This window comes from Trichocoleus sp. FACHB-591 (assembly GCF_014695845.1).
Lineage (GTDB): Bacteria > Cyanobacteriota > Cyanobacteriia > FACHB-46 > FACHB-46 > Trichocoleus.
In genome coordinates, this window is sequence record NZ_JACJPA010000099.1 from 1 (window position 1) to 57,671 (window position 57,671).

The 57,671-nt window shown below is 47.9% G+C and carries 39 protein-coding genes and 1 rRNA gene (1 of these 40 running past the window's edge); 15 read left to right on the forward strand and 25 right to left on the reverse strand.

All coding sequences use genetic code 11. The features are described from left to right. Nucleotides 1-70: ribosomal RNA gene (locus tag H6F90_RS19380) — 16S ribosomal RNA — on the reverse strand; the annotation flags it as partial. Between the two features lie 593 nt (nt 71-663). On the opposite strand from H6F90_RS19380, the gene H6F90_RS19385 reads away from it, so the two are divergent. Continuing rightward, nucleotides 664-1,002, forward strand: coding sequence for a hypothetical protein (locus tag H6F90_RS19385; protein ID WP_242024546.1), 339 nt, complete (start codon nt 664-666; stop codon nt 1,000-1,002). Between the two features lie 47 nt (nt 1,003-1,049). Here the strand turns inward: H6F90_RS19385 and H6F90_RS19390 are convergent, their stop codons facing one another. After that, nucleotides 1,050-1,241 carry a hypothetical protein gene (locus tag H6F90_RS19390; RefSeq protein ID WP_190441867.1) on the reverse strand — a complete coding sequence of 64 codons (192 nt, stop codon included), beginning with the start codon at nt 1,239-1,241 and terminating at the stop codon, nt 1,050-1,052. A gap of 331 nt (nt 1,242-1,572) precedes the next feature. On the opposite strand from H6F90_RS19390, the gene H6F90_RS19395 reads away from it, so the two are divergent. Further along, nucleotides 1,573-2,175 carry a cysteine hydrolase family protein gene (locus H6F90_RS19395; RefSeq protein WP_190553923.1) on the forward strand — a complete coding sequence of 201 codons (603 nt, stop codon included), beginning with the start codon at nt 1,573-1,575 and terminating at the stop codon, nt 2,173-2,175. A gap of 666 nt (nt 2,176-2,841) precedes the next feature. Continuing rightward, the gene (locus tag H6F90_RS19400; RefSeq protein WP_190553924.1) at nt 2,842-3,108 is read left to right on the forward strand and encodes a hypothetical protein; all 267 of its coding nucleotides are present in this window, start codon (nt 2,842-2,844) and stop codon (nt 3,106-3,108) included. 26 nt (nt 3,109-3,134) lie between these two features. Here the strand turns inward: H6F90_RS19400 and H6F90_RS19405 are convergent, their stop codons facing one another. Next, nucleotides 3,135-4,643, reverse strand: coding sequence for a glycosyl hydrolase family 57 (locus H6F90_RS19405; protein WP_190553925.1), 1,509 nt, complete (start codon nt 4,641-4,643; stop codon nt 3,135-3,137). Nucleotides 4,644-4,847: 204 nt separating this feature from the next. Between H6F90_RS19405 and H6F90_RS19410 the strand changes: the two genes are divergently transcribed. Beyond that, the gene (locus H6F90_RS19410; protein WP_190553926.1) at nt 4,848-6,056 is read left to right on the forward strand and encodes a hypothetical protein; all 1,209 of its coding nucleotides are present in this window, start codon (nt 4,848-4,850) and stop codon (nt 6,054-6,056) included. Between the two features lie 32 nt (nt 6,057-6,088). Here H6F90_RS19410 and H6F90_RS19415 read toward each other — a convergent pair whose 3' ends face one another. Beyond that, complete coding sequence (locus H6F90_RS19415; protein ID WP_190553927.1) at nt 6,089-6,457, reverse strand: DUF2237 family protein; 369 nt, start codon at nt 6,455-6,457, stop codon at nt 6,089-6,091. A gap of 67 nt (nt 6,458-6,524) precedes the next feature. Continuing rightward, the gene (locus tag H6F90_RS19420) at nt 6,525-12,797 is read right to left on the reverse strand and encodes a hybrid sensor histidine kinase/response regulator (protein ID WP_199296041.1); all 6,273 of its coding nucleotides are present in this window, start codon (nt 12,795-12,797) and stop codon (nt 6,525-6,527) included. A 228-nt stretch (nt 12,798-13,025) separates the two neighbouring features. Here H6F90_RS19420 and H6F90_RS19425 point away from each other — a divergent pair, with 228 nt between their 5' ends. Then, nucleotides 13,026-14,549, forward strand: coding sequence for an ATP-binding protein (locus H6F90_RS19425; RefSeq protein WP_190553929.1), 1,524 nt, complete (start codon nt 13,026-13,028; stop codon nt 14,547-14,549). Between the two features lie 131 nt (nt 14,550-14,680). Next, a complete protein-coding gene (locus tag H6F90_RS19430; protein WP_190553930.1) occupies nt 14,681-15,247 on the forward strand; it encodes an HdeD family acid-resistance protein in 567 nt (188 codons plus the stop codon). A 130-nt stretch (nt 15,248-15,377) separates the two neighbouring features. Here the strand turns inward: H6F90_RS19430 and H6F90_RS19435 are convergent, their stop codons facing one another. Continuing rightward, nucleotides 15,378-15,731 carry a Spx/MgsR family RNA polymerase-binding regulatory protein gene (locus H6F90_RS19435; protein ID WP_190553931.1) on the reverse strand — a complete coding sequence of 118 codons (354 nt, stop codon included), beginning with the start codon at nt 15,729-15,731 and terminating at the stop codon, nt 15,378-15,380. Between the two features lie 105 nt (nt 15,732-15,836). On the opposite strand from H6F90_RS19435, the gene H6F90_RS19440 reads away from it, so the two are divergent. Then, on the forward strand, nt 15,837-16,334 hold the full coding sequence (locus tag H6F90_RS19440) for a pentapeptide repeat-containing protein (protein ID WP_190553932.1): 498 nt from the start codon (nt 15,837-15,839) through the stop codon (nt 16,332-16,334). Nucleotides 16,335-16,341: 7 nt separating this feature from the next. Here the strand turns inward: H6F90_RS19440 and H6F90_RS19445 are convergent, their stop codons facing one another. From H6F90_RS19445 to H6F90_RS19470, 6 genes are all read right to left on the reverse strand, one after another. After that, nucleotides 16,342-17,319, reverse strand: coding sequence for a D-glycerate dehydrogenase (locus tag H6F90_RS19445; protein WP_190553985.1), 978 nt, complete (start codon nt 17,317-17,319; stop codon nt 16,342-16,344). Nucleotides 17,320-17,429: 110 nt separating this feature from the next. Further along, complete coding sequence (gene ubiG / locus H6F90_RS19450; RefSeq protein ID WP_190553933.1) at nt 17,430-18,176, reverse strand: bifunctional 2-polyprenyl-6-hydroxyphenol methylase/3-demethylubiquinol 3-O-methyltransferase UbiG; 747 nt, start codon at nt 18,174-18,176, stop codon at nt 17,430-17,432. A gap of 19 nt (nt 18,177-18,195) precedes the next feature. Next, the gene (locus tag H6F90_RS19455; RefSeq protein ID WP_190553934.1) at nt 18,196-20,124 is read right to left on the reverse strand and encodes an amino acid transporter; all 1,929 of its coding nucleotides are present in this window, start codon (nt 20,122-20,124) and stop codon (nt 18,196-18,198) included. 61 nt (nt 20,125-20,185) lie between these two features. After that, nucleotides 20,186-21,025 carry a uroporphyrinogen-III synthase gene (locus tag H6F90_RS19460; RefSeq protein WP_190553986.1) on the reverse strand — a complete coding sequence of 280 codons (840 nt, stop codon included), beginning with the start codon at nt 21,023-21,025 and terminating at the stop codon, nt 20,186-20,188. A gap of 54 nt (nt 21,026-21,079) precedes the next feature. Beyond that, the gene (locus H6F90_RS19465; protein ID WP_190553935.1) at nt 21,080-21,793 is read right to left on the reverse strand and encodes a hypothetical protein; all 714 of its coding nucleotides are present in this window, start codon (nt 21,791-21,793) and stop codon (nt 21,080-21,082) included. A gap of 242 nt (nt 21,794-22,035) precedes the next feature. Beyond that, the gene (locus tag H6F90_RS19470; RefSeq protein WP_190553936.1) at nt 22,036-23,187 is read right to left on the reverse strand and encodes an alanine--glyoxylate aminotransferase family protein; all 1,152 of its coding nucleotides are present in this window, start codon (nt 23,185-23,187) and stop codon (nt 22,036-22,038) included. A 176-nt stretch (nt 23,188-23,363) separates the two neighbouring features. Here H6F90_RS19470 and H6F90_RS19475 point away from each other — a divergent pair, with 176 nt between their 5' ends. Then, complete coding sequence (locus H6F90_RS19475; protein WP_190553937.1) at nt 23,364-24,749, forward strand: hypothetical protein; 1,386 nt, start codon at nt 23,364-23,366, stop codon at nt 24,747-24,749. 43 nt (nt 24,750-24,792) lie between these two features. Then, entirely contained in the window at nt 24,793-25,428 is a 636-nt protein-coding gene (locus H6F90_RS19480; RefSeq protein WP_199296043.1) for a TraX family protein, read from the forward strand. A gap of 60 nt (nt 25,429-25,488) precedes the next feature. Here the strand turns inward: H6F90_RS19480 and H6F90_RS19485 are convergent, their stop codons facing one another. Then, nucleotides 25,489-26,439: a LysR substrate-binding domain-containing protein gene (locus tag H6F90_RS19485; protein WP_190441840.1), complete on the reverse strand. Its 951-nt coding sequence runs from the start codon at nt 26,437-26,439 to the stop codon at nt 25,489-25,491. Between the two features lie 472 nt (nt 26,440-26,911). Between H6F90_RS19485 and H6F90_RS19490 the strand changes: the two genes are divergently transcribed. Further along, nucleotides 26,912-27,142, forward strand: a complete 231-nt coding sequence (locus H6F90_RS19490) for a Nif11-like leader peptide family natural product precursor (protein WP_190441838.1) — start codon at nt 26,912-26,914, stop codon at nt 27,140-27,142. Nucleotides 27,143-27,321: 179 nt separating this feature from the next. On the opposite strand, the gene H6F90_RS19495 is transcribed toward H6F90_RS19490, so the two are convergent. Further along, nucleotides 27,322-28,140, reverse strand: coding sequence for an SDR family oxidoreductase (locus H6F90_RS19495; protein ID WP_190553938.1), 819 nt, complete (start codon nt 28,138-28,140; stop codon nt 27,322-27,324). 263 nt (nt 28,141-28,403) lie between these two features. Between H6F90_RS19495 and H6F90_RS19500 the strand changes: the two genes are divergently transcribed. Beyond that, complete coding sequence (locus tag H6F90_RS19500; RefSeq protein ID WP_199296044.1) at nt 28,404-30,077, forward strand: adenylate/guanylate cyclase domain-containing protein; 1,674 nt, start codon at nt 28,404-28,406, stop codon at nt 30,075-30,077. A gap of 56 nt (nt 30,078-30,133) precedes the next feature. Here the strand turns inward: H6F90_RS19500 and H6F90_RS19505 are convergent, their stop codons facing one another. From H6F90_RS19505 to H6F90_RS19525, 5 genes are all read right to left on the reverse strand, one after another. Further along, on the reverse strand, nt 30,134-32,890 hold the full coding sequence (locus H6F90_RS19505) for a DUF11 domain-containing protein (RefSeq protein ID WP_190553939.1): 2,757 nt from the start codon (nt 32,888-32,890) through the stop codon (nt 30,134-30,136). A 7-nt stretch (nt 32,891-32,897) separates the two neighbouring features. Beyond that, a complete protein-coding gene (locus H6F90_RS19510; protein WP_199296045.1) occupies nt 32,898-36,797 on the reverse strand; it encodes a TonB-dependent receptor in 3,900 nt (1,299 codons plus the stop codon). A 211-nt stretch (nt 36,798-37,008) separates the two neighbouring features. Further along, the gene (locus tag H6F90_RS19515) at nt 37,009-38,526 is read right to left on the reverse strand and encodes a DUF11 domain-containing protein (RefSeq protein WP_190553940.1); all 1,518 of its coding nucleotides are present in this window, start codon (nt 38,524-38,526) and stop codon (nt 37,009-37,011) included. Between the two features lie 196 nt (nt 38,527-38,722). Next, nucleotides 38,723-39,295 carry a DUF11 domain-containing protein gene (locus H6F90_RS19520; RefSeq protein ID WP_190553941.1) on the reverse strand — a complete coding sequence of 191 codons (573 nt, stop codon included), beginning with the start codon at nt 39,293-39,295 and terminating at the stop codon, nt 38,723-38,725. Between the two features lie 102 nt (nt 39,296-39,397). Beyond that, nucleotides 39,398-41,092, reverse strand: coding sequence for a hypothetical protein (locus H6F90_RS19525; protein ID WP_190553942.1), 1,695 nt, complete (start codon nt 41,090-41,092; stop codon nt 39,398-39,400). A 663-nt stretch (nt 41,093-41,755) separates the two neighbouring features. Between H6F90_RS19525 and H6F90_RS19530 the strand changes: the two genes are divergently transcribed. Further along, complete coding sequence (locus H6F90_RS19530; RefSeq protein WP_190553943.1) at nt 41,756-42,556, forward strand: SDR family oxidoreductase; 801 nt, start codon at nt 41,756-41,758, stop codon at nt 42,554-42,556. Between the two features lie 34 nt (nt 42,557-42,590). Here H6F90_RS19530 and H6F90_RS19535 read toward each other — a convergent pair whose 3' ends face one another. Next, entirely contained in the window at nt 42,591-43,544 is a 954-nt protein-coding gene (locus H6F90_RS19535) for a PHP domain-containing protein (RefSeq protein ID WP_304941007.1), read from the reverse strand. Between the two features lie 270 nt (nt 43,545-43,814). On the opposite strand from H6F90_RS19535, the gene H6F90_RS19540 reads away from it, so the two are divergent. After that, complete coding sequence (locus tag H6F90_RS19540) at nt 43,815-46,301, forward strand: ATP-dependent Clp protease ATP-binding subunit (protein WP_190553944.1); 2,487 nt, start codon at nt 43,815-43,817, stop codon at nt 46,299-46,301. Nucleotides 46,302-46,374: 73 nt separating this feature from the next. Here the strand turns inward: H6F90_RS19540 and H6F90_RS19545 are convergent, their stop codons facing one another. From H6F90_RS19545 to H6F90_RS19560, 4 genes are all read right to left on the reverse strand, one after another. Next, nucleotides 46,375-48,252 carry a GGDEF domain-containing response regulator gene (locus H6F90_RS19545; protein WP_190553945.1) on the reverse strand — a complete coding sequence of 626 codons (1,878 nt, stop codon included), beginning with the start codon at nt 48,250-48,252 and terminating at the stop codon, nt 46,375-46,377. A 437-nt stretch (nt 48,253-48,689) separates the two neighbouring features. Next, the gene (locus tag H6F90_RS19550; protein WP_190553946.1) at nt 48,690-51,395 is read right to left on the reverse strand and encodes a response regulator; all 2,706 of its coding nucleotides are present in this window, start codon (nt 51,393-51,395) and stop codon (nt 48,690-48,692) included. A gap of 155 nt (nt 51,396-51,550) precedes the next feature. Beyond that, nucleotides 51,551-52,204: a response regulator transcription factor gene (locus tag H6F90_RS19555; protein ID WP_190553947.1), complete on the reverse strand. Its 654-nt coding sequence runs from the start codon at nt 52,202-52,204 to the stop codon at nt 51,551-51,553. Continuing rightward, the gene (locus tag H6F90_RS19560; protein WP_190553948.1) at nt 52,201-52,401 is read right to left on the reverse strand and encodes a hypothetical protein; all 201 of its coding nucleotides are present in this window, start codon (nt 52,399-52,401) and stop codon (nt 52,201-52,203) included. Before H6F90_RS19560 ends, H6F90_RS19555 begins: the two co-directional genes overlap by 4 nt. A gap of 197 nt (nt 52,402-52,598) precedes the next feature. On the opposite strand from H6F90_RS19560, the gene H6F90_RS19565 reads away from it, so the two are divergent. Beyond that, on the forward strand, nt 52,599-55,241 hold the full coding sequence (locus H6F90_RS19565; RefSeq protein WP_190553949.1) for an MASE1 domain-containing protein: 2,643 nt from the start codon (nt 52,599-52,601) through the stop codon (nt 55,239-55,241). Here H6F90_RS19565 and H6F90_RS19570 read toward each other — a convergent pair. After that, the gene (locus tag H6F90_RS19570) at nt 55,193-57,052 is read right to left on the reverse strand and encodes a CheR family methyltransferase (RefSeq protein ID WP_190553950.1); all 1,860 of its coding nucleotides are present in this window, start codon (nt 57,050-57,052) and stop codon (nt 55,193-55,195) included. The genes H6F90_RS19565 and H6F90_RS19570 overlap by 49 nt on opposite strands. A 175-nt stretch (nt 57,053-57,227) precedes the next feature. Here H6F90_RS19570 and H6F90_RS19575 point away from each other — a divergent pair, with 175 nt between their 5' ends. After that, nucleotides 57,228-57,671, forward strand: partial view of a hypothetical protein gene (locus tag H6F90_RS19575; protein ID WP_190553951.1) — the 5' portion only. The gene runs 138 nt beyond the window's last position; only the first 444 of its 582 coding nucleotides appear in the window; its start codon is at nt 57,228-57,230; its stop codon lies beyond the right edge, outside the window.

A 57,671-nucleotide genomic window follows, 5' to 3' on the forward strand; every position in this document is an offset into this window, starting at 1 on the left:
TCCGTTCGACTTGCATGTGTTAAGCATACCGCCAGCGTTCATCCTGAGCCAGGATCAAACTCTCCATGTTATTAGATGAGTTCTTAGGCTCGAAAATACTATTGACCCTTAACTAACAAGCTAAGCAGTCAGTAGCACTTGTTATCCTCTTGTCCCTGAACCGGAATCAACCGAAATTCAAAAGACCCATTTACTTTGACGAGGATTGGGTGCTATCTTGGCTTTCAAACTATTCTCTTTTCTAGGTGCGGGGGCCGACTGATTCGGTGCGCTTCCGCGCCCCTTCTCTCTCGACCGCTTAGCCAATATAACGAAGTCCACACGGGGTTGTCAAGGGTTGGAGGAAAAGTTTTTCGAAGGGCAGGAAATGCCTTCAACACAAGCCCTTGTTTTACCTACGCCACTCACTAAACAGCAAAATCAAGAAACAGCAAAATCGAGAATTTACTTTTAGCGTTCTGCCACTGCCTCATGGGCTTCTGTATACTGAAGTGCAGTGATAGCGACCTTGTCAATTAACCGTTAGTTTTGGATTGTGGCACGCGTAGAGTTAACTGACTTGCATGCTTTACGACTGCTGAGCTGAGATGGAATTGCCTAGGAGTATCCTTTGTGAAATTTAGGTTGATGAAGAAAACTTTAATAACATCTCTGATACTGGTGATGCAATATGTACCTAAGCCAGCAGCCAGCCAACTAGTACCTCGACCTTGGGTTTCGGTGGGAGTTAAAGACAATGACCCAACTTTCTCCATAGGTGCTAAAGCGATCGGACTAGGTGTAGAACTAGGAGCTGGGCCAGATGGTGCTACTGGTGTAGATGTACTTAAGTTTGTGAACTTGCCTGTCGTCTCGCCTTATGTGGGTTTGGGGCTGTACTCCGAAGACAAAGGCGTTGCTTATTCCGGCGGTGTACAAGTTGATGCTTCTGACAATTTGTTTGTTGGAGCAGGTTACAACTCGGTTCGAGGGGTAAACGGGCAAGTCGGGCTGAGATTTTAGGTGACTCCGATCGCGAAATGACTAGGGAAAATTGGATGCTGGTTAAATTAACGCTGTTCCTCGTGAGCATGAGATTTTAGCATTTGAAAGGAGGGCAAATGCAGGCTGGCCTCCAACTCTGCGCGCTTCACGAAACGATTGAAGTCACTAGCAGCTTTGGTTTTTTGCTCTAGAGGTACCCGGTCATACCACAACCAAAACAGAGTTCTGGGGCTGATAGTGTCAGGTACGTTAGCCATAGTTATAGTTTCATCTTGCGTCAATAATATTCGTAAGCGTGACGCAAAATGTTGGTTCTGACCATCGATAAGACACGGAGTTGAGAACATCTAGGCAACGTAATCTTCGTATTTTTACCGAATGTTCTACAAAGTTTAGATTTTCCCGTCAAGATGGCATTGGCTAACGTTGAGGTTTGTGAACTTAGGTCCGATAAGGATGCGATCGCCCTCTTAGCTCTCATTACACTGGCTCAGCTTTTTTCAAACTTCAATTTTAGCTGTGTAACTGACGAGTGTGAAATTGGAAAGTTAGCATTAGGTAGAAATTTAGGATTTTTAGTTGCAGTAGATGGAACCCCTTGTTCGCTCGTTTCCAACTCAGAAGATTCAGCCTAACAATACGGCGCTACTCGTCATTGATATGGAGCGGGATTTTGTAGATGCGGGGGCTGTGCAGGAAACACCAGGAGGGCGAGAACTAGTTCCAGTAATTAATCGCTTAATCAGTTGGGCTAGGCAACATACTGTGCCCATTATTTTTACCCATGAGATGCATCGGCCTGACAAAAGTGACTATGGGATTGAACTGGAATATGACCCAGTGCATTGCCTAGAAGGAACGCCAGGTTGTGAGCTTACAGATGGCTTGGATGTACAGCCGCAAGATTACCGTATTTTAAATAAGCGCCGATACGACTGCTTTATGGGCACCGAGCTAGATCTATTGCTGCGATCGCAAAAGATTGAAAATTTAGTTTGTTGTGGAGTTACGGCTCATGTTTGTGTCATGAGCACAGTCTTCACGGCACGAAACCTAGACTATCGAGTAATTGTGCCACGGGATGCGATCGCAGGGGTTACGATAGACCACTATACAGCAGCCTTACTCTGTATGAGTGATGTTTTTGCCTATATTTCAACTGCTACAGAAGTCACTCAGCTCTGGGGCTAAAACTCGTTAGTTAGGAAGTAGTACTTTACAAGTTACTTTTTCCAAGGCAGCTTAGTGCCCATTTCGGTGAAGGCGGAAAAAACCAAGTACAACGCTAAAATACCAACACTAGCGAGGAAAATCATTAGATCGCTATTCATGGATGGGACACTCGAACCTACTTCTTGCTGATCATGGCAGAGTCGAGGCGGTGTCGTGAAGTCCTCCACGGTAGCGCTTCGAAACAAAAACAGCGATCAGAGCTAAAAACATCGCTGCGATCGCCGTTTAGGTTTAATGATGGTCAGAATTTAGAAGTTCATGAGTCCTAGATAGGAAGCTGAGGAGATGGCGATAATAGTCAGAACTCCCAGAATGATGCTGAGACCGAATTGAAAAGCAGGTTTTTTTCCAGCGCTCATAATTTACACCGCTTAAACTAATTTATTTAGTCATGGTGTCTGTGTCTTCAAAAAACTACATCCTGCCACAGGACTAAGTAAGAAGGTACAAAAAACTGAAGAGAGATAGGAAATTTGGACTGCTGAAGTTTGAGTCGTTCCTTAAGGGGGATGCTTGCAATCGCTTGATTTTCCCTTTGGCAGAAGAGGAAAGATAGGGTCGATCGCTACACTTAAGAAAGTATTAAGTATCCTCTAACCCCTAGCTGTAACTTGGTTTTGTATTATGGAATACTTAGGACAAACCATTGAGCTAATGCAAAAAGATGGCGGATGGATTAGCGTTTGGTATCACCATATTTGTACGATTCAAATTGGAACTTTTCCAACCGCCAATGCTGCTTGGGATGCTGCTACAGATCTGATCCAGCGGGATCTTGCAGTTCGAGGGCTGCTACAAGTTATTGACGATTGGAGTAGTGACAACTTCATTACTTGCCAAGAATACTCACTCTTGGAAGATTCACTCGTCCAGTTTGTTGTATCGGTTTAACAAGTGTCAATGTTGAGTTGCATCAGCTATGAAGTACGAGCTAACAGCGATGCCTCACCTCGCTGATACAGCTCACGAGCGTAATCTGTCCAAGTTCCTTGGCCCCAGTAACGGAAACAGCTAGTTTGTAAGAGCAAATTGTAGAGTAACGCTTCTTGATAGTCCGATCGCTGCGTCACTGAACTATCCTGCTCTACTAGGCGATCATATTTCTCGTGAAACAGTGCGCTGAGTTTTCTCATGGGGTCTAAAACATTTTCGTAGCCATTGACCCAACTTAAGTGATTGGTCCAGGAAGCTCCGTCCATGTGGAATTGGTGGTCGGTAGCTTTGAGTTCGGCGATCGCTTTCTCCACTGCTTCAGGTGTGGCTTTGTCTGGATCAACTCGTTGCCAAATTTTGTGTTGATTGACAGCTTGGCAAATAGGATATTCTTCCGGACTAGCACCCGCTGCTTCAATCAGTTCTAAGTACTCAGTACCATTTAGAGCAACTGTGCCAGATCTGCCCCCACCTTGCCCGCGTGCTTCATGACAAGCTTTAAAGAAAGCTTGAGGAAACTCATTCATCATCACACCACCATTTTCCCCGTCAGCAATTTGGGTAACGAGGGAGGGCACCGTAACATCGCCAATTTGCTGGTGGCTGAGTCCTTTGGCTTCGTAATAAGGCTGCATTTGGCCGACTAGCTTGGTATCTGAGCCTTGAGTTTTAATTAGGGCAGTAATGCTAATCGTTTCCCCATGACAATTCTGGGCAACCAATCGGTTAGGGATATATTTCTGATCATGTTGTAACCCAGAACCATCTATGTTTTCGACAGAATGTTCTTGCACCATCAGCCAACGATAGCCACATTCTTTGAGCGCTTTGATGTATTCATATAGCGTATCTGGGTGATTGGGTAGATGCATTTCTGGTGGCGAGAAACCTTTTACCCGCCTTAGAGCGTCATAGCCAAAGATGGCTGCAAAGTGCTGTTGCCAAGCTTGGATATGCAGTTTGATATCTGGGATGGGAGTAGAAGGAATCACAGCGTGACTCCACATGGTGCCTAACCACTCCACATAAGGCTGATATTGGGGGTCACAAGCGAGCCGTTTCAGATTATTTAAGACATCCTCACGCCCGAGTTGGCGCAGCCCCCACAATAGATTACCCGAATAATCGAGCATCATCCGAGGATGGCATCCTTCGGCTACGAGTTGAGGGATAAACTCTCCCATGCGGCTGTAACACCAAGTAAAAGGATCAGCATTATGGTTATCTCCTTCCCCAGGATGCTCAAACATATATTGCAGGTTGCTGATCAGGGTACCATTGGCTCCTGCCGGAATTGTGGGTTGGTGCATATGCAGCGCACAAGCAAATCCTGCTGTAATGTCTGCTAGTTGGAGATTGGTCTGAGGTGAGAAAATAGGTTGATTGTGGTTCACCACTGTATTGATCTCTGTCTCCCAACCACAGATGTTGGGCAGACCTGATCTAATTTCTGTCAAGGTGGGAAGAGGGGAAGCCGAAATTTGTGTAGACACAGAACTTCCTTCATGCTGATTTTGCGATCGCTTTCAATTGTGACTCATTCCAGTAGAAATCGTCTTAACCCAATTGAATTTGTCGCTACAGTAGGGCTGGCAAAGAGTAGTCACAAATTGGGAACTCTACATCTCATAGCCAATACTGGTAGTGTGCTTGACACGCTCAGTTATTGATTTTACTAGTCAGACTAGGAGTCAGCCTTGGAACTCGTGCAATTAGCTAAGCAAGGTGATGGTAGAGCGATCGCCACTTTATTAAATCGAGCTTTTGAGAAACAGGCAACTGCTGTCAAGGTGAATCTCAGGGGTAACTGCTTACAAGTGCTACTAGAGGCGACTCCAACGCCAGAGCCACTAGCTGCCATGACCTTGATGCAACAGGTGATGTCACATATCCAACCAGAATCGCTAGAAAGAGTTGAAGTGTATGGTCGGGAAACAGGGGCAAAAATGTTTAGCTGGCAAAAAGAAATACGACTTCAGCAGCCCCAGCAGCCATCTAGTATTCAACCAACACTGCAAGACCGAGAACTCACTAAGCAAGGAGATTTTGAACAAAATGAAAGCCAGACCTCACCCTGTTTACAGCAGCCATCTGCCACTAAAAAAGGAAAGCTAGTTTTCTACAGTACCCGTAGACAAAGCCCTTCTCGCTCATTAACTAAGCATCAACCTCAAGCTGTAACAGTTGAAGGTTGGGGTGCAGTCTTAACAGGATTGGGATTGGCAGTGATCTTGTTTATCCTCAGTCCGCTGAAGCTACTATTTCGGGGATTTTTGGTCATGGTGCATGAGGTAGGGCATGCTTTGACTCACTGGTTATTTGGTCGTCCTGCCATTCCGATGATTGATTTCGCCTTCGGAGGTGGAATCACCCTGAGCTTTGAGCAATCTTGGCTAATTCTAGGGCTGATTTATTTGGCGATCGCCTATTCAATCTGGCTTTGTCGGGTTTATCCTCGCCTGCAAGGTGTTCTGGTTGGGTTGGCAGGGCTTTATAGCTTCTGCCTACTTACCGATTGGAATCTCATTTTGTCAACCTTTATGGGGCATGGCATGGAGGTTTTGGCTATTTTTATTTGTCTTTATTTATCAATAAGTGGTTACTTTCGTCGTATGGATGGCGATCGCACTATCTATGCCATGCTGGGTTTCTTTACCTTGTTTAGCGATCTCCAGTTCTCATGGCAGTTGCTTTACGATTTAGATTTTCAGTCTTGGTACGACGAAGGTAAGGGCGGAATCATTGACAACGATTTGGTAATCCTAGCCAGTGAGTACTTTAATGCGGATCTCGCAACTATCGTGGGATGCCTAATAGCAGGCTGTATCACGGCTCCTATTCTCGCCTTTTTGCTTTATCGCTACGAGTCTTGGTTGCGCTCTGCGATTGGTAAGCTTTTGGCGTAGCCTAAAACAGTACAGCTAGCTAAACAGTGCAGCTAGCGATCGCTGGCATGTTGCTTTAGTTCGCTTAGAGAAGCATATTCCAAGGCTGAGGCATGGGTGGCAGCTAAAACAACAGGAGGAGCCATGCCTGCATCTAAAGCTTCCTTCCAGCGGGAGGCACACAAACACCAGCGATCGCCAGGCTGCAAACCTGGAAACTCAAAAGCTGGAACTGGCGTGCTCAGATCGTTACCTTGATCCTTAGTAAAGGCCAAAAACTCTTCAGTCATTTGGGCACAAACTACATGGGCTCCAAAATCGCCACCACCTGTATTGCACTTGCCATCTCGGTAGTATCCAGTCATGGGTGAGGTGCAGCAAGTTTCGAGGGTTCCACCTAGTACGTTGCGTGCTTCTGTCATGCTACTCCGGCTCTCTAAAATCTCTGATTGCTTAGGTTACCAGTTTAGGCGGATTTGAGGTGGAGTGCTATTGAGGTTGTTGAAATTGCTTAATAAATTCTATGATTTGTCGCATTTTGAAACCTCTAGCTAACTGGCGGAGATGGGTTGCAAAAGGTAAGAATTGCGGATCGAGCAGTTCTAATCTAGCTGTTCTCTCCGTTAGGGCTTTCAGATCGCCCATCATCGCTAAGTGCAATAAAGCTGCAATTTCTTCAGCAGAGGGAGCTACTAGGGATGCAGAAGGGCTGTCATTTGCTTCTGCGGAAGAGTGAGAAAGAGATCCTGCTGCGATCGCCTGCCGACTAGGATCAGGAATATCAGAAATATTTGTCGATGGGTTCTGTTCTGTTTCCTGAAGAATATCTCTAGTTTCAAGACCCGATGCTAAGCTCTCGCCCTCAGCTTCCTCGTAAATCCATTCTAGTTTTAGGTGATGGCTTAGACGCTCCAGTAGCTCTGCTTCACGAATCGGCTTGGGCAGAAAATCATTGCAACCTACTTCCTGGCTCTGCTGTCGATCCATCGCAAAGATGCTGGCTGAAGTGGCAATGACCACAATGTGTTGGAGAACTGGAGACAGACGAATTTGGCGAGTCGCTTCAAACCCATCCATGCCAGGCATGACCAAATCCATCAAAATGACATCTGGCTCAAACTCATACGCTTTACGCAAACCCTCCCGGCCATTGGTCTCTTCCAATACCTGAAATCCTAACGGTCGTAGCAGGTTGATTAGCACTAAACGATTGTCCTCTTTGTCATCTACCACCATAATTTTTCGCCGATCGCCTTTATATCCACAAATACTGCGATCGCAGCGAGTAGCATCAGATAAGTGAGAAGCTTCAGTGAGATCCAGATCAATCCAAAAACTGCTTCCCTGCCCAGGCGCACTTTGTACTTGAATGTCACTCCCCATGAGCTGTACCAGTTGACGGCTAATTGAGAGGCCCAAGCCTGTTCCCTCGGTTTGGCGATAGTGTTCGCTAACTTGGCGAAATGGCAGAAAGATCTCTTGGAGGTGGGCGGGGGTGATCCCAATGCCCGTGTCTTCGATCAGAAAGCGGAGTGTGGTGGCATTTGGCACCTGGAAACTGTTCAACTTAGCCGCAGCCAATGGAGTGTTGGATGAAATATTTGCGGTTGGAGGGAGTAATTCGTTACCTAAAGCTGAAGATGAAAAACTGCTGACATAGCCAACTTTAAAGGTTACGCCACCGTTTTCCGTAAATTTAATTGCATTCCCTAATAAGTTAATCAGAACTTGCCGCAAACGCTTCTCATCCATTCGCACCAAGCGGGGGAGGGGAGGAAGCGGTTTGTAGGTGAATAATATTCCCTTTTGCTCAGCTCGAATGCGGCAAATCTCTACAACTCCTGCCAAAAACTCTGAGAACAAGACATCACTGAAGTAGAGTTCCATCTTGCGAGCTTCAATTTTGGAAAGGTCTAAGACGTCGTTGATCAACATCAGTAGATGCTCTCCACATTGATGAATCACGCTCAAACCATTCTTTTGCGGCTCTGTTAAAGCTTTGTTCTTCTTGAGAATCTGAGCATATCCTAAAATGCCATTGAGCGGGGTTCTCAGTTCATGGCTCATGTTTGCGAGAAACTCGCTTTTGGCCCGACTAGCAGCCTCAGCTACTTCTTCTGCCCGTTGGCGATCGCGAATTTCCTGCTGCAAGTCTAAAGTTCGTTCCTCAACTTTAGCTTCTAAAGTCCGATTCGCTTCTTCCAAGTCAGCGTAAAGACGAGCATTCTCAATCGAAATGGCGGCTTGGGAAGCAAGTAACTGTAAAACTTCTAAGCGTTCTGAAGTAAAGGCTCCAGTCGTTAGATTGTTTTCTAAATAAAGAGTCCCAGTTAGCTTGCCTTGATGCAGAATTGGTGCACATAAAACTGACTTAGGTTGATATTTTCTAATATATGCATCCGAGGTAAAAGATCCTTCACAGCCCGCATCATTGAGCACGACAGGTTCATGGGTTCTAGCAACATAGTTGATGATTGAGGTAGGGTAGGGATACTGGGTGACTGGATCTTCAATTGCGGTTGTGATCTGTGACTGCCATGCCAAAACATCTCTGCTAGTGCTGCCAAAGGCTGCAACCTCTAACTCTCCTGCTTGTTCTAGCAGTAATAATCCTAGTTCTGCACCCGCATTTTCCATCACAATCTGCATGAGTTTCTCTAGCAGCCTCGTCAAAACAATCTCACTAGAAAGTACCTGAGATGCCTTGAGGATAGTGGCTAAATCTAGTGTTTGAGTATGATCACCACTGGTAGAGCGATGAGTTTGCTGTTTAGTCAGTTGGGAGCTACCTCGCTGCTGGGTACGAGCGAAAACATCTATATATTTTGCTTCTAGGTGTTTAACTTTAGCGATCGCCCCCCAGCGTACATAGCCATAGTAGGATTCGCTTAAGTATTCCTGAGCAAACTTATTCCGACCCAGTGAAAAGTAGAACTCTGCGGCTCGCTCATTTGCCAGCGCTTCTTCTTGCAGATATCCATGTTCTTTAGCTCCAGCGATCGCCTGATCATATAACTCTCTAGCCTCAGCAACTTGCCCTAAAACTCGCGCTTTTTCTGCCTCTACTAGCTCATATTTATGCTGAAAGTTCATTGGAGCATGAGCGGCCCAGTTACGCATCTTCTCCTGATTACTATCTACTTTGCTCAAAAGGTGGGCTTGTTGAGCCGGCGATGCTGATGGATAAATGCTGAGTTGTGCCAAAGAATCATAAAAATGACAGACTGGTACTACTAGAAATGCTCGTACTCCATCTAAATACTGTTCGGCTAAATCGGCATTCTCCAGAGCTTTTTGGTATTCTCCAAATAAATAACAAAGAATCAGCTTATTGAGATAAAAGTAGTGGAGAGTAGTCCTAGAATTGGCCTTCTGAAGCAGGGGCAAGGAGTAATCTTCGTCATACACTTCACCAACTAAACGATAGGAATTTGTCGCAGGTTGAAGTAAGTTGCAAACTGACTGTTGAAATATTTGATTCCAGGCGAGGGTATTTTCCTGATTGAGCTGGGCAAAAGCAGCACTAAGAGTTACCATTTCCTGTTCTAACTTCGGCAGTTCTTGACCAACGAAGTATAAATGTTGGCATCTCTGCATGGCAGCATAGCAACCATACTCAAACTGTCCGTTCTCTAACCCGTGCAAGTAAGCATCTTGGAGCAGTTGTAGAGTTTCTTTAACATGAACCTTGCCATGTATTGTGCAAGCTCCCGCAATAAAAAATATGCTTGTTTTTAGTTCTAAAGTGTTGAAACGTTCTACCAAACTTAAAGCTAATCTACCGAATTTATAAGCCGATTCGATATCTGAAAATACTCCATTGAGGAGGACGCTATAACAAACATATCCATAACTGGAAAAAGGTGCATTACCATATTGAATCGATAGAATAACCTGTTCGCAGGTAACTAATGGAAAGAGGGCGGGTGCTGCTTGATAAGTAGGAGAACCCATACTTGTAAGCATGCGTATAGCAGCTAGCTTATCTACTTCTGTCATTAAAGGCAGATTGATCAAGTCTTCAATATTTCTACCAGTCAAACTAGTAGTAGTTTTAGCCAGCATCTGCTCAATGTTAGAGGGGGTAGGTGATTCAGGTAACTTTACCCCTAATAGTTCCAAGGCTTGCAATCCTATTTTGACGGCTTCAAGCGGTTGAACTTGGGCCATGCAAGCTTGAATTCTAACTTCATAAACCTTCATTTTGTCAGTGGGAGCTTTAGCTTTTTGCAGGACAGTAGTGGCCCATTCCTGCATCTGTGCAAAGTTGCCGTTGAGGTAAGCAGTTTCTGTAGCTGCTTCATAAAGAGCTAAAGATAATTCATACTGATTTTGCCAGCTATTTGTTGCCAACAATCCCAAACCCGTATTTAAATAACGAATGGCAGATTCATAGGCAGCCGATGCTTTTGCCTTCTGTCCGGCAATTAAATTAAGGGCAGCCAACTCATATTTTTCTGTCTCTGCACTAAGCAAATTGATGCCATAGTTGAGTTGATTAACCAAAGCAAAAATATTTTCTTTTTGCTCCTCAGGGGTTGAATTTTGCAGTAGTAACTGACCAATCTTTAAGTGAGTTCTCTGTTTTTGAGACTCTGGAATGAGAGAATAAGCCGCTTGCTGCACTCGGTCATGCAGAAACTTATAAACAGTTGCATCTGAAGTAGTTAAAGCAGTTGCAGGATTGGAGCTATTAGTTTCCTCTAACACCCCATCTATTGCATCCGAGCTGTAAGCCAGAGGGATTTTGTAGAAGCTATTGAGTGGAGAAACTAAGCTTGCTTCTAGAGCTGGCCACAAATCTGCCGCTGTTTCTATCTCGGATTTTTGATGAGCGATCGCTAAAACATCTAGGGTAAATTCATTGCCAATGCAAGCAGCTAGCTTTAAAGCATCTTGGGTTGGCTCCGCCAGTCTTTGAATTTGACTAATCATCAGCTCTACGACATTTTCAGTAATCTCAATGTTTTGCAGAGCAGCAATATCCCATTTCCAGCAGTTTTGCTCGAAGTTAAAGCAGACTAAGTTTTCTTGATAAAGCGATCTTAAGAGCTGAGTTGAAAAGAAGGGATTGCCTTGGGTTTTTTCAAAAATCAATGCGGCTAAAGCTGCAATCTCATCCGGGGTGGTGCGTAAAGTATCCGCCACCAATCGATTCACATGGCTCGCAGTCAAAGGTTGGAGAATGATTTGATTAATGCTGGCTCCAGCCTGTTGAATTTGCTTAAGGGTATGCATCAAGGGATGAGTGGCGCTAACCTCATTGTCGCGATAGGCTCCAATTAGCAACAAATACTGAGTGCTGGGGTCGCTGATAATGGACTCCAGTAGGTTTAAGGAAGGCAAATCCGCCCATTGCAGATCATCGAGAAACACAACTAGAGGATGCTCGGCTTGGCTGAATACCCGGATAAACTGTTTGAATACTCGGTGGAAACGATTCTGTAATTCCGCCGGACCTAGTTCAGGAACCGGAGGTTGTGGCCCCATAATGCGGACTACTTCTGGAATTACATCAATAATGACTTGAGCATTGCCTCCTAAAGCTTCAGATAACCTGGTTCGCCACACTCGGATCTTCTCATCACTTTCCGTGAGAATTTGCTGGATCAACTCTTGCAAAGCTCGAATCAGAGAAGCGTAGGGGATATTGCGCTTGAATTGATCAAACTTTCCGGAGATAAAGTATCCTCGCTGTTCTGCGATCGGTTTATGGACTTCGTTTACCAAAGAAGATTTGCCAATCCCAGAATAACCGCTGACCAACATCATTTCGGCTCTAGCCTGGTTATCTTTCGGGCAAGCGATGCGAGCAAAAGCATCCATTAATAAGCCAACTTCTCGATCGCGCCCATATAGCTTTTGGGGAATCGAAAATTGACTAAATGAATCCAATTCTCCAATTTTGAACGGGGCAATCTCACCAGAGGTTTGTAACTGTTGGAGGCAAGTTTCTAGATCGGCCTTCAGCCCCAAGCCACTTTGATAACGCTCCTCAGCCGTCTTGGCAAGCAACTTCATCACAATGTCAGCGATCGCTGGAGGAATTGCTGAATTGATCTCCCTTGGAGAGATAGGAGCTTTAGCAATGTGGCAATGAATTAGCTCTAGGGGATCTGTACCTTGGTAAGGTAGCTGGCCTGTGAGCAGTTCGTAGAAGGTAACGCCTAGAGAGTAAAAATCGGCTCGGTAGTCAATGGCGCGATTCATCCTTCCCGTTTGCTCTGGAGACATATAAGCGAGACTGCCTTCGAGCAAATTGAGCTGGTTTGCGACTTGGTTTTCTCTAGATAGACGAGAAGCAATACTGAAATCAATGATTTTGACTTGCTTAGTCTCAGGATGAATCAGGATATTTTGGGGTTTAATATCCTTGTGCAGAATGTGTTGTTGATGTAGTTGAGCCAAAATTTCTGCCAGTTGCACCGCAATCTGCAAAAACTGGGTTAAGTCCAATGCTTGGCAATCGCAATATTCATTGAAATATTCACTCAGGGATTGCCCAGAAAAATCCGGCAGGATCAAGGCTAGCCCGTTGTGGTAATTCTCCAGAGCGATGGGCTTCAGAACGCCATCAATCTCTAAGGACTGTAAAATTTTGAACTCATGCCTCAGCGTCGCCAGCTCCTCGACTGAAGGATGCTCAGCTTTCAGGGTTTTGATGATAACAGAGCGATGCTTCGGCTGCTTAGAAGCCCGATAGATGACAGTATTAGTGCCTTCATAAATCACTTCTAGGATTTTGTAGCCAGCAATAGTCATGGTTGGTCGTACCCGCAGCCGTACTAGCATCCATGATGACCTAAGCTCAGGGGGAAAGGCATGAGCTACTTGCAAAACTTCTTGAGGATTATTCGCTCTCAGCAGGCTAAATGTACAGCGATCGCTCTTTAGGGGCTTGAACTTGTACTAGTGGCCTATCTAAAGGCAGATGACATGCGCATGTTCTTTAAGATACATTGACCACTGAATAACTACGTGATATGACGCATGTCAGAGCTGAACTCGGAGTCCTTCCCCTTACCGATTGATGAAAACGATCGGCTGGACGCGCTTCACCGCTACCAGATTCTTGATACCGCTCCAGAAGAGGCGTTTGATGATTTGACAGCTCTGGCTGCTCATATTTGTGGCACTCCTATGGCTCTAGTAAGCTTGGTAGACGCGCATCGACAGTGGTTTAAGTCTAAGGTAGGTGTAACTGCTACCGAGACTCCTAGGGAAATTGCGTTTTGCAGCCACACTATTATGCAACCGGACGAGTTGTTTGTAGTGCCTAACGCTCTAGAAGACGATCGCTTTGCCAGTAATCCGCTCGTCACCTCCGATCCGCAAATTCGGTTTTATGCTGGAGCCCCTTTAGTCACACCCGATGGCCATGCACTGGGCACTTTATGTGTAATCGATCGCGAACCTCGTCAACTTACCGAGGAGCAAGCCAAGGCCTTACAAGCTCTGGGGCGGCAAGTCATCAGTCAATTGGAGCTACGAATTAATTTAGCCAAAGTACAGCAGACTTCTACGAAGCTAGAGAGCACTGTCGAAGCTTTGCATCGTAGCAATCAGCACTTGAACCAAACCTTACGTGAGTTGCGCCAAGCCCAAACTCAACTCGTTCAGGCAGAAAAAATGTCCGGGTTAGGGCAACTTGTAGCGGGAGTGGCCCACGAAATTAATAATCCGGTTACTTTCATTCACTGCAATTTGCCGCATATCCATCGGTACGCGGAAGATTTGCTAGAGCTAATCTCTATTTATCAAGAGCGTTGCCCTCAACTCGACCCCGAAGCCCAAAGTCGAGCCGAAGCACTAGATGCTGACTTTATCGTGAAAGATTTGAAGAAAGTCCTGGCTTCAATCGAAGTGGGCACAGGGCGGATTCATCAGATTGTGCGATCGCTGCAAAACTTTTCGGGTAAGGATCGAAGTCAAAAGGAACTCACCGACATTCATCGCGGCCTAGACGATACCCTGTTGATTCTGCAACATCGTCTCCAGGCTCCTGCGGCCCCGATTAGAGTTGTGAAAGAGTACGGCGATTTACCGATTGCAGAATGCTACAGCGGACCCTTGAACCAAGTTTTTATGAATGTGTTAACTAATGCCATTCATGCCTTAGATCAGGCAAGGCAGGACCGCTCAGCCGCCGAGTTAGCCAAGCAACCTCCTACCATTACTATCCGCACCGCACTTAAGGCTGCAACTACAAAGGGAGAAAGTGCCCTTCTGATCCGCATTGCCGATAATGGCATGGGTATCCCTCAAGATGTAATTCACCAAATCTTTGATCCGTTTTTCACGACTAAACCCACAGGCCAAGGAGTCGGATTGGGTTTGTCTATTAGTTACCACGTTGTGGTGGACAAACATGGTGGTCAGCTAAAGTGTCTTTCAGAGCCTGGGAAAGGTACGGAATTCTGGATTGAAATTCCTCAGGCTCTGAGCGTAGATTCGCTACAACCTAAAGTATTAGCTAGAGAGGAAGCGAGCTTAAGGAGCGCTTCAATCGCTTAGCTTACCTAGCCCGTAGCTCTCCGCTTGCCTGATCTTTTGTACAGCAGGGTCTATCTTAAGGCTGTGTAAAGTTCTGCATAAATTCCCTAGCCTAAGCATAGATCCCGCTGAAGCTTAAGGAAAAAACCTATATGACCACCAATGTTTCTCCTGAAATTAAAAAAGAAATGAATCGATCGCTCTGGATTGGTATCCTGCTTGTTGTTTTAGGCATTGCCGCGATCGCCTTGCCTCAAATCTCTACCATTGTGACTGAGAGTTGGGTTTCGCTGATCCTGGTTTCTGCTGGAGCGACTAAATTGGCTTACGCCTTTCAAACCCGCAACCAAGGTGGTTTTATTTGGAAACTGCTGCTGAGTGCGCTCTATGTTGCTACAGGTGTCATGCTGTTCTCTAACCCTCTGACAGGTGTTTTGACTCTGACCCTGTTGTTAGGTGGCTTCTTGTTGACTGAAGGTACATTTGAGCTAATTTTGGCGTTCCGCCTCCGCCCCCAAGAAAACTGGACTTGGGTATTGACCAACGGCGTCGTAACTCTACTGCTCGGCGTCATGATTTGGTTCCAGTGGCCCTTCAATGCACCTTGGCTGATCGGTACCTTAGTGGGAGTTAGCGTTCTCTTCACTGGTATTTCCCGCATCATGCTCTCCATAAATTCTGGTGCTGCTGGCCATTCTGATCAAACTGCTTCTGCGTAAAACATAAATCAGCGCAAGCTAGGTAGGGGCGGAGCATTCAGCCGTTGGGTCTAAAACAAGACCCTAGACTATGGCTTAAATGCTTGCCCCTGTCGTTTTCAGTAGCGATCAGAGAGAACCAGCGATCGCTTTATACCCCTAATTTTTCCCGAATCACCTCCTCCTTATCTTTGAAACCGACTAATACGGCTGTCTCATCTTTGACAAACAAAGGTCGCTTTAGCAGCATGGCATCTTGGCTAAAAGCCTCAATCCATTGCTCCTCGGTCCAAGTGCTTTTCTCTTCACCCAAGGCTCGGTAGGACTGACCGGAGGTGTTACGCATTGGCTTCGCGCCTAGCTGGTTCACCCACGCCTGAATGCTGGCCTGATCTGGAGGATGCTCTTTTGTATTGATGAACTCGTAGTCGATGCTGTGCTCATCCAACCACTTGAAAGCTTTTTTGCAAGTGGTGCAGTTAGGAATTCCGTAAACCTTAATCATGCCAGTTAGCTCTGTTTCTGCCCGAAAAACTGATCAAAGCGATCGCGCGTAGTATATCAAATGTTAAGTTTAGTGACGGTAAGCAACTAAATTCTTTGATTCCTCATGCGTGTACTTCGGCCTCTTTTAGGAATTTTGATATGTCTGCTGGCTCTGGTAACGGTGCCGCTACCGACTCAAGCCGCTAGCTCAGCAGCCATTCGAGCTTACGATGATGTGAAATCTGTCATTAAAGACTTTTCTGGCCAAGATTTAGCAAAGGCAGAATTTAGTAACGCCAAGTTGGCAGAAGCCAATTTTAGCAATGCGAACTTGCAAGGAGCCGTTTTCAATGGTTCTATCGCTAAGAAAGCTAACTTTCACGGGGCGGATTTTAGCAATGGGATTGCTTATCTCAGCGACTTTTCGGGCGTTGACCTAAGTGATGCAGTGCTCACTTCAGCCATGCTGCTAAAGACCAATTTCCGGGGGGCCAAAATCACAGGCGCTGATTTTAGCTTCGCGGTGCTCGATCGCAATCAACTGCTAGAAATGTGCAAGTCCGCTAGTGGCACCAACCCTGTGACTGGGATAGATACCCGCGATTCCTTGGAGTGCTCCTAAGCAACTGCTATCCGTACACCTCAGGATTAACGCAGTGCGGCAGGCGATCGCCCTTGAGTCCTGCTATTAAGTTGGCGATCGCCATATCTGCCATTTGTTTGCGAGTTTGCCAACTAGCGCTGCCAATATGCGGCGTGATAATCAGGTTCTCCAGCGTCAACAAAAGACTATCGGTGGGAATTGGCTCTGGGTCGGTGACATCTAGAGCTGCCCCAGCAATCTGCTCTGCACTCAGCGCTCGGTACAATGCTGCTGGATCGACAATTGGCCCACGGGCAGTATTAATTAAAATTGCCGATCGCTGCATTTGCTCAAATTGGCGATCGCTAAACAGATGATACGTTTCTGCCGAGAGCACCGTATGAATCGTGACAAAATCTGCTTCCTGTAGAAGTTGCTCAAAGGAGACAAATTCTGCTCCTAAATCTTGCTCTAGCTCAGGCGCAGCTCGATGAGGATCTGTATAAAGAATCCGCATCTCAAAACCTTTGGCTCGGCGGGCCATGGCTTGACCAATCCGCCCAAACCCCACAATCCCTAAAGTCGTGCCAGAAACATTTGGCCCTAATAGCAAATCAGGTTCCCAAGTTTGCCACTTCCCTTGGCGGGTAAAGCGATCGCCCTCTACCACTCGTCGCGCCGCTGCCATCAACAAGGCCCAAGTGAGATCTGCCGTAGCATCGGTTAGCACTCCTGGGGTATGGCCTACTGGAATTTTGTGGATGGTGGCGGCAGCAATATCAATGTTGTCGAAACCTACCGCCATTTGGCTAATTACCTTTAAAGCGGGATTGGCTGCGATCAAAGCTTGATCAATTTGATCGGTCAGGAGACAAAGCAGCCCATCGATCGCCTGTACCTTCTCTCGCAACACGTCATAAGTGGGTGGTTGTCGCTCTGGCCAAACTTCAATCTCCGCAATTGCTTCCAGCTTCTCTAAAGTGGTAGGTAAGCGGCGCGTGATTAAGACTTTAAACTGGGACATCATTCAACTCCACATACAGTCCATCTTCGCGCCTTAGCCCAAGCTCGTCTGGATATTGACAAATAAATATAGATATTTGCGCTGAAAGACGATCGCAACTGAGGATTGAATTAAGTAGCGATCGCCTTTTTCGCTTTGCCAATATACATAACCGACGTATCTTCATTGATGCTGATCTGGAAGCCCTGGGTTTTGCGATATTGCCAATAGGCAGCTAGATTATCCAGCATTGTTTCGCCAAAGATATTGAATCCCTTAATCTCGATCTCCTCAAAACTGTGCGATCGCATCAAAGCAGTTAGGTCTTGAGGCGAAATGAATTTTTGCCAATCATGAATGCCTGCTGGAATCTCTCGCAAGATGTTTTCTAGCAGCCAAATCATGATCAGCTTTGACTTCAAGGTGCGATTGATGGTGTCGAAACAGAACGTACCTCCGGGTTTCAGCACGCGATGAATTTCTGCGATCGCCTGATTGAGATCAGCCACATGTTCCAACACATCCACACAAACGACCACATCAAAAGCATGATCAGCATAGGGGAGCGCTTCGGCATAGCCGTGTTGGTAGGCGATCGCTAATTGGTTGCTGAGAGCATGTTCCTGAGCTTTGGCAATACAGTTACGAGATTGGTCAATGCCTGACACGATCGCGCCCCGATGAGCCAGAAATTCGCAAGAAAACCCACCGCCACATCCGACATCTAAGACGCTTAAGCCTTGCCAATGGGCAATATGGCGATCGAAATATTCAAAGCGAGGGGCATTCAGATGGTGGAGCGCATAAATCTTAGCTGTTTCGCTCCACCACTGGTCTGCGCTCAGGTCATAAAATGCCAAGTCATTGGGTTGTCTCATAGAACCTCCCAACTAATCCTTAACCACCCACATGAATTCCAGGACGCTGCTCTGGATCTTTTTCGGCCTTACGCAGCACTTCACGAGTCACAACGGCAATATCTCCTTCGCCAAACAAAATGAAGCGTAGCAAGTATTGAATCGGATTGCCCTCCGCCCAGCCAAAGTAGGCATGAGGTAGCTTACCAGTTTGGTCACGGATATATAAAAGGATAGCGGCAATAGTATTTGGTACTGCTGCTCCCTTCGCTTGCAGAATGCGATAGTCGCCTACTTGCACACCTCGTACCCAAATAGTTTCTGTAAATTCCGAGGCATCTGAGACTTGAATTTCGAGAAACAGAATTGAGTCAGTGGGCGGAATATGGTTGTCGTCCCGTACTTCTTGCTCTTTTAAGCAGTACTCACGCACATCGCTCTCATTCGGGCGATTGGCAATTAACCTCACCGTTCCTTGGCTCTCCTGAGCAATAAAGCTCTGAGCGACGTCATCCATGACAATCTTCTCGACCCGTAACTCGGTAGAGCGCCAAACTCGTGAGATCAAAGAAGTGGCAATGATGGTGCCAATAAAGAAGCCAGCAATCCGAATCCCTTCAGGGCGCTCAATGATGTTAACGATTGTCGTATAGAGGAAGACAAACGTGATGGTACCAAAGATAATTCTGCCTCGTTGCGATCGCCGCCGATGAGCCGCCAAAGTCACGGCAAAAGCCGCCGAACTCATCAACACCAATACACCCGTCGCATAAGCGCCTCCCTGAGCCTCCACGTTTGCCTTAAACAAAATGGTGACGACAAAGGCGATCGCTGTGTAAACCAGTACCAAGGGTCGAGATGCCCTAGCCCAGTCGGGAGCCATGCCATAGCGCGGCAAGTAGCGCGGCACAATATTGAGCAGTCCTGCCATTGCCGATGACCCAGCGAACCAAAGAATCGCGATCGTGCTGAGGTCGTAAACAGTACCAAAGATGTCGCCGAGGTAGAAGTGGGCGAGATAAGCTAGGGCTCGGCCATTCGCTTTGCCACCCGCTTGAAATTCTGCCGCAGGGATTAAGAGCGTAGTCACTAAGCTACTCGTAATCAAAAAGAAGCTCATAATCACTGCAGCAGTCGTCAGCAGTTTATGGGTGTTACGAATCCGCCCTCTAGGATGATTCTCAGCGTCACTGCCGCTACCTTTTACTAGGGGCATAACGGCTACACCCGTCTCAAACCCTGATAATCCTAGGGCTAACTTGGGAAACAGTAGTGCAGAGATTGCCAGCATGGCGAGAGGGTTGCCGTGGTTGGCGAGTAAACCTGTTTGCCAGTTGGTAATGACCACTGGGTTTTGCAGAATTTGGTATGCCCCAACGCCAATGGTGACTAAATTCAGCAGTAGATAGGTAGCGACTAAAAAAACAGCCAGTCCGATCGCTTCTTGAAATCCTTTGAGGAATACAGCGCCTAACAAAGCGATCAAGACTAGAGTAATCCCAACTGCTTGCCCATGCAAAAAGTGTGGGACCAGAGGATTTTCGACAATATGAGCTGTGGCATCCGCTGCCGAAAGCGTCATCGTAATAATGAAATCAGTGGCCACAAACCCCAGAAGGCAAAGCACAAACAGCTTGCCTTGCCACCAAGAGAGCAAATGCTCTAGCATGGCAATCGATCCCTCTCCGTGAGGACTCGTGGCTGCGACCCGACGATAAATGGGCAGTGCGCCAAATAGAGTTAGCAACACCAAAATTAAGGTGGCTAACGGAGAGAGCGACCCTGCTGCTAGGGCAGCAATACCGGGCTGATATCCCAAGGTGGAGAAGTAATCAACCCCAGTCAGGCACATGACTTGCCACCAAGGGTGTCTAGAATGTCGGCCTTCCTTCCCCGATCGATTGTCGTTCAGTAACCAGCGACCGAGGTTTTTGTGGTACTGCCTGGGTGGAATAATGGGTCCAGCCATCAACGCGACTCCTGCTACATAGCTTTTATTAGCTTATGGCAAGCAGTAGTGCTGGCTTAACCTAGCTCTTACTGAACTTCTCTGGGGCTTGATCAACAAAAAATCTAGCGATTGCCTCGGCAAACCCAGCAAAGGAACTAAAATCTGCTGCCACAATCTGCACTGACAAACCCAGCTTCTTGGCATTGGCGGCTGTGTAAGGCCCAAAGCAGGCGATCACACAATTTTGGCAATCTGCCTCGAACTCCACCATTTGTAAAAAACTGCTGACTTCGGCAGTGCTGCTAAAGGCGATCGCATCAATCTGACCTTGCTTAAGTAAGGCTAGTTCTACTGTATATAGTGCTTTGTCAACGGCGCGAGTGAGATAGGTGGGGACCCGATGCACGATCATCTCTAACTGTTGCAGGTCGGTGACAAAGTTGGGGACTACATCAGGCTCTGGCACACCCACAACTTCTGGCACTGGCACTAGAACAGCTTGGCCTGCAATATCAGATATTTTGGCTAGCGCTGCAATAACGCCTTGCGGGCTGGGTTCGTCAGGGATTAAATCAGCTTTGAGGCCAAATTCAGTTAGTTTTTCGACATCCTTACCGATCGCACAAATTTTGCAATGTTCAATCAGCGAAAAGGATAGCTCTAGCGATTGAATCTGCTCAAAAAATGCTTCAATGCCGTTTCTGCTAGTGAAGGCGATCCAGTCATACTGTTCTATGTACTCAAAGGCTACATACAGCTCTGTGAAGTTCGAGAGATGGCAAGTCTCGATCGCAGGTATCAAAATCGGCAATGCTCCTTGAGCAATCAAAGCTTGTGATAACCGAGCCGCATAAATACGCGGAGCCGTGAGCAAAATGCGTTTGCCTTGAAGAGGAAGTTGAACCGAGGGATGTAACATCAGCGATTGTAGTGCTCGTTGATTACTTGCTTGCACAACCCTATTAACTAAATTTCAAGATGCCAAAAACCAGTTGGGTCGCAGTTGTGTAACCCGTGAATTAGGAAGACTTGATTGACCCTTTTCGGATTCAAAATAAACAAAAGTTGCTCTTCCGTCTCCAAAACCGTAGGTACTATGGGTAAAAACAATCTTTATTGAGTTTGCTTCCTTCAAAAGCTCAATCTTGCCACTTCTCGACAATCCTGCATAAGCATTGGGTAGCTCTATTATCTCCATACAGCTAATCGGTTCTGTAGGGGATTGAGATTCAAGCTGAAAACAGTTCCCATTGCCTTTTAGTTTTCCAGATTCTACTAATTGAACAATATATTCCCTTTGCCTAAAAAACTGGTTGAAGTTGTTTTTGGGGTAAGACATGCTCATATTATGGAAGTTTCCTATGAACACAAATGCTGTGCAAGCTGACAGTACAAAAACCATTATTTTATAAGGCTTCTTGGTCTCTTGGTTTTTTCTGGTTTTAACTCTCCAACGTAGTCTTGCTATTGTCAGAAGATCGATCAGGATTAGGGGTGCCAGTAGAAAAAGAAGCGTAAATGCAAAACTGACACCAACAACGGGTTCATAGATTCCCCAAAAAGGAAAAACTTTATATACAAAAAATATGTTGATTAAACAGATGATTCCTGAAAAAGTTAAGGAACAATAGTCTGCAAAGCTTAAAGATTTTTTGCTGATTCTGGAGGGGACAATTGGTTCAGTCATGGCTATAACTCCTGCTCGTAGAGTTTGTCCTAGCTTAGGGCAGGTGGCAGTGATGACTAAACCTGATTCCTACTGAAGTTGCATCCATTACAGATTCTTGTCTGAGATAGAAATGAGATTTAGGGAGGTCTACCAGATCCAACTTATTTCCTGGAAATGACGGATATACGCTCCCTAAGAATTAGGGCACCCACAAGAGATGCCCTACAGCTACTTATTGAGAAGTTATAGCCGACAAGAGTTTACTGTTTAGGTAGCACCTGCTTCAGCGCTGCGACGAGGCGATCGACGCTTTCAGGACGGCTGTTGTAGCCCATCAGACCCACCCGCCACACTTTGCCTGCTAGTTCACCTAAACCACCACCAACTTCGATATTGTGCTCATTCAGGAGTTGACGAGCGATCGCTTTGCCATCTACACCTTCTGGAATCCGCACCGTAGTTAGGGTGGGGAGGCGGAACTCGCGCTCGACGTGGGGAGCCAGGCCGATCTCTTCTAAGCTTTGCCAGAGGTATTCCACATTCTTTTGGTGGCGCTGCCAGCAGTTTGCCAATCCTTCCTCACCAATTAGGCGCAGTGCTTCTCGCAGGCCATAGTAGAGGTTGATCGGTGCGGTGTGGTGATACACGCGATCGCTACCCCAATATTTGCCCAGCAGGTTCATATCCAGATACCAGTTCGCTACCTTGGTCTTACGCTGCTGCATCTTCGCGATCGCCCGTGGTCCCATTGTGAAAGGAGAAGCCCCTGGAGAACAACCCAGGCCTTTTTGGCTGCAACTGTAAGCCAGATCCACTTTCCACTCATCTAAGAAGATAGGTACACCACCCAGACTGGTGACGGTGTCGAGCAGCAACAGGCAGTCGAACTCGCGGCACAAATCACCCACGCCTTCCAGAGGTTGGCGTGCTCCGGTGGAAGTTTCAGCATGCACCAAAGCCAGAATTGTAGGACGGTGAGTTTCTAGAGCCGTGCGGAGTTCTTCCAAGGAGAAAACTTGGCCCCAAGGCTTGGTGATGCTGCGAACATCCGCGCCGTAGCGTCCAGCCATATCGACCAAGCGGTTGCCAAAGTAACCTGCGACACCCACCAGCACCACATCCCCTGGTTCAACCGTATTGGCAAGGGTCGCTTCCATTGCTGCCGTTCCCGTGCCACTAACTGCGATCGTCAGTTGGTTTTCGGTTTGCCAGACGTAGCGCAACTGCCCCTGAATCTCGTCCATCAGTTGCAGAAAAGCTGGATCGAGGTGGCCCACTGGCGTTTGACTCATGGCAGCGAGCACATCCGGGTGAGCATTGGAGGGGCCAGGCCCCAACAACAAGCGGGTAGGAGCGGCCAGAGGAGCGAGTTGCAATCGCTGAGCGTCGTTGATGGAAAGTGTTAATGTCATTGTCGGTTCTAAAGTTATTCAGCGCATCAAGCAAGGCATACTCTCAAGTCTAAGGTCTGGTTGGACTCGAACCAAACCGCGTTAGGTTTCATTATTTGAAGAGTTTGCTGATCGCGGAATCTAAATGTAGCAATCTGTAGTCTAGGGAGCCATCTCTCTCTTCAGCTTTAACCACTATGAATCCAACCTCTCAGGGAATCCCCTCTCTCCCTGACCTCACCCATCCCCAGGAGTTGATCCAGTTCGGGGAGCAGGGAATGAAGTTGTTTCTGCTATTTGTTGTCCTCACAGGTCTTTTGGGAGTGGCGATCGCGCTGCTCAATTTCTCCTTAGGTCGCCGCACCAAAATTCTCTGGACAGAAACTTGGATAACTCAATACGGCCTTCTACTACGAACGGTGCAACATGCCACTTTAATCTTGCTGATTGCAGTCAGTGGCTTTTTTCTCTGTTCTACCCTGGCTAATCGTTATCACCACTGGGAGCAAGCCCGAATCGCCGCGATCGCCAGCAATGTTGCAGGAGAACGCCTAGAACATACCGCTCCGCAACTGCGATACACCGTAGAGGAACCTTATACAACCACCACGGTGATCAATGGGCAAGTTGTGGAGGAGAAACGCACTCAAGAAGTCAGCCGCTTTCTCACGCCCAAGCGCACTCAGGTAGATGTCACGCTACAGCAAACTACTGACCCCGCCAACAACCGTCTCCTTTATCAGGTTGGCTTTGATGGCAACTATGAAGTGGTCAATACTTTAGAAACTGCTGATGAGTTTTTCTTTGAGACTCAACCACCTGCGGGCTACACCATCCTGCAAGACTACCGAGTAGAGCGAAATGGTCAGCGTTTACAGCCTTCTCAGCAAAGTAACTATAGCTTCCCCTTACGCTTGGGTGCGGGTGAGACCGCTCAGTTTCGTATTACTTACCAAGCATCAGGTGGTCCACGCTGGGTCTACAACGCAGGCTCGCAGTTGCTCTCCAATTTCCGGTTAACGGCATTAGCCAATTTCCCTGGCGCACAATTTGCCAGCGGTATTGTGCCTACCAAAATGCAACCGGAAGGGCGCGGCACTCGCTTCACCTGGGAGTTTACCGATAATGTCTCGGTATTAAATCCCTTTGGTGTCTTTACCGCCACCGCTCCAGTCCGCAATACAGGTGTGTTGCCTCGCTTGCTGCTCCTGGCTCCTCCTCTACTCCTCTGGTGGCTCTTGGTGCTATATCTCTCCGTACCCTTGAGACTGCGAGATGTGGCGATCGCCTCTGGAATTTTCTTCGCCAGTCTCTTGACCTTAACCTACCTCAGCCGCATTATCCCCGGTGCTTTTGCCTGGGCTATCTTGGCTCCTGTGGTGCTGATTCTGTCCTGGGGCTTGGGGAGAAACCAACGTGCCTCGATTGCTGCTGCGATCGCCACCATTAGCGGAGCCATTCTCCCTGTGTTTGGCTTACTGGTTCCTTTTACAGGTCTGACGCTAAGTTTGGCAGGACTACTGTCGGTCGTTTGGCTCACCCTCCGCCACTGGTACGGTTGGCAACCTCGCTCTCTCAGGTAACTAACAGCTAGACTGCAAATAGTGTTCGCAAAAAACTCTACCTATGCAGTTGCAGCTCAATAACTTCCATATCAAGCTTTTGGCTGCAATCTTCATGGTGATCGATCATGTAGGAGTAGTTTTCTTTCCCAATGTCCTAGCATTCCGGGTGGTGGGTCGTCTCAGTTTTCCTTTATTTGCGTGGCTGTTGACCCAGGGAGAACAGCATACCCGCAACATTGAGCGCTACCTTATCAGGCTGCTTTTGTTAGGCATTGTTAGTCAGCCATTGTATGTGGTGGCTTTGCAGGGTGAATTCCTCAATATTCTATTTACGTTGATGTTGGGGGTAGCTATGTTGCGGTTGGGTCGTCGCTATCCAGAGCAACGTTATTGGATTTGGGCGGCGAGCATGGTGGCGGCAGAATTGCTGAAGTTTGAATATGGTGCTTACGGGCTTGCGATCATTGGGCTGTTATCCCAGTTTCGCTCTAGTTATTACTGGTGGGGGATTTGGCTGGGATTACATCTCTTTTTGGCGATCGCATCGAGCAATTTTGGCTTGTTTCAACTGCCTGCTGTTGTGACTCCGTTGTTGCTGCTGGTCACAAACCAACAAAAAGGACCGACGGTGCGTTGGTTTTATACTTTCTACCCAGCTCACTTACTGCTGATCTGGGCTATAGCTCGTAGCCAGTAATAAAGCGATCGCATATTTCAGTCAGCAATAGTGGGACAGTAGATAGCCTACTGCCGTAATCTACTGAGCGAAATGAGCCAGCTCAGCCGACCATTCTAAAGCATTCTTGAGGTCAGCAATTTGCCTACCTTCCGCTTGTAAATAGTCAAAGAAAGTTCGAGCTACCACAGAGAGTTGCTTGCCGCTGGGATGAACCACATACCAGTGTCGCAAGATCGGGAAATGCTCAACGTTTAAAATACTGAATTGACCGTTATTTCCTTCTAAATTTAAGCTATGGAGTGAAAGCACAGAGATGCCTAAACCTCCTGCGATCGCCTGCTTAATGGCTTCATTACTACCAATTTCGAGCTTAACTTTAATCGGAATTTCATAGCGATCGAATAGTTCCTGCACCACTTTTCTAGTTCCAGAACCCGGCTCCCGCATAATAAACGGTTCTCCGGCTAGCTGTTCTAGGGAGATATGTTTAGCGTCAGCTAAGGGATGATTGGGAGGAGCCAAAACCACTAAAGGATTTTCTACAAAGGCATGAGATTGAATGTCAAGATGCTCTGGCGGCTGACTCACAATATAGAGATCATCCAAGTTGGCTGCCATCCGCTCCATTACCCGTTCGTGATTGGTCACCTTCAATGAAACATCAATGCCGGGATATCGTTGGCAAAACGGGCCTAACAATCGCGGTACAACGTACTTAGCAGTTGTAATAACTGCGAGCCGCAGTTGGCCCTGCTTTAGCCCTTTCATGTCTGCTACAGTCATTTCTAACATAGACAGACGTTCAAAAATTTCTCGGCAGGTGACGAGGAGGGTTTGCCCAGCATCCGTCAAGAAAAGCCGCTTGCCAACCTGCTCAAATAACGGCAATCCGATCGCTTGAGAAAGCTGCTTGACCTGCATGGAGATCGTAGGCTGAGTCAGAAAAAGTTCCTCAGCAGCACGAGTGAAACTACAATGGCGAGCCGCCGCTTCAAAAACTTGGAGTTGGTGCAGCGTAATTTGTCTCACAGGTACTACTCCTAGACGGGTGGTGTTGCTCTTATAGAGAAAAATCTATGAAAAGCATTTACAAGCTCGAATATTGTTTATACATTATCAGCATATCATCTTAGTCAAGTGAAGCTAAATTCCTGCTAAAACACTGCAACCTCCTGAAAAAGAGCAAGTTGTGATTTTCAGTTTGCAATGAAGTAAACTTTGCTGTCGAATTGATCCGGTTTTTGTTTCTTCTTCTAAGCTGAGAGATAAGAAACTCCCACGTCGAAGTTTCTCAGACAGTGTCAGAGTGAGCAGTTTCTATTCTGTTATTCACGCCCCAATACTCTGCGCTCCTCCAGCCCCAAATGTAGATTCTTACTGCTTTAGACTGTTTTTGCAGAGTATTGCCAAAATACCTTCTAACTGCTGACCGTGATGCTGTTTCTCAGCGCTAGTTCATTTAGCTACAGCGCTCGACTCTGTTGTAAGAGGATCTGACATCATGACACAAGGTGCTGCCCAATTCTTTAAAGCGGCTACACAAGACCAAGCCCTACAGAACAAGCTGAAAGCAACTTCTAATCCGCAGACCTTTATTGAGATTGCGGCCCAAAGTGGTTATCAATTTACTCTAGAGGATCTCAATACGGCAATTGAGCAACTTTCAGAAGCAGAACTCGCAGCTATGATTAACCCTGGGATTGGTCCACGCCAACATATATTGCCTAGGTAAATTACAGGTAAATTACTTGGGTTTGATTAAACACCCCACCGTAGAGAAGTGAGATGTTTAATCGTTCGCATTAGCTACACAGAGCTAGTCTCAGAAACCAGCCTGAGTAATATGTGGGTAAGTAGGCCAAACGATCGCCCTATAATTTGGATCTCACTTTTGGTCTCCCTGGCGATTGCTTAGGTTTGGTCTTTTAACTGAAATGTTTTTCTAAAAATCCACTGCATTAAGCTGGGGAAGAGGCGGCTCGCTGCAATTGACATATTTGCAGAACCGACAATTACCTCAGCTTTTTTATGGGCGATCGCGTCCCAAATTGCCTGAGCTACATCTTCTGGCTTCTCGACAACAGGCACCTTAAGGACTTGTTCGAGCTGTTCTTGACGAGCCTGCCGATCTTGCTCATCTTTCCCCCGGAAGATAGCCCGCTGCATAAAGTCACTGTTGATCACGTTAGGATAAATACCTGCAACATGGATGCCTTTAGGAGATAGCTCCGAATGCAAAGACTCCGTCAAACCAGTTACAGCAAATTTGGTCGTGCAGTAAGGAGTTAAATAAGGAACTGATACTTTACCACCAATGGAACTAACATTGACGATGGTGCCAGTGCCGCGCTGAAGAAAGTGTGGGAGTAGAGCCTGAATAGTGTAGATATAGCCCCACAAGTTGAGGTCGATCGCTTGGTGCCAGTCTTCTAAAGAGAAGGCTTCGATCGGGCCAGAGAGATATATTCCAGCATTATTAACGAGGACATCAAGATGCCCATAGTGCTCTAGGGTCTTTTCAACTAGTGTGTTTACCTGAACTGGGTCTCTCATATCCGTTACTACAGGTAATACATCTCGCCCCAGCGATCGCACTTCACTGGCCGCCGCTTCGAGTCGGTCGCTATGACGTGCTGCTAGGACTAAGTCATAACCTTGGCGGGCTAAAAGCAGGGCTGTCGCTTTACCAATTCCTTCAGAGCTACCTGTAACTAATGCTGTAGGAGCCATAACGTTTGCACATGAACATCGTTTTACTCTTACTAGCTTGTGTAACAGTACGTTAAAAACCCTCTCACTTTCGCCGGATTTTGCTTGGACTCGGTGTAAACGCAAATTACTTAAGCTTAATCTAACAATTTAGCCTTGATGTGACTCTGAAATGGCAGATTTTGGGAATTAATGAGTCATGGTAGGATTACGGCTTTCACGTTAAAGTCAGAGTCAGCTCTCATTTCACCTTTAAACTAGGCTAGGAGATAACCTCAGTTGAGATGGCTCGATTAAGTCGCATGAATCAATGGGGCACTGCGCTAGTGAAATGGGTGGTACGCATAATCCATCGCTTCAGAGTGAGCAAACACAAAAAACCACAGCGATCGCCTCAACCTATCTCCCCAAAGCCTGCTGTACCTGCTCCTCCCATCCCTAGCAATGAAGCCGAGCGTCTAGAAGCTCTAAAGCAATACAACATCTTAGATAGCATGCCAGAGGAGGCATTCGATGAGCTAACAGAGTTGGCGGCCCAAATCTGTGGTAGCCCAATTTCGTTGGTTAGCTTAACAGACTCGCATCGGCAGTGGTTTAAGTCCAAAGTAGGCATAGATGCCGTGGAAGTTCCGAGAGAGCAAGCCTTCTGCGCTCATGCGATCGCTAAACCCGATGACTTGTTCGTGATCCCCAACATGCTAGAAGACGAGCGCTTTGCCGAGAACCCACTCGTCACCAACGACCCCAGTATTCGCTTTTACGCAGGAACGCCTCTCGTTACGCCAGATGGTTTTCCATTAGGGACTCTTTGTGTGCTCGATCGCATTCCCCGCAATCTCACCCCAGAGCAACGAAAGGCGTTGCAGGTGCTAGGTCGGCAAGTGATTGCCCAAATGGAACTACGATTGCAGATTGAAAAGCTAGAGCGCCAAATTAATCGGTATCAGCAAGCTGAAGCCCAATTGAGAGCCTCAGATCAGCAAGTCGTAGACCTTCTAGAAGGCATGACGGATGGTTTTTGGGCCTTAGACCGTCAGTGGCGTTTCACCTTTGTCAACCAAAAAGCGGGTCAAATTCTCCAGAAATCACCCGAAAAGTTGCTAGGAAAAGTCATTTGGGACGTTTTAAGTGACTTAGCAGGTTCAAAATTCGATGAGGAGTTTCACAACGCGGTAACTCAGCAGGTTAGCGTTAATTTTGAAGAGTTTTATGCTCCCCTAGGTCGTTGGATTGAAGTTCGGGCGTTTCCATCCTACGAAGGCCTATCTGCTTTTATCCATGACATCACAATCCGGCGGGTGATGGAAGAAGCTTTGCGCTATCAGCAAGAGCAAGCAGACCGTCTCCTTTCTAACACCTTACCTGCCCCGATCGCCAAGCGCCTCAAACTTCAAGAAGATACGATCGCCGATAGTTTCGAGGAAGTTACGATCCTCTTTGCCGATCTAGTCAACTTTACCCAATGGGCCAGCGAAATCACCCCGACAGCATTGGTTAGTTACCTAAATGAAATTTTTTCTGCTTTTGATCAACTCACTGAAAAACATGGGTTAGAAAAAATTAAAACGATTGGGGATGCCTACATGGTGGCTGGAGGATTACCTATCCCTTCTGATCATCATGTAGAGGCGATCGCGGAGATGGGACTGGATATGTTGAGTGCGATCGCCCAATTCAATGCTAAGCATGGAACGAATCTCAACCTATGTGTTGGCATCAATACTGGTCCTGTGATAGCAGGTGTGATCGGCACCAAAAAGTTCTCCTATGATCTGTGGGGAGATACCGTCAACATAGCGAGCCGCATGGAGTCTCACGGCCTACCTGGTAGAGTGCAAGTGACTGAAGCCGCATACCATCACTTAAAAACTCACTATACTTTTGAGAAGCGGGACATCATTGAGGTTAAAGGCAAAGGGTCCATGCAGACTTATCTAATAACTGGCAAGAAAACTTAAACCTAGATTTAGTCACTTTCTTCCGCCAGTGACTGTTCAAGCCGCTCAAACTAAGCTTAGTTCACCTTCGCTTTAAAGCGCACAAAGCCATAAGAGCTTGCAGGTGTGCCTGAAGCGGTTGCTCTTAAGAGGGTGCCAAGGTTAACCACAACTGCCCCATTACCATTAGCACTAGTATTTGCAGCAGGACAGGGTTGAGGGCTGGTCCCACCTACTGGAACGGGGACTGATGCACCAACTACATAGAAACCACCTGCATCTCCATCAACCAAATCGGTGTAAGAAACTTGAGCACCATTAACAGAAGTCGCAATACTACGAGTTGCGCCCGCTGTTCCGCCTGGGGCTGCCGCTACAGTGCTATAGGCATTTGCCACCAAGGTTTGATTCAGAGGCACGAGATCACATAACACTACGTTTTGGGCATCCGCTCCACCATCAGAGAGGAAGTAAATGGTGTACTCTACTACATCTCCAGACCGTACAGCACCTCCATTAATTACCCCAGCCAAAGAGGTACTGGTTGGGGAAGGCCAGTTCGTAGCGTTGTCATCGGTTGTACCCGTGCCGTCTACGAAACCTGTTCTATTCGTAGTATTGATTGCGGTAATTCGCTTGACTAAGCGTAGTTGAGAAACACCAGCGATCGCATCACTACCAAAATCATTGGTGTTATTTTTATCTCCACCTCCAGAAACAGTAGCTGTGTTGATAGTAGCTGCGGACGAATCTCGCCGAACTGTAATGGTAAGGGGGTTAGCAGAACTGCTACCAGCAATGACGTTGCTAGTGGTACAAGTCACTGTAGTGTTCGTGGCATTGAAGCTACAGGACCAACCTGCCCCTGCCGCTGATTGATAAGTTAAACCTGTAGGTAACTGATCGGTGACCGTGATGGTGCCTGATGTAGCTGCAAAGCCAATATTTTTTACAGTGAGTAGAAAGCTGCTGTTTTGGTTTAACAGAAATTTGTCAGTGTGAGTTTTGGTGATCGTTAAATCCGAAGCGTTGACGTTCACATCTGCCGATGCTGCGTTATCTGTAAGATTTTGATCCACGTATCCAGCAGGTGGAGCAACCTGAGCTGTATTAGGAATAGTGCCAGTTGCTGAGGATGCCACAGTTCCAGTAATAGTAATAGTGGCAGTACCACCGCTCTTTAAGTTGAGAAGCGCGCTAACGTCATTACCTGTTGTAGTCAGGGTACAAGTACTACCCCCACTGGGGTTACAAACAGGTGCCAGAGTAGTCGAAACGGTAATGGCTGGGTCAACAATGTCGCTGAGTTTTGCTCCTATAACATCAAAACTACTATTATTGGTAACTTTAACTGTGTAGGTGATATTGCTATTAGGGCTAGCACTGGTAATCGGGGTGCCAGGGCTACTCGCTAGCCCAACCGTTTTAGTAACAGCCAAGTTAACAGGCGCATTAACGGTTGTTGTGTCATTAGATGTGTTGTTACTCGCAACCGTATCATTGGCTGTAGCCACTGTAGCAGTGTTAGAAATTGTGCCTGTTGTATTCGGCTTAACGGTTAACGTGATGTTGCTATTTGTTTTAGGAGCTAAAGAACCAGAGCTAGTACAAGTCAATGTTCGATTGGCTAAGACATAGTTACAAGTCCAACCATTGCCAGTCGCAGAAACATAGTCTAGAGATGCAGGCAGTACATCTGTAACGGTGATGGTTCCAGTAGTAGAGAGTGTCCCTGCGTTTGAGACGTTCAGTGTGTATTGCCCGTTAATACCATTGGCAAAAGTGCCAACACGGGTCTTCTGAACCATCAAGTCAATGCCAGTCGAAGGTGCAAAGGCAGTCACAGCAAATAAGTTTGCGCCTGTGCCAACGTCAGCATTGTAGTGGTAACTACTTCCAGAGAAGTCATAAATAATGTTAGTTAATGCGCCGCTACCCGCTGATAAAATTTTAATTGTATAAACGGTTGTGACGTTATCACCTACTTTCTCACCCACATATCCACTGGGAATGGCTGGGTTATTACAGGTTAGGTTGTTGTGATAGTAAGTACTACTGGGATTGTTTTCCCAACCGCAAGCATCGGCATAGACAACGTTATTGGTTGAGCCAGACGGAGATGAGTAGGTCGTAGAAACGGAAAGTAGCTGAAAAAAGCCAGGTAAAACAGGTAGGAATGACAGCTGTTCGTAACCACCAGGAGCTGTGTGTCCCTTGACTGTATATTGAACAATGTCTCCTACAAAGACGGTGCTGGGGCCAGAAATGCTATCAACTGCGTTTCGTGATTGAGAAACGAGCTTCTCAACATACAATTCTCGGTTTTGAGGTGTCGTGATAGTTCCTAACCCCGTGCCAGTGGCCGAAATATAAAACTGCTGCCTGGTGCTAGCGTTAGCAAGGGTAGAATAGGATGCTCTATCACGAGCAATTTTTACGTTGAAATAGAAGTCAGAGCAGTTACTGGGCGTGGGGCCTGTATTCCCTGGAGGATGGGACGTAGGGCCTGCGGGTAGCGAAGGGATAGAGAGTGTACTAGCTCCTACTAAGCTGATATAGCTACTGCCTCCAGTTTTTACAAAGGAAGCTGTGACATTGGTTGCAGTAGCATCACCGACATTACAAACGCGCGCTCCTTCTAGAAACTGATCAGGGCCTGCTCCACCGAGCATTTGAGAGGCAACGCTATCTAGCCCAATTACGTTCCAGGTAATTGGAGTGATAGTGAGTTGAGGAGCGGCGATCGCTGGATTAGCAATCCCTAAAGTGGCACCCGCTAGGGCCAGCGCAGCAGAAGCCAGGAGCTTGAGATTAGGAAAGCGTTGAAGTTTCATAGCTTTATCATTCCCCACTACCACTAACAGTTGCAGATGCAGCCGGAACTAATTCGGATGTTGTAGATGTTGTTTCCGAGGTTGCAGTTGTATGCGCTAAATGACTAGAAGAATGTGAGGCAACTGGCTTAGTTTGGGGCTGTTGCTGAGGCTGAGGTGCTTTCTGTAAACCAAAACCATCAAACAATTCATTCAGTTTCACTGTGAGGCCGAGGTAAGGACCATCCACTGAGCGAGAACCACTGAAATCGCGATCGCTAGCACGGCCAAATCCATATCCTGCTGCTAGGCGCAAGTTGGGAGTCATATAGTAGCCTGCCTCAATGTTGAATCCAGTTTCGCTATAGCCTGTGTTGGGTTGATTGATCCAGCGAGCTTCTCCAACCACATCCCAGCTGTAGCCTAAACGGTAGGTGGCTCGGAGCTGGGCGAGGGAGACACTGCTAGTACCCACTAAATCTTTAGCCAAATAGGTGGAGCTATGACGAAACGCATATTTTCCATAGAACTCCCAGCGCCAGTTCGGTGCGTAGATCGCTTCTGCTGCGAGGAGATGCTCCTCAGAACCAGTGCCATTGCCTAGCAAGAGAGAATCTGGAATTATGGAAGGATTCTGGCGATACTCATAGCGCAACAGCGCATTGAATTTATCGCTATGAATATCACGGTAAGCCAAACCGATTTTTAGATCTTTGGTATCTCCCAAATCAGATAACTTTTGGTTAGCAGCACTCGCTTGGTGGTAGCGAACTAAAGCGGTGAGAGAAGGAGTGATCTTGCCTGTGGCAGCCGCAGAAATTACAGTATTGCTGCCTTCAGAGGAGGAGCGGTGTTCGTAACGAGCACTCGCTTGGAACTTAGGATTGTCAGTGTATTCTAAACCAACACTGTAGCTATCTCCAGAAGCCAATGCTAGAGAAGAAGCACTCTGGCCTGATGCAAAGGGCTGAAGGAACTGAGAGCCCGCAGCCGTGCGACGCGAGTAGTTACCAAACACATGCTCATAAGCTAGATCCATGCGGAGACCTGGAGCAATGTTCCAGCGCTGGTTGAGGCCCACTGCGCCCTGCATCTTCATGCCGTCAGCGCCACCTAGCAAAGAATAACGTCCGGTCAAGGTGGTGTCAGAACCGAGCTTGTAAGAACTGTTGACATCCAAGCTGGTAATGGAATTTCCAGCATATTGACCCCGAGTAAAGAATTGCTGAGCCAGACGCACATCGACTCCAGGCATCGGCTTCCAATCCAGACCGACAAGGGTGCGATCGTTGTAGACGCTATCTACCTTGCCTGAAAGAGTCATCTCGTTTTGGGCTAGGAAAGTGAGGTTACTGGCGATAGGAACCGTCACGCGAGAACGCAACTGATCAGAAGTGCCGCTGAGATCAGGATAGAGACGATCTTCGCGATCGCGGTGAATCCAATCTACTGTGAGATCAGATTTGCCAATTTTCTGTTGAATGCCAGCTGAGATTGTGGTGAGAGAATTATCCACCTGGCTACCAGGAATGGCGGTAGAACGAGGCGCAAACAAATCTTCTAAGGTATCGAGGGAACGGGGCGCAACGCCATAGTTATCTTCATGGTCGTACTGTGCCCGGAGGTTGGTGGTATCGGAGAGCTTGCCTGTAACCTGAGCGCCGTAACGAGTTTGACCAGGGACAAAGCTAATCGTGGCATCATTAGCGAATCCTGGGTCAGCTGCTCGGTAATAAGCTCGGCCTTGAATGCCTTTAGCGATTTCTCCCTGAGCTTCTAAACGGTAAGCTGAACCGCTCACCTTGCCCATCACTTCAGAGTCGTTTTTAGAATGAGCGTATTCTGCAATTAGTTGTCCCTTAGAACCTAGATTGATGAGGGCATCTGCTCCGTAGAGTTCAAAATCCCTGATTCCTTGGTTCTCTTTGAGATAAGTTGCACCGAGCCAGCTTTCATGATTGAGGGTACGGTCTAGATGATATTGAACTCGGCCACCGTAGATGTTACTGGTACCTTGACCTTCATACTGGTAAGTAACGACAATCCGACGAACCAATACCTCACCTTCGTCACTAATATCAGTCCGGAGGATGGGTTTGCGGAAAATGACAGAACCGCGATCGTAGTCGATGTCGTAGTCAGGGCCTCGGTTGAGAGACTGGCGATCGAGCACTGTGCCAGGACGATTCAGTTCTTCTAGCTCAATAAAGACATTTTCACTACCTGGGACCAACAAGCGACGAGAGAGGAAGTAGTAGCCACTGGTGCCATCGGGTGCGATCGTATCTCTTTGGAAGCCTTCGACGTTGTTGCCGTAGAAGCCAGTTACTTGCAGATCACCGATGTTGTAGTTGGCTTTGAAGCCATGCAGTTGGCGAGTGAACGCAGTAAATTGTTGAGATTTGGTAGAAAACTCGTTGGTGTTATAGTCACCCCACATGGCATAGTCGGGAGCGGCACCCGCAATTTTAGCGGAGCGCTCAACCCGCAAGTACAGGCTATCTTTAGAAGGCGTGAGGTTATCAACACGAGAGCTATCACCATATACAGGATAGTTCTGCTCACAAAACTGTGTATCTCGGTATAGGCGGCTGTTAGCATCGCAGGTTTGGTTGAGGTTGCGATCGCTATTGTAAGCTCCAGTAAAGAGCCAATCGCCTACCTTACCAGTGGCAAATACAGACCCACGCACATCTAGCTCTGTAGAGTTATCGCCATCACGAGGGAGATAATCGCGGAAGCTGCCGTAGTAGTCGCTGCCTCGTCTGCCCAACCGCACATCAATTACACCTGTTGCGATCGAGGGACGCAGATTCGTTTCAAATTGAAGTTGGGTAAAAGCTTCTAACTCACCAATATTGGCCCGGACTGTTACTGTTTGAGCTTGTAAGCTGGAGCGCAAGTTGGCTGTAAACTGGCCTTGACGGGCTTGTACCTGAAACCCAGGCTCATCGGTTTTCGCATCGGCACCAACGAATTCTCCAGCGCTAGTACTTAAGGTAACGATCGCATCTCGATTAGAACGGTTACCTTTGCCATCTAGTAATTGTCCTTGCACTGTAGCGGTAGAACGGCTATCCGCAGGGATACGAGTCTCAACCGTCTGTATACTCAGCTGGGTAGCCCTACCCCGAACTTGTACCTGAACTGCCACGGGAATACCAGCAACTCCATTGGTGGTAGGCTGAGCGGTGATGGTATTGTCTCCCTCTTTCAAGGGCACACCATACCAAGTTTGGGTGATGATACGAGTTTTGGTATCTGTTTCTGTGCGCCCAACTGAGGTGGTGCTAACAGTCGCTCCATTTGCTTGCAGTTGTACCTGTGTACCTTCCACAAATTGCAGAATTACTGTCGTCGCAGGGATATCTAGAACTGTGTTGGTCGTAGGCGTGAGAATCTTGACTTCTGTAGGAGCTACAGGAGCAGCAGAGCTGACATTCTCAGGAGTTGTAGTAGGGGTAGGTGTAACCGCAGGAGCGACATCAGCCGGAGCACTTTCAGGCGTAGTTTCAAGAGCTGGCTGAGTCTGGTTGTTGCTTTCTGAGGCAGAAGCGGGAGTATTGTCTGGAACTGGTGATGCTTGAGCGCTGGGAGTCGTGGTCGCTGGCAAAGGTGAGGCAGTCTCAGTAGCAGCCGTAGCCTCTGAAGCCTCTGATTTGGCATCGGGAGTCGTGGCAACGGGAGCGATCGCTTGAGCCGTAATTAAGTTATCTGATACTTGAGGTGAGAAGATTAGAGGGTGAAGCGCTTCATTGCCTGAAGAAATAGTAACTGGCTGTATAGATGCCTCTGGAAGAGGAATCTCAAATTCTGTGCTTGCTTGGGCAGCCAAGGGAGACCCAATTAGACCTACAGTTCCGGTGATAGCTCCGAGCAAACCAAGCTTTAGGGCGTTAATTTTAGAACCTGTAGGCTTCGTAGTCATCTCTTGCTCACAGCGGATAGAGGTTTGTGAAATAAAGATTTCCTACAGAGCTGGCAGATAACTAGGAGTGTTTCAGGCTGGGAAACTCGGCTATGTGCGGTAGGAAAAACTGGATATCCCTAAGATAAGATTTAAGCCTTCTAAACACTTGCGCTGTTTTACTGGACTGTTGTCAGCCTTTTAACTTATCCCTGTGAGAGCAGTAGTATATTCACTGGTTTTTGGTTTCGCTGGAAGCTGGGGTCACTGCGAAGTTCATTCGGACCAAGCCACCTGGTTGTAGATGCACTAGGCGAGATTGGCTATTGCGTTCTTTGACATAGAGATTGGGGGCAAAGGTGTAACCGGAGACGCTCGTGAGGTCCAGCACTCCAGTACGATAACCAGAGATCACATTAGAAACGGAGAACAAGCCGTTGGGGTCGGTGGTGATACGGTTGCCATCATCCATGAACACTACAGCATTGGGAACACCTGGTTCACCTCGTTGTTGTTCGCCATCAAAGTTTTTGTCTACGAAGACGCGACCAATGATGGTGCCACAATCGGACAAAATACCAGAACGAATCCGGAGGCGATGAGTGGCAGGTCCATCTTTCACACCTTGGCGGTTATCAACGCGATCGCCACTGACAACCGCAGAGTTGAGACCTGTGCCACGTACCGCATCAGGTGTGAGAACAGCGGCGTAGGCAATGTTGAGAACCGCACTTTGATTGTCAGCTTGAGGCAGTAAGGAAACATTGGGCTGAAAGGTAACAGTTGAGCCATTCTGGTTCGTTGTGACTGCAACTGGTTGGTTGGCAATTTCAGCGCGAACTGAGTCAGGTCGGAAGTTGAACCCAACTGGGAGAGTATCTGTAATCACGACATTGTCAATTGCCGCAGTCGCCAAATTCTTGACCGAGAGCCGATAGATAACGGTGTCTCCTGGCTCTGCTGCCGCGCGATCGCCTGTTTTAATAATTTGAACGCCTTGAGACTGACATATGTCAACATCAACATCGAGCAGCGCTAAGACTAAGCCTGCACCTTCCGCATTTTGAATATTAATAGTCTCACTCACAGAGGAGCGATTGTCAGTGCTACTGATGGGTTTACCATCTAATGATGTAGCAGTATAAGAGACAGTATCGTTGGTGCGGGCAGTAATGATGATGCGGATACGACGCTGGCTATAACCTGTATTCTCTGGCGGACTAATGACGAGAATGTAAGCTTTACCTACATCTATCTGCCCACGCTTGGGATCAAGAAGGAAATTGTAGGTTCCTTCATCACTATCGGTAAAAAAGAAAGGATTATTATTTTCGCTATTGGGTGCAATACCAGCAGGAATACCGTTGTTGGCAATATCAGGCAGCTCAGTTTTGGTTAGCGATACCAAACCGTTTAAGCTTGCACCTGTGGGATCGCCAGGATTCGTTTCATAAATTCCCAGGCTGAAACCGTCGTAGCTGCTCAGCGTCTCTCCAGCACAGCCACGGATACGCCCAAAGGGATCAACTAAGCGATCAACGCTGGTACTAACTGGGGCAGAATTTCCTTGAAAGGTTTTTTGGGTAACAGAATCGCTATAGGTGTAGCTGGCTTGGTTAGAGAGTTGAGTCGTTGTAATGCCTTTAGCCAGAACAGGAAGTGAATGTTGTAAGCTGCTTGCCACCGTGATCGCAACTGCCCACTGGCTCCAGTTTTTAAGTGAAAATATATGTTTTTTGGAAAGTGGCATCACAGTAACGGATCTCCTTGTCAGCCCAGAAGGGGTAGCGATCGCAAAGGCACAAGTATCCCTGTGCAGTCAGTTGTAAACTTCTCTGACTGCTTGTTGGACATATGAAATAATTTGAAAGCTTTAAATAAAAGAGATAAAAAGAGAAATTTGAGGGCGAGTCTGAAAGTGTAGAGCGATCACCCTCAAGCTTTTCTTAGCGAACTTTGACTTGGTAAGTTGCTTTCAGAGTGCTCTTGGCACCCACTGCTGAGCCAATTGTCCAACGGATATTGGTGTAAGCTTCAGCGGGAGCGGGCTTCATGACGACTTTGCCATCAGCTTGCTTGACTGACACTTGGGGTTGAGCTACAAAGCTCTTGCCTTGGTCGATGCTATAGGTGATTTGAGTTCCAGCGTTAGGGCTGATTGCTGCCGAACTCATGACATAAGCCATGCCTTGAGGCACAGGCTGGTTTAGCTTGAGGTCCTTGATGGGGCGATCGCTCTTGTTTTCGCCAGTCAAGGTGTAACGAAGCACGTCTCCTGGCTGCACGGTTACATTGCCTTTCAGCGCTTCCCAGGTAACTTTCTCTTTACCTTGCTGATCTTTTTGCACAATTTTTTTGTCAGCGCTCAGAACTAATTGCATCTGAGCTTGACGTTGATTGTTTTGAGCAATCTTAGTACCAGGATTTAGCCAACTAGCGGATACAGGTAGTTCGTTAACGAAGGGAATGGAAGCAACGAGGGCGATCGCACTTAAACCGATGAGAGAGGAGCGTTTCATAATTAATTCTCGCAGTAGTGTGAGGGACTTGTTGGGAGATGGGGGAAGGGAGAGGTGATTGGGACACTCCACTTAAAGTGCCCCAATCTTGACTAACGGAGCTTAGTTGCTCATCTTGCGACGAATGTCGAGTTTGCCAGATGCACCAGGTGCTAGGGAAGAAATAGTGTCTACATACTTGGTGATGTTGGGATCAGTACCAGTCGTAACAATTGTTCCACCAGCATCAATACCAGAAACGTGAACTGTATCCATGATGGTATTTCCATCTTGGTCGAGCGCCCAGTTGTTACCACCTGTGGTGCCATCCTCTACAATTTGGAGATTGGTGGCATTGAGAATGGAACTACCCGTGGTGGCCGCAGCAGTCTCGGAAATGTTCTTGTAGGAAATCCGATACTCAACAATACGTCCTGGCGTGAGTTTGCCTGTTAAAGCAGTAGCATCTGTGGTGAAAGCTTGAACAACGGTGGTGCCATCAGCCTCTAGGATTTGAGCTTCTTTGTACATTGCTACATAACCTAGATAAGTGCGCTCAATCGTGAGGTTTTGAGGCTCTGTTACCTGAGCAATTCCATCATTGTTGCTATCTACAAAGGCGAGGATAGGCATTGCATAGCCACCAACCACAGCAGCAGTCGGGCTTGTGAGATCACCTGGAGTTGTGAGATCAGTTGAGAGCTTCGTGCCAGCAGGTAAATCTACAGTAACTGTGTAGTTAACAGGCGTTCCAGGAGCGACGCTTACAGTAACTGGTGTACCAGTCCAAGCAGTACCATTCCAAGTGAAGGTTCCAGTTGTACCTCCCGCAGTAATAGTTGCCGTGGTTCCAGCAGGTACAGTGCTACCTGGTGCGTTAGGGCGTAACAGGAAGGTAGCAGGAGCATTACCAGTGTTGCTGAGCGTATTGGTGAAGGTGACTACGCCTGGATCGTTAGCAGTGCTACCAGGTTTGCTATCGGTCGGTGCCACAGCTTTGTTGGTGAAGTCAGTGTTGTTATTGGTGCCATCACCTGTAGCAGCCGCATTGCCATTCGTTCCATTCAGGACACCAGCGACGTTACCGATCACACCATCTAGAGTGGCGCTATCTTCGCGAGTGCCATTGACAGGAGCACCTGCTACTTCACCAGGCACAGTGCTCGGATCAGTGTTGTCATTGGTGTAGATGTCTAAAGCTCCATTAGCTGCATACACTTGGTTGGTGCTGGCAGGATCGACAGATTTACCGTATTCCACCGTAACCGTTCCAGGAGCAGCATTAACGGCGATCGCAAGGACAACTCGGACATTAATAATCCCGTTAGCCGCGATTGAACCAGTCAGTAATGGAGCACCACCAACTGCGATAGTTTGGTCATCTGCGTTGCCCAATACGCCGTCAGCGCCAGCGGTGATGATCTGGCTGATAGATGCGCCTGCTGCACCTGTACCAGTGATGCTTGCAGTACTAGGTAATACGAGCCGAGTGGGGTCATTACCAGTGTTGGTGATTTTGAAGTCGTAGTTAAGCGTGCCACCAGGTTGAGCAGAACCAGGAGTATTTAAAGCGCTGACATCAATACCTGCAACCTCGGCTACTGTCACGGTAACAGTGTTGGAGGTAGCGCTGAGAGTCGTGCCAGTGCTTGGATCTGTATAGCTCGCAGTTGCTGTGTTGCTGATCGTTGTGTTTGCTGCGGGAGCTGCTAGAACCGGAGTAACCAGTTGAAACACACCACCTGCAATAAACAATCCTGCAACTAGGGAGCGGTAATTAAATTTAGGCTTGACGCTAGTTCTATTGTTCGACTTCACTCTTTTCACTGGATAATGCCTCTTGTATTACTTTGACTAATCCTTTTGACCAGGATGTGGAAGACTGCGGGAACCTTGGAAAGCTAGAATTCTTATTCTCTTGACTACAAGCTTAAGCAGAGATGTTATTAACAGTTAGCCAAAATACTAGGCTTTAAGTATCAGTAATTCACACCAACTTCAAAGAGATAACCTGAACTTTTAAGTACAATCATCAACTTAAAGCTTTCTGCTCTAGGAACCTTAAAAACTAGTATTCGCTGTAAATCAAAAAAACGACTCAGCAGAATAGCGTATGTCTTCTCAGCACAATATGCAAAGCTCTTAAAGTAGTTAAGACTCTCTCAGTGCATAGGCTTTATGAATCAAAATCAGTGTAAATAAGGATTTTTTAATCGAGATGAAACAGCTTAAGAAATAAATAGAAAAGCTACTATGACTGTTAATTTGTTATTAACTTGCAGGCTATACAAACAATCGGATTTAAGTATTTTCATCTCTTTGAAGGCTGCTGACCCTATCTTCAAAATCTAAAGCCAGTAATTCTACTATTTTGATTTCAATAAAACCCTTTCGGGCCATTGCCTCTGGATACAAAACTTAACCGAGCTAGATTTTGCGCGGTAGGATGCCTTTAGATCTTTTTGAAATGCACCCTTACTTATGCGCTTTAATCACAAAACAGTTATCCTTACAGGTGCTTCAGATGGAATTGGCCGAGCACTCGCAATTACGCTGGCCCAACAGCAAGCCAACTTAGTCTTAGCTGCTCGGAATGAGGTAGCTCTGACAGAAACTGTAGAAGCCTGCAAACAACAAGGAGGACGCGCGATCGCAGTTCCAACAGACGTAACTGACCCGGATGCTTGCAAACGTTTAATTGATGAATCCGTTCAGCAGTTTGGCGGAATTGACATCCTTGTGAATAATGCTGGTATCGGCGCGATCGCTCGATTTGAAGAGGTTACAGACCTCTCTATTTTTGAGCAAGTAATGCGAGTTAATTATTTAGGTGCCGTCTACTGTACTTATCATGCACTGCCTTATCTAAAAGCCAACAAAGGATTGTTAGTGGCGATCTCTTCGCTATGCGGTAAGCAAGGAGTACCCACGCGATCGGGATATGTGGCGAGTAAACATGCCATGCAAGGATTCTTTGACACGCTCCGCATTGAACTGCAAGGAACAAGCGTAGATGTCTTGGTGGTTTCTCCAGGATTTGTTGCTACGGATATCCGCGAACGGGCTTTAGGTGCAGATGGTAAACCTTTAGGACATAGTCCCAGGGACGAGGGGAAAGATACGATGCCTGTAGAGGAATGTGTGCAGCAGATTATCCGCGCGATGGAGCGACGACAGCGGGAAGAGGTGATGACGCTGAAAGGCAAAGTGGGGCAATGGTTAAAGTTAGTCGCACCCAACTTAGTCGATCGCCTAGCCGCTAATGCAGCTCGAACCCAATAAAGAGATTGGATGAGGGCGATCGCTCCATCCCGCTTTAACTCTTTGGCTGACGGAGGTTGGATGCAGCTTGCTTGATGGGTTGAAGTAGAGAGAGGGAGATCCGCAAACTATTTAAGGATGTGTTGTTTGAATTCTTGCTGTCGGGGTGGGGGCCATGAAAGTCACTGCCACCGCTCATCAGTAACCCATACTGAATACATAGCTTCTCTAGCTTCCGCGATTGCTTCAGGCTGTGGTTCGGATGATAGACTTCTATGCCCATTAGACCTGCTGCGACTAATCCGGGGAGCGTTTCTTCTACCTCTCCACCTCGGAATAGATAAGGATGTGCCCACACCGGAACGGCATCACACATGCGTAATAACTGAATGCCATCGATCGCCGAGAATTTCTCGTAATGTTCATAGGCGGGCTTGTCATCTCCCAACCAGCGATCGAACGCTTCCCGCACAGAGGGAGCATGCCCAGCTTGTACTAAGGCTGCGGCAATATGGGGGCGACCCGGAGCCATGCCTTCTCCGAGGTGGGGTAGCTGAATCGGGTAGCCTAGTTCGGCGAGCTTAGCTACCATTTTCTCGGCCCGCCGCTTGCGACCTGCTAAGCGCTCTGCTAAAGGTGCTGCTAATTTGTCGCGGTCTGGGTAGAAGCCTAAGATGTGTAGAGAGCGATCGCAATGCACAGTACTGAGTTCTAGCCCAGGCACAATTTCTAAGTCATGGGTGGGAGCAGCAGCCAAGGCTTCGTCCCAACCGCCTAAAGTATCGTGGTCAGTGATGGCTAACGCTTGGACTCCCGTTTTGGCGGCTAGCTCCACTAGCTCTGTGGGAGTAAGCGTACCGTCGGAGAAAGTGGTATGACAATGTAATTCGAGCATCTTTCTATTGTCGGCTAAATCAACAGCGATCGACTGCTTCCAAGGTTCTTTAGAGATGATGAGGCGCGATCGCTGAGTATAACGTCTTCTGGGTCGGGTTGGAGTAGTGACCATAGGCGGCAACTACCCGGTTACACCTTCGGTTCTCCTCACCACGAGAGGGGTAAGGGAGCGTTACAGTAAGTCTAAGGAAATCAACAAAACTTCATACAGGCTACTTTTCCTTGGAGGTGATTGCCTGTTGGATTACTGGCTGAGTGACTGGAGCGTTAGTAGATGCGGATCTTGATGTTGACCATTTCTAGCCCTGCTAAACCATCTACTGAACTGCTCGGTGCAGCCGTTTTATTTGCAGCCGAAATCGCTCGGTAAGGGAAACTCACCATGTTCGAACTTTTTACAGAAAAGGCCATTAAGGCAGTCATGTTATCCCAGGAAGAAGCACGTCGTCTGGGACACAACCTCGTGGGAACCGAGCAAATTCTCCTAGGACTGATTGGCGAAAAAACGGGAATTGCCGCTAAAGTCCTACTACACCTGGGTGTTAGCCTCAAAGACGCTCGGGCTGAAGTTGAAAAGATTATTGGTCGGGGGTCTGGCTTTGTACCTGCTGAACTGCCCTTTACCCCCAAAGTCAAGCGAGTTTTTGAAGCAGCTCTGGCAGAAGCTCGCCAGTTAGGGCACAACTACATCGGCCCGGAACACTTATTGCTGGGTTTAATCCGTGATGGCGAAGGAGTTGCGGTTAAGGTTTTGGAGCGGTTGAGCATTGACAAAGATGAAGTGCGATCGCGGGTTATAGAAGCGATTGGCAATACTCCTGCAGTAGCGGCAGCTCGTCCTCAAGAAAACGGCTTTGACAAGCGTCCTAGCAAGCTCCGCACTTTGGAAGAGTTTGGTACTAACCTGACTCAAATGGCGATTGATGGCAAGCTTGACCCGATGGTTGGCCGCCAGAAAGAACTTGAGCGGGCAGTGCAAATTTTGGGTCGTCGCACCAAGAACAACCCCGTTCTAATCGGGGAACCCGGTGTCGGTAAAACCGCGATCGCCGAAGGTCTAGCTCAACGGATTTCTGATCATGCTGTGCCTGATACTCTGTTTGGTAAGCAGGTGATCAGCTTGAGTATGGGTTCTTTAGTCTCTGGAACTCGTTATCGCGGAGATTTTGAAGAACGCCTCAAGAACATTGTCGAGGAAGTGCGACAAGCGGGTAATGTCATTCTTGTGATTGACGAAATTCATACCTTGGTGGGTGCGGGTAGCGTGGAAGGCGGCATGGATGCGGCCAACCTGCTCAAGCCTGCCCTAGCCCGTGGTGAGTTCCAGTGCATTGGTGCCACCACCCTAGATGAGTATCGCAAGCACATCGAGAAAGATGCTGCGTTAGAGCGTCGTTTCCAGCCGATTATGGTCGGTGAGCCGTCTGTTGACGAAACGATTGAGATTCTGCACGGACTGCGCGATCGCTATGAGCAACACCACAAAGTCGCTATTGCCGATTTGGCGCTAGAAGCAGCCGCTAAGCTTGCCGATCGCTACATCTCCGATCGATTCTTGCCCGACAAAGCCATTGACCTGATTGACGAGGCAGGTTCACGAGTGCGCTTGAGCCACTCTAAAACTTCAGCCACCAAAGCGCTGAAGCAAGAGTTGCGGCAAGTGACTCAGGACAAGAATGCGGCAGTTGCGGCTCAGGATTTTGACCAAGCGGGTCAACTGCGCGATCGCGAACTCGCTTTGGAAGCTGAAATTCAATCGGTCACGGAAACTGAGAAGCAAGTCAATAATGCGCTCTCTAGCCGTCCGGTCGTCGATGAGGAGGACATCGCTCAGATTGTGGCTTCTTGGACAGGAGTCCCTGTCAACAAGCTGACTGAGTCAGAATCCGAGTTGCTGCTGCACTTAGAAGATACGTTGCACCAGCGCTTGATTGGTCAAGAAGAAGCAGTAACGGCAGTCTCTCGCGCCATCCGTCGGGCACGAGTGGGCCTCAAAGATCCCAATCGTCCGATCGCGAGCTTTATCTTCTCTGGCCCTACCGGAGTCGGTAAGACAGAACTGACCAAGGCTCTAGCTGCCTACTTCTTCGGCTCCGAAGACGCGATGATTCGCCTCGACATGTCTGAGTACATGGAGCGCCATACCGTCTCCAAGCTGGTTGGCTCGCCTCCGGGCTACGTCGGTTATGACGAAGGTGGTCAGCTCACCGAAGCAGTGCGTCGTCGGCCTTACACCGTCGTGCTGTTTGACGAGATCGAGAAAGCGCATCCCGATGTCTTCAACCTGCTGTTGCAGATCCTCGAAGATGGTCGTTTGACCGATTCTCAAGGTCGCACCGTAGACTTCAAAAACACCTTGCTGATCTTGACCTCGAATATCGGCTCCCGCGTGATTGAGAAAGGTGGTGGCGGTCTTGGCTTCGATCTCGCAACCGAGACTCAAGCCGAAGCGCAGTACAACCGCGTGAAATCCCTCCTCAACGAGGAACTGAAGCAGTACTTCCGTCCAGAACTGCTCAACCGTCTAGATGAGATCATTGTCTTCCGTCAACTCATTCGTGAGGAAGTGAAGCAAATTTCGGATCTGATGGTGCGCGAACTCTCGACTCGCCTCACTGAGGAACAGGGCATTACCCTGCAAATCACGGAGCGGATGAAAGATCGCTTAGTGGCAGAAGGCTACAACCCTGCCTATGGCGCGCGATCGCTACGTCGAACCATCACTCGCCTGCTAGAAGATGCCTTGGCCGAAGCGATTCTGTCAGGCCGTATCCATAGTGGCGCGATCGCCTTAGTCGATGTTGACGAAGACGGCCAAGTCCAAGTCAGTCAGACAGAAGCACCTGCTCTAGCTGAAGCGATCGCATAAAACCTCTTTAGGCTCAGTTTTACACTTAGTCCCTGGTTCTAGAATCAGGGACTTTTTTATGCTGCTCAACTGACTAAATAATTTCAGCTAAAGGCACTGAATTGACGTCCGAGTCTAACCAGGGAGGCGTTTTAACAATTAGCTCAGTTGCTTGTTCCACCGTCAAAGGCTTAGAGAACAAATAACCCTGACCACAATCACAATTGAGCGCTTTAAGCTGAGCCAGTTGTTGAGCCGTCTCAATGCCTTCAGCGACTACAGTGAGTCCTAGGGAATGCGCAATGTTGATGATCAGAGGCACCAACCCTGAGCCTTCAGAGCTATCTGTCATCCGCTGCACAAATGAGCGATCGATCTTCAGAATATTCAGAGGAAAGGAGTGTAGGTAACTCAGAGAAGAATAACCAGTGCCAAAGTCATCAATGCTAAGTTGAATCTGTCGTTCTCGCAGTTCTTGAAACATGACGCTGGCAGATTGAGGATTCTCCATAATCACACTTTCAGTAATCTCCAGTTTCAACGCCTGAGGATTGACTTGAGTGTCGGCCAAGACTTGATCTATTTGCTTAACTAAGTCGAGTTGAGCGACTTGCCGTGCGGATAAATTAACGCTGATCGAGAGATTCAGACCATCTAGATTACCTTGTTGCCACTTGCAAAGTTGTTGGCAAGCTTCTCCCAACACCCAATGACCAATCTGAGTAATCAAGCCTGTTTCTTCTGCGACTGGAATAAAGATTGCCGGCGACAGTAAGCCGTGCTGAGGATGATGCCAACGAACTAACGCCTCAAACCCCACCAGTTGGTTATGGTTAAGTTCAACAATGGGTTGGTAGTGGACCACAAACTCTTGCTGTTGGATGGCGCGGCGCAAGTCTGTTTCTAGCTGCAAAAGCTGGAGCGCCCTCGTATGCATGACCGGATCAAAAACTTGATGTTGTCCTCTGCCTAGCGCTTTGGCTCGATACATAGCCGTGTCTGCGTCACGCAGCAAGTGCTCAGGTTTCTCATATCCGGGTTGGTGGAGGGTAATGCCAATACTGGCATTGATAAACACCTCATGCCGAGCCAGTTGAAACGGCTGAGCTAAAGCAGCCAAGATCTGGTCGGCCACTTGAGTTGCACTATTGAGGTCGTCTACCTCTGTCAGCAGCACAGCAAACTCGTCTCCACCTAAGCGAGCCAGCGTGTGCTGGGAACTCAGGGATTGCTCTAAACGACGGGCGATCGCCACTAGCAACTCATCCCCCACAAAATGCCCTAGAGAATCATTGACTACTTTGAAGCGATCGCAGTCAAGAAACAAAACCGCAAATTGATACGCTACATCTGTCTGAGCTTGATGGAGGGCTTTCTCCAGCCGCTTCATAAATAAAGCTCGGTTAGGTAAACCTGTCAGCACATCATTGAGGGCCATTTTTAGCAGTTCTGCTTGGAGCTGTTGTCGCTCTTGGACCTCTCGCTGTAGCTCTTGATTCGCCGTCTCTAGTTGATGGGTACGCTCTTTGACCCTAGCTTCCAATTGAGCCTGTAGTTCCTCGTTCTTGCGTTCAACAGCTTTTAAGGTCAGTTGATTCTGCACCCTTGCCAAAACTTCTTGGACTTGAAAGGGTTTAGTAATGTAGTCTGCACCGCCACCATCAAACGCTTTAGCCTTGTCAAGACCGTCACTCAAGGCACTTAAGAAAATAATGGGAATTCTGGCTGTTTGTGGATTGCTTTTCAAGCGATAACAGACTTCATACCCATCTATTCCGGGCATCATGATGTCCAGCAAAATTAAGTCTGGCTGCACAGTTTGTACAGCCGTGAGCGCCATTGAACCGTTAAGGGCCTTGCGAACGTTATATCCTTCCTTAGCTAAAATAGTGGCAAGAAGGCGTAGATTTTCTGGGGTATCGTCTACAACAAGAATGTCTGCTGGAATAGGCTCAGTCTGGGTAGCATTCATTACGATTTTTGCCTTCTCACTTCCCTTTGATTAGCTTGATTAGCTGCTATAAGCGGTGCCGTGATTAGCAATCATCACAGTGCTTCTTCGTAATTTCATTCATAAATTCTAGAAACGTTTAATCTAGATTCAAGCAAATTTAAAGGTTGTGATCATACTAAGTTCATTAACTTGCGATTACTTTTTGATTTTTCGATTAATACAATTAAGTTCAAAAAAAATTGAATTATTTTTTAGTATGCCCAAAGCTAATCTAATTCAGAACTGAGCCAAGGGTAGAAATTGGGCGATCGCTAGGCTCAGATTGACTCACAGCCTTTTTCTAGACAGTCTTGTTGCGGATATTCCATTCCTCCTATAGTAGTATTCCAACATGAAATTTGTGTGGGTTGGGCGGATTGTGCAACCCAACCCCACAAACCTGATTTGATGAAGTACTACTGCTCTTGTGACTGAGTCAGGGTGGTAATTTGGTCAAATCGAAAATTTTCAGATAATTCAGTCAGGGTCAGTGCTAGGGCGGTAAATTCAGTCGGAATTTCTTGTAGGAGTTCAGTAATCAAGCGATCGCTGCATTGAGAAGCAGCATAATGCAATTGAGCCACCCAATTTGTCGGCATGGCGGCAAGTTGTTGGCTAACATCAACCTTCTGTGTAGCAATTTGCGCCGCTTTGGCAGCACTATTGTTTACCAGCGCTGGTAGTTCTTCGTAGAGATACTGCACGCCTAAATGCTGGCTAATGGTTGCGAGGAGTGCTTCTTTGCGGAAAGGTTTGCGAACGAAATCATCACAGCCTGCTAAGAAAACATCTTGGCGTTGCTCCTCAAAAGCACTGGCAGTCAGAGCCACCACAACGGTTTTGGGTCCCGACAGCGACTGTTTAATTTGTTTGGTCGCCTCATAACCATCCATCACTGGCATTTGCATATCCATAAAAATGAGATGGGGCTGCCAATGTTGCCAGACTGCTAGCGCCTCCTGACCATTTTCTACCGCTTCAACCGCAAACCCCACTTGACTGAGGAGCCGCACAAGCAAAAATCGATTGGTGGAGCTATCTTCCACAACCAAAATCCGATAGAGGGGTTGCCCCAAAGCTAAGCCACTGATTTGCTGCCTAACCGAGGATTCTATTTCCATCGGCGGGCTATTCTCTGCTTCTACTTGAATATCAAAGTGGAAGAGACTGCCACGGCTTAGCTGACTTTTGACCGTGATCTCACCTTCCATGAGCTGCACAAACTTTTGACTGATCGGCAAACCCAAACCAGTACCACCAGCAATTTTTAAGCCTGCTGCTGTTTGGCAAAATGCTTCAAACAGTTGATTAAGCTCATCGGGGGCGATCCCAGGCCCCGTATCCTCTACCTCAAAAATGAGCCGAGTCTTACTGGGCGATTTAGAGTCGGTCAATTGAGAAGTGAAATCTGTGGTGAGGTGGCTCTGATCCAGACTGACTCGGAGGGTGACTTGGCCGCGATCGGTAAACTTGATCGCATTCCCCAGCAAGTTGATCAGGACTTGGCGTAATTTACTAGCATCAGTTTTAACCAGTTGGGGGACATCTGTGGTACGGATACAAGTAAGCTGCAATCCTTTGGATCGCGCCTTCAACTGAAGCATTTCCGTCAAGTTGTCGAGCAAGCGGTGTAGATCGAAGCTAGTTTCGTGAAGCGTACTCCGACCCGCTTCAATTTTTGCCATCTCTAAGATGTCATTGATCAATTCCAGGAGATGTTCACCACTCCGACTAATGATGTCTAAGTATTGTTGGTACTCAGAAGTGATCCCCTTGGCATGATGCATCAATTGCGCGAAACCGAGAATGGCATTGAGAGGAGTGCGTAGCTCATGGCTCATGTTGGCGAGAAAGTCACTTTTAGCCTGGTTCGCTTTATCTGCTGCTTCTTTCGCCGCCTGCAATTCTTTTGACTGTTGCTGAGTTTGGGCTAGGAGTTCGGCTTGCTGAATTGCCACTCCTAGTTGAATCCCAATCTGGACTACCATTTGGATTTCAGCGGTTTCCCAATGCCTTGGGCCTGAGTTTTGATAGGCTGCGAGTAAACCCCAGAGCTGGCTATGGCAAAAAATTGGCACAATCACGTAGGCGCGAGCTTGAAAGCTCTCCAGTAGGTCGAGATAGCAGGTGTCAAACCCAGCTGTGTAAACATCTGAAACCGCAAGATGACTAGTACCCCGGCGATAAACGCCGCCTTGGCTGGACTGTAAGTAGCTGTCCTGAATGAGGCTAGTGTCGTTGCCGAGGTCTCTGGCATGGCAGTTAGGGTTAATCACTGCGGCCTTCGTGAGTTCGGGCTCGAAGGTTTGAGCCAGTAATAGAGTCCGCCATCCCGCAGCAACCGATTCAGAAACAAGTTCTCCGCTCCAGTCCGGTTTAAAGCGGTAGACAAGGGTGCGATCGCAGTTGACTACCTGTCGTAGCTCTTGGGTCGTGGCATTAAAGATGTTAGCCAAATCCAACGTTTGGCGCATGCGCTGAATCACTCTAGCACCAGCCTGCTCCCGCTCGACGGTTTGTTGCAGTGCTAACTCCATCTGTTTGCGCTCAGTGATATCTCGCATGATGCCGAGCAAGGCTGGATTGCCCGCAGCATCGGTAAAGGAAATTTTTTTCGTTAATAGAGTTCGGACGATTCCAGCGCGGTCGGTTAAGGTTTCTTCAGTTTCGTGTTCTAGCCCTGTGGTCAACACTAAGTTGTCATCATCCCAAATCCGCCCTGCTTCTGCTTGAGTCAAAAAGTCATAGTCGGATTTGCCAAGCAAGCCCTCACGGGGATAGCCCATGATTTGGCAAAAGGCGTCGTTGACGAGGATCCAACGATGCTGTTGATCTTTGACAAAAATCGGATCAGCAGCTCGGTGGAAGATTTGGTCTAGAAAGCCTTGGTTGATCTTGAGGGCTGTTGCCGCTGGCTGTAGTTCAATTGCTGGTAGGGCTTGCTGCTGTATCCCTAAATGGCTAGAAGACGAGTCAGCAAGCCAGTTGAGTAAAGCTATAGTTAGCTTTTGTCTTAGAGATGAGAATGGCTTTTTTGCCTGTACTGTCAGCCATAGGGTGGCCGACACGGCAGCGATCGCGACTGAAAGTGCCACTAAGCCAAAGTTATGAGTGCCAGCCATGCGATTGCTTCTAATCTCCTGCCACTGAGCCGCGCATTAATTGTGTGAGAACAGCCATCTATAACTATTCTGTGCGCTTTTTCTCAAAGTTCCCATTCCGGAACATGTTGTTTGCTTGTAGCAGGCATTTGAAGCTTAAAAAGATGATAAAGGGGCTAGACCAAGCCAGAGCGCAGGGCAACTACCGCAGCTTGCACGCGATCGTCTACTGCCAGCTTATTCATGATGCCGCGAATGTGAGTTTTGATCGTGTTAGGACTGAGGTACAGAGCTTCAGCAATTTCGGGATTCGTTTTCCCGTCTACCATCAGCCGCAGTACGTCTAGTTCTCGTTGCGACAATTGCCCCAAGTGGCTTGATGAGACAGGAGGCTTGAGATGCTCAATGACTCGACGGGCAATTTGCGGGTCTAGGTAAGTAGCTCCTTCTTGGGCGGCTTTAATCGCGGTCAGCAGGCGATCGACGCTAGAGCCTTTAATACAATAGGCATCGGCTCCACTAGAGAGGGCTGCCACAATTTCAGTTTCAGTGGTGTGGGAGGTCAGCACCACCACCCGGACTTCTGGTAAGGCTGCTTTAATTTGTTGAGTTGCGGCAATGCCATCTAATCGAGGCAATCCAATATCCATGACCACTAAGTCTGGCTTGAGTCGGATTGCCGCTTCCACGCCCAGGTAACCATCATCCGCTTGACCCACGACTGCAAATTCGGGGTAGTCAGCCAAGGCTTGCTCCAACCCCAACTGCATCATGGGATCGTCTTCGACAAGCAGGATTCGTAAGGGAGCAGAATTGGAGGACACATTCATAAAGATTTAAGGACAAACAAAAAAATCACAGTGTCGGGTAGTGTGACTGACAGGGTGATGTGGTTGAATAAATCGATTAAATCAGCTTCAAGCTGACTCATCCATAAAAGGATGCGACCCATAGCATAATCTTTACAAACAATGGAGGGCGATCGCCGGACGTACAACACCCGTTTTGGTGATTCGGGTTGGCTCATCCTACTGGAGGAAGTGAAATTGCTCGTAAGTGGGTCAATCTAGAGAGGAAGTGACTGGCTACTCGGCCAGAGGTGGGATAGCACTGCATTTGCTTCTATCCGCCTTCTCACTTGGTGTGGCCCTGAGTTCCTGGCTTAGAGCGTAGTTAGACGATACAAACCTCCTGCCCGTTATCTTTGCTTTTCGGCTGGCACCTATGCGCTTAAAGCGTCCTCAAGTTCTGCAATATTTGTGTTCGGTCGCTCTATTGGCGATCGCATACTTTGCCACGGCTAAAATCTCGATTTCTATGATCGGGCTGAATGCCAATGCAACACCGCTCTGGCCTCCCGCAGGCATTGCCTTAGCTGCGTTTTTATTACGGGGATCATGGCTATGGCCAGGCGTGATTCTAGGGGATTTCTTGCTGGTGCAGTCCTTGGGCGGCTCTGCGGGTCATTCTTTTGTTTCGTCTTGGGGCAGTGTGGCAGAAGCAGTGGTAGCGGCGATCGCACTGCGGCGTTTAGGATTTCGGCCTAGCTTAGACCGTTTGCAGGATGTCTGGGGCTTAATTGTTGCTGCGCTGTGTGCCCCACTGATTAATGCGACTTGGAGTACCCTGATTGAGGGTTCGCTGGGCTGGATGCAGTGGAGTCAAGCCTGGGAAAACGGGTGGACGCTCTGGCTGGGCGACTGTATGGGCATTTTGGTCGCTACACCCGCATTGCTGATTTGTCGCCAGTGGCCAGCTTTGTTTCAGAAGCCTGGGCAGCGGGTTGAGGGAGCAGTCTGGTTAAGTCTCTTGTGTATCGTGAGTTGGGTTGTTTTTGGCTCCGAGCCCCAAGCAGCGATCGCCCATTATCCGCTGGAATATTTACCGTTTCCTCTAGTGGTATGGGGGGCGCTGCGCTTTGGGCCGTCGGGGGCAGTATTAGCTAGCTTGGTGGTCTCTGGCATTGCAATTTTTGAGGCGTTTCACGGGCATGGGCCTTTCTTCGCTAAGGCCGAGCACCTGACTCAAGCCGTGCTGTTTTTGCAAGCTTTTATGGGAGTGGTGACGACTACCGCTTTGGTTTTGGCTGGGGCTGTGGGCGAGCGCCAAACCACCGCTGAGCTGTTGCAGAAAAGTGAAGCCAGCTTAGCCAATGCCCAGCGGATTGCTCAACTCGGTAACTGGGACTTAGATTGGGGCCAGCAGCAACTACGGTGGTCCGACGAGCTATATCGCATTCTGGGGTTTGTGCCCAAAACCTTTCCTCCCGATCCGGAGCAGGCGCTACAAGCAATCCATCCTGACGATCGCGATCGCGTTGAGCAAGCCTTAGCACAAGCAATGGTGGAGCGCCAACCCTGCCGAATTGACTATCGAATTTTGTACCCCGATGGCACAGAGCGCTTGGTGTGTGAGAAACTCGCCTTTTCGGACCACAGTGTCACGGGAACGGTCCAAGACATTACCGAGCGCAAACAAACAGAAATTCAACTGCAAGCGGCTTCGGAGCAGGTCCATGAAGCCCTCCGCAGTACTCAGTTACTGACGGAAATTGCCCTCAAAATTAGGCGATCGCTTGAGCTAGATCAGGTGCTCAACACCACCGTTACAGAGGTACGGCAGTTTCTTCAGGCAGACCGCGTTTATATTGGTCATCTGGACAATCAGGCGCAGGGCTATGTTTTGGCGGAATCGGTGTCTGAGGCTTGGCCTTCGGTGATGTGTTTGGAATATGACGAGGAAGGCGTGCAAGAATTCCGAGCTTTGTTTGCCTCAGGCTGTAGCCGTGTGGTCAACGATGTAGCTCTGAGCCAGTCAACGCCAAAAATTGCTGCCTTTTACCAGCAATATCAAGTCAAGGCGAGCTTGGGTGTGCCGATTATTTTGGGTGATGAAGTGTGGGTGTTGGTGGCGAATCAGTGCGAGCATTCTCGCCAGTGGCAACCCTTTGAAGTCAACTTGTTAGAACAACTGGCGATTCAGGTGGCGATCGCCATCCAGCAAGGTCAGCTTTACCAACAAGTACAAGCGCTCAACACCAACTTAGAGTCGCAAGTCGAAGAGCGCACCGCCCAACTGCAACAAAAAATGCAGGAGCTACAAGACTTAAACCACTTTAAGGATATTTTCTTGCATGCTTTCTCTCACGATGTCCGCACTTCGATTATGGGCATGTCGTTGATCTTAAAGAACTTGCAGAACAAGCCAGGCGACTCAGTGCCAGTGATGCGATCGATGGTGGATCGCATGGTGCAAAGCAACGAACGCCAATTGAATTTGATCAACTCCTTACTGGAAGACCAAACGAGTGAAAGTCAACCAATGGCTTTATCCTACGAGGCGGTGCGCTTAGATGGTTTGGTGCAAGGCATTTTAGAAGACTTGGAGCCGTTGTTGGTGCGAAACCAAGCAACCGTTTGCAATCTCTTGCCAGCCAATTTGCCGCCACTGATTGCTGACCCACAACAATTGGAGCAAGTCTTCAAAAACCTGATCACTAATGCGCTAAAGCACAATGCTCCTGGCTTGCAGTTGACCTTGAAGGCGACGGTAGAAGACCAACAAATTCGTTGTAGTGTTGAGGACAACGGCGTGGGCATGGGACCAGAGGTTTGCGATCGCCTCTTTAAGCTCTATGTCCGGGGGTTAGACAATCCTCATTTAACCGGAATCGGTTTGGGACTTTATCTCTGTCGGCAAATTATTACGGCTCATGGAGGCCGAGTTGGGGTGGAGAGTGTGCCTGGCACAGGTGCTAAGTTCTGGTTTGTCTTACCGCTGACGAAGCCAGCCTTAGCAGGTTTGACGGCTGAAACCGTTTACAACTCTCCTTCGCTGCGGTCTTCCATTAGCAAAATCACGCCTTGAACTTGGCTCGTGATACCCAATAAAGGGGCGCAACTCACATGACATTTAATCTGTCTGCCACGACGATTGATGGCATCCAGCGTGATTTCAGTAGCGCTAGTCGTGTCAGCTGTGAGACAAGCCCGCATTGATTGTCTCAATTGCTCCACAGGCAGACCAATATCTAGATTCAAAAAGTTTTGGCCCAAGGCTTCTCCAGTGCGTAACCCCCACAAGTCCTCAGATCTATAGTTCCAAATTTGAATATGTAAGTCTCGGTCTACCACCACCACACCGCCCTTCAAGCTGCTCAAAATAGATTCTAAAAAAGCATTTGCCTGATTCAGCTCATCGCCGCGGCGGTGCAGTTCGTCATTGACGGTATAGAGTTCTTCGTTGGTGGCCTGCAACTCTTCATTCATGGTCTCCAACTCTTCGTTGGTGGCTTGCAGTTCCTCGTTGGTCGTTTCCAATTCTTCGTTGCTGGATTGCAATTCCTCGTTGGTCGTTTCTAGCTCTTCATTAGCACATTGCAGCTCTTCATAGGCCGTCTCTAACTCTTGGTTGGAATGCTCTAGCTCCCCTTGCAGTCGTTTGTAGCGGGAGACATCTGTGAAGGTAATGCTAACGCCCAAGATGTAGGTTTCTTGATCTAGCAGAGGTTCTATTCGGACATCTAGAAATACCTTTTCTCCTTGAGCAGCCAACCATTCTACGTCTCTGAAGCTGAAGGGGCGGCGCTCACTATAAACTTGGTTGATACAAGATCGTAACTCAAGGGGACGGTAAGAGACTTCTAGGTCTTGTAAAGGCCGACCAATATCACGAGTTGTGAGGTTAAATAGCACCCGCGCTTGTTCATTTACCAAGGTTAATAAACCTTCAGCATTCACGACTAAAGAAGCTAGGGGACCGCGATCGAAAGCGACGTTTTGAATGTGATAGCTATTGTCAGGCTCACTACTCGTACTACTATTTCCTGTTTTCATGGGCAGGAGCTGATCGCGTGAATTTAATCTGGGTACTTTTGTAAAGATCCGGCGTTTCAGTTCGACTGGGGCGAAGGTATTGGCATAGGTAAGGAGCATTTCTGCTTTGCCCAAACACAAAAATGCGTGATCTCGGAGGGCGAAGTGAAAGCGAGTAATAATTTTAGCCTGCGTGTCGGCATTGAAATACATCAAGGCGTTGCGGCAGATGAGTAAATCAACTCGAGAAATGGGAGCGTCCTGGGTTAAATCGTGGCGGCCAAAAATGACCGATCGCCGTAATTCTTTCCGAAAACTGTAAAAGTTGCCCACAGGTTCAAAAAACAGCTCGATCTCTTCTGGAGATAAGCCCTCTAAATCTCGTTTTGGATACATCGCTTGGCGAGCTTGGCTCAGCGCTTCCTCATCGACATCGGTGGCGTAAATCTTTACCCGCTCCCGAAATTGCTCCATCCCAATCAGTTGGGCCATGACGATCGCGATCGTATAAGCTTCTTGACCTGAGGCACAAGCAGCGCTCCAAATCCGAATCGGGTCGCCAGATTTTTTGTCAGCCAGGATGCGAGGGATAATGGTGCTGCCGATATAGTCCCAAGTCGGGCGATCGCGAAAGAATGAGGTGACGTTGATCAACAGCGTATTAAAAAGCGAATTAAATTCATCTGGATGGACTTCCAAATAATCCAGATAATCGTCGTACTTCTTAATGCCCACCGTTTGCATCCGCTTATTCACTCGGCGCATTAAGCTGGAGCGTTTATAACCTGTAAAGTCGAAGGCTCGGCTCTGCTTTATGTACTGTAGTAACGCTTCAAACCCCGAATTTTCGCTGGAATAGTTCATGGCTTAAGATGGAAGCACGAAGAAAAATGCTGTTGAGGGCAAATTTTTTGAGTTGGCATGGCTCACAGCATCATAGAGGAAGTAAGACCGAAGTCTGCAAGTTAACTGTTACTGCTGAGCCTACTGCTTCTAATCTTGACAGATAGTGCCGAAGTCCTGCTAAGCAACTCAAGCAGTGGAGCGAGATCTCACCCAGCGAGGAGCAGCGATCGCAATGCAACAAGAGCCAACCAGCGCAGACTCCTTGGCAGCAGGATGGCCCGCTGGCACAGAGCAGGGATGGCGAGCCCAAACTGGCCCGCAAGACACTGCCGAAGACCAGCGACAGATTAATGAAGAACTGCGGCAGTCTCAAGAACAACAGCGCGAAGCGAATGAGACCAACCGATTGACTGTAGAAGAGTGGCGCAATCAAGCAGAGGTGGTTAGGCAAGCCCGAGAAGCCTTACGCCAAGAGGCAGAATTGGCTCGGAAAACTAATGAAGAACTGCGGCAGACGGCTGAAGAGCTAAGGCAAATGACCGAGGCTTTACGAAAAACATCTGAACAGGCGAGGCAAGCTGCCGAAGTTGCACGCGAAGCAGCAGAAGCAGCGAGACAAGCTGCGGAAACAGCCTAC

Coding starts and splice junctions, on each gene's coding strand:
- H6F90_RS19385 (WP_242024546.1), top strand. CDS start 664: ATGCAATATGTACCTAAGCCAGCAGCCAGCCAACTAGTACCTCGACCT.
- H6F90_RS19390 (WP_190441867.1), bottom strand. CDS start 1,241: ATGGCTAACGTACCTGACACTATCAGCCCCAGAACTCTGTTTTGGTTG.
- H6F90_RS19395 (WP_190553923.1), top strand. CDS start 1,573: ATGGAACCCCTTGTTCGCTCGTTTCCAACTCAGAAGATTCAGCCTAAC.
- H6F90_RS19400 (WP_190553924.1), top strand. CDS start 2,842: ATGGAATACTTAGGACAAACCATTGAGCTAATGCAAAAAGATGGCGGA.
- H6F90_RS19415 (WP_190553927.1), bottom strand. CDS start 6,457: ATGACAGAAGCACGCAACGTACTAGGTGGAACCCTCGAAACTTGCTGC.
- H6F90_RS19420 (WP_199296041.1), bottom strand. CDS start 12,797: ATGACTATTGCTGGCTACAAAATCCTAGAAGTGATTTATGAAGGCACT.
- H6F90_RS19425 (WP_190553929.1), top strand. CDS start 13,026: ATGTCAGAGCTGAACTCGGAGTCCTTCCCCTTACCGATTGATGAAAAC.
- H6F90_RS19430 (WP_190553930.1), top strand. CDS start 14,681: ATGACCACCAATGTTTCTCCTGAAATTAAAAAAGAAATGAATCGATCG.
- H6F90_RS19435 (WP_190553931.1), bottom strand. CDS start 15,731: ATGATTAAGGTTTACGGAATTCCTAACTGCACCACTTGCAAAAAAGCT.
- H6F90_RS19440 (WP_190553932.1), top strand. CDS start 15,837: ATGCGTGTACTTCGGCCTCTTTTAGGAATTTTGATATGTCTGCTGGCT.
- H6F90_RS19445 (WP_190553985.1), bottom strand. CDS start 17,319: ATGTCCCAGTTTAAAGTCTTAATCACGCGCCGCTTACCTACCACTTTA.
- ubiG (WP_190553933.1), bottom strand. CDS start 18,176: ATGAGACAACCCAATGACTTGGCATTTTATGACCTGAGCGCAGACCAG.
- H6F90_RS19455 (WP_190553934.1), bottom strand. CDS start 20,124: ATGGCTGGACCCATTATTCCACCCAGGCAGTACCACAAAAACCTCGGT.
- H6F90_RS19460 (WP_190553986.1), bottom strand. CDS start 21,025: ATGTTACATCCCTCGGTTCAACTTCCTCTTCAAGGCAAACGCATTTTG.
- H6F90_RS19465 (WP_190553935.1), bottom strand. CDS start 21,793: ATGACTGAACCAATTGTCCCCTCCAGAATCAGCAAAAAATCTTTAAGC.
- H6F90_RS19470 (WP_190553936.1), bottom strand. CDS start 23,187: ATGACATTAACACTTTCCATCAACGACGCTCAGCGATTGCAACTCGCT.
- H6F90_RS19475 (WP_190553937.1), top strand. CDS start 23,364: ATGAATCCAACCTCTCAGGGAATCCCCTCTCTCCCTGACCTCACCCAT.
- H6F90_RS19480 (WP_199296043.1), top strand. CDS start 24,793: ATGCAGTTGCAGCTCAATAACTTCCATATCAAGCTTTTGGCTGCAATC.
- H6F90_RS19490 (WP_190441838.1), top strand. CDS start 26,912: ATGACACAAGGTGCTGCCCAATTCTTTAAAGCGGCTACACAAGACCAA.
- H6F90_RS19495 (WP_190553938.1), bottom strand. CDS start 28,140: ATGGCTCCTACAGCATTAGTTACAGGTAGCTCTGAAGGAATTGGTAAA.
- H6F90_RS19500 (WP_199296044.1), top strand. CDS start 28,404: ATGGCTCGATTAAGTCGCATGAATCAATGGGGCACTGCGCTAGTGAAA.
- H6F90_RS19505 (WP_190553939.1), bottom strand. CDS start 32,890: ATGAAACTTCAACGCTTTCCTAATCTCAAGCTCCTGGCTTCTGCTGCG.
- H6F90_RS19510 (WP_199296045.1), bottom strand. CDS start 36,797: ATGACTACGAAGCCTACAGGTTCTAAAATTAACGCCCTAAAGCTTGGT.
- H6F90_RS19515 (WP_190553940.1), bottom strand. CDS start 38,526: ATGCCACTTTCCAAAAAACATATATTTTCACTTAAAAACTGGAGCCAG.
- H6F90_RS19520 (WP_190553941.1), bottom strand. CDS start 39,295: ATGAAACGCTCCTCTCTCATCGGTTTAAGTGCGATCGCCCTCGTTGCT.
- H6F90_RS19530 (WP_190553943.1), top strand. CDS start 41,756: ATGCGCTTTAATCACAAAACAGTTATCCTTACAGGTGCTTCAGATGGA.
- H6F90_RS19535 (WP_304941007.1), bottom strand. CDS start 43,544: ATGGTCACTACTCCAACCCGACCCAGAAGACGTTATACTCAGCGATCG.
- H6F90_RS19540 (WP_190553944.1), top strand. CDS start 43,815: ATGTTCGAACTTTTTACAGAAAAGGCCATTAAGGCAGTCATGTTATCC.
- H6F90_RS19545 (WP_190553945.1), bottom strand. CDS start 48,252: ATGAATGCTACCCAGACTGAGCCTATTCCAGCAGACATTCTTGTTGTA.
- H6F90_RS19550 (WP_190553946.1), bottom strand. CDS start 51,395: ATGGCTGGCACTCATAACTTTGGCTTAGTGGCACTTTCAGTCGCGATC.
- H6F90_RS19555 (WP_190553947.1), bottom strand. CDS start 52,204: ATGAATGTGTCCTCCAATTCTGCTCCCTTACGAATCCTGCTTGTCGAA.
- H6F90_RS19560 (WP_190553948.1), bottom strand. CDS start 52,401: ATGAGCCAACCCGAATCACCAAAACGGGTGTTGTACGTCCGGCGATCG.
- H6F90_RS19565 (WP_190553949.1), top strand. CDS start 52,599: ATGCGCTTAAAGCGTCCTCAAGTTCTGCAATATTTGTGTTCGGTCGCT.
- H6F90_RS19570 (WP_190553950.1), bottom strand. CDS start 57,052: ATGAACTATTCCAGCGAAAATTCGGGGTTTGAAGCGTTACTACAGTAC.